General features: G+C 45.7%; 41 protein-coding genes. 11 read left to right on the top strand and 30 right to left on the bottom strand.

Features of this window, described 5'->3' with window-relative positions:
* Nucleotides 1-46: 46 nt before the first annotated feature.
* The 4 genes from lspA to murJ form a co-directional block, all read right to left on the bottom strand.
* Nucleotides 47-553 carry a signal peptidase II gene (gene lspA, locus FC652_RS07375; protein WP_011078595.1) on the bottom strand — a complete coding sequence of 169 codons (507 nt, stop codon included), beginning with the start codon at nucleotides 551-553 and terminating at the stop codon, nucleotides 47-49.
* Between the two features lie 78 nt (nucleotides 554-631).
* Nucleotides 632-3,478, bottom strand: a complete 2,847-nt coding sequence (ileS, locus tag FC652_RS07380; protein WP_176298070.1) for an isoleucine--tRNA ligase — start codon at nucleotides 3,476-3,478, stop codon at nucleotides 632-634.
* Between the two features lie 64 nt (nucleotides 3,479-3,542).
* Nucleotides 3,543-4,478 (bottom strand): bifunctional riboflavin kinase/FAD synthetase, encoded by a 936-nt coding sequence (ribF, locus tag FC652_RS07385; protein WP_176298071.1) that lies wholly within the window; start codon nucleotides 4,476-4,478, stop codon nucleotides 3,543-3,545.
* A gap of 71 nt (nucleotides 4,479-4,549) precedes the next feature.
* The gene (murJ, locus tag FC652_RS07390; RefSeq protein ID WP_176298072.1) at nucleotides 4,550-6,112 is read right to left on the bottom strand and encodes a murein biosynthesis integral membrane protein MurJ; all 1,563 of its coding nucleotides are present in this window, start codon (nucleotides 6,110-6,112) and stop codon (nucleotides 4,550-4,552) included.
* A 248-nt stretch (nucleotides 6,113-6,360) separates the two neighbouring features.
* On the opposite strand from murJ, the gene rpsT reads away from it, so the two are divergent.
* On the top strand, nucleotides 6,361-6,621 hold the full coding sequence (gene rpsT, locus FC652_RS07395) for a 30S ribosomal protein S20 (protein ID WP_176298073.1): 261 nt from the start codon (nucleotides 6,361-6,363) through the stop codon (nucleotides 6,619-6,621).
* 123 nt (nucleotides 6,622-6,744) lie between these two features.
* On the opposite strand, the gene FC652_RS07400 is transcribed toward rpsT, so the two are convergent.
* On the bottom strand, nucleotides 6,745-7,041 hold the full coding sequence (locus FC652_RS07400; RefSeq protein WP_176298074.1) for a metalloregulator ArsR/SmtB family transcription factor: 297 nt from the start codon (nucleotides 7,039-7,041) through the stop codon (nucleotides 6,745-6,747).
* A 128-nt stretch (nucleotides 7,042-7,169) separates the two neighbouring features.
* Complete coding sequence (gene nhaR / locus FC652_RS07405) at nucleotides 7,170-8,060, bottom strand: transcriptional activator NhaR (protein WP_176298075.1); 891 nt, start codon at nucleotides 8,058-8,060, stop codon at nucleotides 7,170-7,172.
* Nucleotides 8,061-8,440: 380 nt separating this feature from the next.
* Here nhaR and FC652_RS07410 point away from each other — a divergent pair, with 380 nt between their 5' ends.
* Nucleotides 8,441-9,589, top strand: coding sequence for a Na/Pi symporter (locus tag FC652_RS07410; RefSeq protein ID WP_176298076.1), 1,149 nt, complete (start codon nucleotides 8,441-8,443; stop codon nucleotides 9,587-9,589).
* 127 nt (nucleotides 9,590-9,716) lie between these two features.
* Complete coding sequence (locus FC652_RS07415) at nucleotides 9,717-10,865, top strand: flavohemoglobin expression-modulating QEGLA motif protein (protein ID WP_176298077.1); 1,149 nt, start codon at nucleotides 9,717-9,719, stop codon at nucleotides 10,863-10,865.
* A gap of 57 nt (nucleotides 10,866-10,922) precedes the next feature.
* Here FC652_RS07415 and FC652_RS07420 read toward each other — a convergent pair whose 3' ends face one another.
* From FC652_RS07420 to rppH, 5 genes are read right to left on the bottom strand one after another with little or no spacing between them, the layout of a single operon-like run.
* Entirely contained in the window at nucleotides 10,923-11,774 is an 852-nt protein-coding gene (locus FC652_RS07420; protein ID WP_011078604.1) for a thymidylate synthase, read from the bottom strand.
* A 9-nt stretch (nucleotides 11,775-11,783) separates the two neighbouring features.
* Nucleotides 11,784-12,599 (bottom strand): prolipoprotein diacylglyceryl transferase, encoded by an 816-nt coding sequence (gene lgt, locus FC652_RS07425; RefSeq protein WP_011078605.1) that lies wholly within the window; start codon nucleotides 12,597-12,599, stop codon nucleotides 11,784-11,786.
* A 38-nt stretch (nucleotides 12,600-12,637) separates the two neighbouring features.
* Nucleotides 12,638-13,429 carry a sulfite exporter TauE/SafE family protein gene (locus FC652_RS07430; RefSeq protein ID WP_176298078.1) on the bottom strand — a complete coding sequence of 264 codons (792 nt, stop codon included), beginning with the start codon at nucleotides 13,427-13,429 and terminating at the stop codon, nucleotides 12,638-12,640.
* A gap of 6 nt (nucleotides 13,430-13,435) precedes the next feature.
* Nucleotides 13,436-15,682: a phosphoenolpyruvate--protein phosphotransferase gene (ptsP, locus tag FC652_RS07435; protein ID WP_176298079.1), complete on the bottom strand. Its 2,247-nt coding sequence runs from the start codon at nucleotides 15,680-15,682 to the stop codon at nucleotides 13,436-13,438.
* A gap of 2 nt (nucleotides 15,683-15,684) precedes the next feature.
* Nucleotides 15,685-16,203, bottom strand: coding sequence for an RNA pyrophosphohydrolase (rppH, locus tag FC652_RS07440; protein ID WP_176298080.1), 519 nt, complete (start codon nucleotides 16,201-16,203; stop codon nucleotides 15,685-15,687).
* Nucleotides 16,204-16,821: 618 nt separating this feature from the next.
* Between rppH and mutH the strand changes: the two genes are divergently transcribed.
* Nucleotides 16,822-17,505, top strand: coding sequence for a DNA mismatch repair endonuclease MutH (mutH, locus tag FC652_RS07445; protein WP_176298081.1), 684 nt, complete (start codon nucleotides 16,822-16,824; stop codon nucleotides 17,503-17,505).
* Here mutH and FC652_RS07450 read toward each other — a convergent pair.
* A complete protein-coding gene (locus FC652_RS07450; RefSeq protein ID WP_176298082.1) occupies nucleotides 17,492-17,803 on the bottom strand; it encodes a DUF6482 family protein in 312 nt (103 codons plus the stop codon). The two genes, mutH and FC652_RS07450, sit on opposite strands and share 14 nt — an antisense overlap.
* Nucleotides 17,804-18,000: 197 nt before the next feature.
* Here FC652_RS07450 and FC652_RS07455 point away from each other — a divergent pair, with 197 nt between their 5' ends.
* Nucleotides 18,001-19,035: an NADP(H)-dependent aldo-keto reductase gene (locus FC652_RS07455; protein WP_176298083.1), complete on the top strand. Its 1,035-nt coding sequence runs from the start codon at nucleotides 18,001-18,003 to the stop codon at nucleotides 19,033-19,035.
* Nucleotides 19,036-19,074: 39 nt separating this feature from the next.
* Here FC652_RS07455 and FC652_RS07460 read toward each other — a convergent pair whose 3' ends face one another.
* The 7 genes from FC652_RS07460 to xerD all read right to left on the bottom strand — a co-directional run bounded on the left by FC652_RS07460 (nucleotide 19,075) and on the right by xerD (nucleotide 27,711).
* The gene (locus tag FC652_RS07460) at nucleotides 19,075-19,326 is read right to left on the bottom strand and encodes a hypothetical protein (protein ID WP_011078612.1); all 252 of its coding nucleotides are present in this window, start codon (nucleotides 19,324-19,326) and stop codon (nucleotides 19,075-19,077) included.
* Nucleotides 19,327-19,839: 513 nt separating this feature from the next.
* Entirely contained in the window at nucleotides 19,840-21,174 is a 1,335-nt protein-coding gene (gene vpsR / locus FC652_RS07465) for a cyclic-di-GMP-binding transcriptional regulator VpsR (protein WP_176298084.1), read from the bottom strand.
* Nucleotides 21,175-21,383: 209 nt separating this feature from the next.
* Nucleotides 21,384-22,916, bottom strand: coding sequence for a lysine--tRNA ligase (gene lysS / locus FC652_RS07470; protein WP_176298085.1), 1,533 nt, complete (start codon nucleotides 22,914-22,916; stop codon nucleotides 21,384-21,386).
* A gap of 32 nt (nucleotides 22,917-22,948) precedes the next feature.
* Nucleotides 22,949-24,047, bottom strand: a protein-coding gene (gene prfB, locus FC652_RS07475) for a peptide chain release factor 2 (RefSeq protein ID WP_176298086.1) whose coding sequence is annotated in 2 segments (ribosomal slippage) — nucleotides 22,949-23,971 and nucleotides 23,973-24,047 — 1,098 coding nt in all. Because the reading frame shifts where the segments join, the coding sequence is not laid out codon by codon here.
* Between the two features lie 143 nt (nucleotides 24,048-24,190).
* Nucleotides 24,191-25,930: a single-stranded-DNA-specific exonuclease RecJ gene (gene recJ, locus FC652_RS07480; protein ID WP_176298087.1), complete on the bottom strand. Its 1,740-nt coding sequence runs from the start codon at nucleotides 25,928-25,930 to the stop codon at nucleotides 24,191-24,193.
* A 51-nt stretch (nucleotides 25,931-25,981) separates the two neighbouring features.
* Nucleotides 25,982-26,767: a bifunctional protein-disulfide isomerase/oxidoreductase DsbC gene (dsbC, locus tag FC652_RS07485; RefSeq protein WP_176298088.1), complete on the bottom strand. Its 786-nt coding sequence runs from the start codon at nucleotides 26,765-26,767 to the stop codon at nucleotides 25,982-25,984.
* Between the two features lie 26 nt (nucleotides 26,768-26,793).
* Nucleotides 26,794-27,711 (bottom strand): site-specific tyrosine recombinase XerD, encoded by a 918-nt coding sequence (xerD, locus tag FC652_RS07490; protein WP_176298089.1) that lies wholly within the window; start codon nucleotides 27,709-27,711, stop codon nucleotides 26,794-26,796.
* Nucleotides 27,712-27,870: 159 nt separating this feature from the next.
* On the opposite strand from xerD, the gene fldB reads away from it, so the two are divergent.
* Nucleotides 27,871-28,389: a flavodoxin FldB gene (fldB, locus tag FC652_RS07495; RefSeq protein WP_011078619.1), complete on the top strand. Its 519-nt coding sequence runs from the start codon at nucleotides 27,871-27,873 to the stop codon at nucleotides 28,387-28,389.
* 111 nt (nucleotides 28,390-28,500) lie between these two features.
* On the opposite strand, the gene brnQ is transcribed toward fldB, so the two are convergent.
* Complete coding sequence (gene brnQ / locus FC652_RS07500; RefSeq protein ID WP_176298090.1) at nucleotides 28,501-29,814, bottom strand: branched-chain amino acid transport system II carrier protein; 1,314 nt, start codon at nucleotides 29,812-29,814, stop codon at nucleotides 28,501-28,503.
* A gap of 308 nt (nucleotides 29,815-30,122) precedes the next feature.
* Here brnQ and FC652_RS07505 point away from each other — a divergent pair, with 308 nt between their 5' ends.
* Nucleotides 30,123-30,842 carry a tRNA1(Val) (adenine(37)-N6)-methyltransferase gene (locus FC652_RS07505; RefSeq protein WP_176298091.1) on the top strand — a complete coding sequence of 240 codons (720 nt, stop codon included), beginning with the start codon at nucleotides 30,123-30,125 and terminating at the stop codon, nucleotides 30,840-30,842.
* A 108-nt stretch (nucleotides 30,843-30,950) separates the two neighbouring features.
* The gene (srmB, locus tag FC652_RS07510; protein WP_176298092.1) at nucleotides 30,951-32,177 is read left to right on the top strand and encodes an ATP-dependent RNA helicase SrmB; all 1,227 of its coding nucleotides are present in this window, start codon (nucleotides 30,951-30,953) and stop codon (nucleotides 32,175-32,177) included.
* Nucleotides 32,178-32,249: 72 nt separating this feature from the next.
* Here srmB and yaaA read toward each other — a convergent pair whose 3' ends face one another.
* The gene (gene yaaA / locus FC652_RS07515; RefSeq protein ID WP_043877069.1) at nucleotides 32,250-33,026 is read right to left on the bottom strand and encodes a peroxide stress protein YaaA; all 777 of its coding nucleotides are present in this window, start codon (nucleotides 33,024-33,026) and stop codon (nucleotides 32,250-32,252) included.
* Between the two features lie 104 nt (nucleotides 33,027-33,130).
* On the bottom strand, nucleotides 33,131-34,561 hold the full coding sequence (locus FC652_RS07520; RefSeq protein ID WP_176298093.1) for a sodium:alanine symporter family protein: 1,431 nt from the start codon (nucleotides 34,559-34,561) through the stop codon (nucleotides 33,131-33,133).
* Between the two features lie 709 nt (nucleotides 34,562-35,270).
* Between FC652_RS07520 and FC652_RS07525 the strand changes: the two genes are divergently transcribed.
* Nucleotides 35,271-35,456 (top strand): DUF3545 family protein, encoded by a 186-nt coding sequence (locus FC652_RS07525; protein ID WP_013572406.1) that lies wholly within the window; start codon nucleotides 35,271-35,273, stop codon nucleotides 35,454-35,456.
* A gap of 76 nt (nucleotides 35,457-35,532) precedes the next feature.
* Here FC652_RS07525 and FC652_RS07530 read toward each other — a convergent pair whose 3' ends face one another.
* The 3 genes from FC652_RS07530 to nfo form a co-directional block, all read right to left on the bottom strand.
* Entirely contained in the window at nucleotides 35,533-36,084 is a 552-nt protein-coding gene (locus tag FC652_RS07530; protein WP_176298094.1) for a hemerythrin domain-containing protein, read from the bottom strand.
* A 111-nt stretch (nucleotides 36,085-36,195) separates the two neighbouring features.
* Complete coding sequence (gene ung / locus FC652_RS07535) at nucleotides 36,196-36,876, bottom strand: uracil-DNA glycosylase (RefSeq protein ID WP_176298095.1); 681 nt, start codon at nucleotides 36,874-36,876, stop codon at nucleotides 36,196-36,198.
* Nucleotides 36,877-37,177: 301 nt separating this feature from the next.
* Nucleotides 37,178-38,059, bottom strand: coding sequence for a deoxyribonuclease IV (gene nfo, locus FC652_RS07545; RefSeq protein ID WP_045596264.1), 882 nt, complete (start codon nucleotides 38,057-38,059; stop codon nucleotides 37,178-37,180).
* Between the two features lie 324 nt (nucleotides 38,060-38,383).
* Here nfo and grcA point away from each other — a divergent pair, with 324 nt between their 5' ends.
* Nucleotides 38,384-38,761, top strand: a complete 378-nt coding sequence (gene grcA / locus FC652_RS07550; protein WP_176298096.1) for an autonomous glycyl radical cofactor GrcA — start codon at nucleotides 38,384-38,386, stop codon at nucleotides 38,759-38,761.
* 124 nt (nucleotides 38,762-38,885) lie between these two features.
* Here grcA and mscS read toward each other — a convergent pair whose 3' ends face one another.
* From mscS to epd, 4 genes are all read right to left on the bottom strand, one after another.
* Complete coding sequence (gene mscS / locus FC652_RS07555) at nucleotides 38,886-39,749, bottom strand: small-conductance mechanosensitive channel MscS (RefSeq protein ID WP_176298097.1); 864 nt, start codon at nucleotides 39,747-39,749, stop codon at nucleotides 38,886-38,888.
* A 291-nt stretch (nucleotides 39,750-40,040) separates the two neighbouring features.
* A complete protein-coding gene (gene fbaA / locus FC652_RS07560) occupies nucleotides 40,041-41,117 on the bottom strand; it encodes a class II fructose-bisphosphate aldolase (protein ID WP_011079477.1) in 1,077 nt (358 codons plus the stop codon).
* Between the two features lie 149 nt (nucleotides 41,118-41,266).
* Complete coding sequence (locus FC652_RS07565) at nucleotides 41,267-42,427, bottom strand: phosphoglycerate kinase (RefSeq protein WP_011079476.1); 1,161 nt, start codon at nucleotides 42,425-42,427, stop codon at nucleotides 41,267-41,269.
* Between the two features lie 150 nt (nucleotides 42,428-42,577).
* A complete protein-coding gene (gene epd / locus FC652_RS07570) occupies nucleotides 42,578-43,618 on the bottom strand; it encodes an erythrose-4-phosphate dehydrogenase (protein ID WP_176298098.1) in 1,041 nt (346 codons plus the stop codon).
* Between the two features lie 197 nt (nucleotides 43,619-43,815).
* Between epd and FC652_RS07575 the strand changes: the two genes are divergently transcribed.
* Entirely contained in the window at nucleotides 43,816-44,052 is a 237-nt protein-coding gene (locus FC652_RS07575) for a hypothetical protein (protein WP_176298099.1), read from the top strand.
* Between the two features lie 51 nt (nucleotides 44,053-44,103).
* Here the strand turns inward: FC652_RS07575 and FC652_RS07580 are convergent.
* A partial coding sequence (locus tag FC652_RS07580) for a transketolase C-terminal domain-containing protein (protein ID WP_303396462.1) occupies nucleotides 44,104-45,090 on the bottom strand: 987 nt, incomplete at its 5' end.

The following is a 45,090-nucleotide window of genomic DNA, read 5'->3' on the forward strand; positions in this document are numbered from 1 at the left end:
CAGAATCAACCGACGACGCTTAGGGTTATTCGCGATCTCGCAAAGATTACTTCTCTTCTTCCTTTTTCCGGAAGCCGTCGAGAATGATCATCGCCGCACCAAGACAAATTGCCGTGTCGGCTAAGTTGAACGCAGGCCAATGGTAAGTACCCCAATAAAAGTCGAGGTAATCCACCACAAAGCCATGCACCATGCGATCAAACACGTTGCCAATCGCACCACCAATGATCATGGCATAAGCGACATTATTCCATTTTTCTGCCGCTGGTAGCTTGCTCATCCAGTAGGTCAATAGACCCGTGACCACAAAGGCAATACCGGTGAATAACCAGCGCTGCCAACCGGCTTGATCGCTCAAAAAGCTAAACGCCGCGCCATAGTTATGCACATAGAGCAGATTAAAGAAAGGCAAAACCTCAATGCGATTTGCCCAGCCATACCCCATGTTTTCCATCACAATGAATTTAATACCGATATCGGCTAAAAACACCACCAGTGCCAGCCACAACCAACGTACACCCGTTTGTTTGAATATCTGCGCTTTACCGCTCATCTTTCTTCCTAAAAATAACCCCAGTCGATACTGGGGCTATAAAATTTAAAAAAAGTTCAATCGTATTGAAGGGACCGATTAAGCGAACTTACGCGCTTCACCTTCACCATCCACGTTTGACACACAACGGCCACAAATCTTCTCATGACCTTCAATCGTGCCTACGTCTGGAGTGTGGTGCCAACAACGGTCACACTTCTCAGCTTCCGTTGCACGAACTTCGACGAACAGACCTTCGATGTCGGTGGCTTGCGCAGCATCTGACTTCTCGCTCAATGGTTTCACTGTTGCTGCAGACGTGAGCAGAACAAAACGCAATTCATCTTCCAGCTTGTTGATTTTCGCAGCTAGTGCATCGTCAGCAAATAGAGTCAATTCTGCTTGTAGAGAACCACCAATGGTTTTATCACTACGTGCCGCTTCCAGCAGTTTGTTCACCGCACCACGCACTTTCTGCATTTCAGACCAGAATGCGTTATTCAGTTCTTCGCCTTCAGCAAGACCAAACAGACCATCGAACCACTCACCAGTGAAGACGAACTTGTCACGGTTTTGTCCATTAGGAAGAGAAGTTGGTATTTCGTTCCAAATTTCATCGGCAGTGAACGACATAATCGGTGCCATCCAACGAACCAAGGCTTCTACGATGTAGTACAGCGCAGTTTGACAGCTACGTTGCGCGTGACCACCCAGTTTGGCGGTGTACTGACGGTCTTTGATCACATCAAGATAGAATGAACCCATCTCGATAGAACAGAAGTGCATCAAGCGCTGTGTGACTGCGTGCGTGTTGTACTCATCGTACGCTTTAACAATTTCATTTTGCGCCGCCAGTGCACGACCTACTGCCCAACGGTCAAGCGCAACCATCTCTTCAACTGGCACGATATCCGTTTCAGGATTGAAGCCGTTCAAGTTGGCAAGGAAGAAGCGCGCTGTGTTACGAATACGGCGGTAAGCGTCAGCTGAACGTTTTAAGATTTCGTCAGAAACCGCAACTTCACCCGTGTAGTCTGTAGAAGCAACCCATAGACGCAAGATATCTGCACCCAGTTTGTTGGTGACATCTTTTGGTGCAACCACGTTACCGATCGATTTCGACATTTTACGACCATGGCCGTCAACCACGAAACCGTGCGTCAACACTTGCTTGTAAGGCGCTTTGCCTTTCATCGCAATCGAAGAGATCAATGAAGATTGGAACCAACCACGGTGTTGGTCTGAACCTTCAAGGTACATGTCTGCTTCCGCACCGTTGAACTCTTCACGTTTATCGACCACTGCGTAGTGAGTCACGCCGGAGTCAAACCAAACGTCTAGAGTATCCAAGACTTTCTCATATTGAGCTGCGTCATCACCCAGCAATTCCGCTGCATCGATATCCCACCATGCTTGAATGCCTTTTTGCTCCACCACTTGAGCGACTTTTTCAATCAGCTCAGACGTGTTTGGATGCAGCTCTGCGGTTTCTTTGTGTACGAAAAGGGCAATTGGCACACCCCAAGTACGTTGACGTGAGATACACCATTCAGGACGACCTTCAATCATCCCTTCGATACGGCTTTGACCCCATTCAGGCATCCACTGAACACCTTTGATAGACTCGAGCGCTTTAGCACGTAAGCCAGCTTGGTCCATAGAAACGAACCATTGAGGTGTCGCACGGAAGATGATCGGCGTTTTATGGCGCCAGCAATGTGGGTAGCTGTGCTCGTAAGCATGGTGATGCAGTAGCGCGCCTTTTTCTTTTAGCGTTTCTACTACAGCGTCATTCGCTTTAAATACGTGCTGACCAGCAAATAGTTCTGTGTCTGGTAGGTAAACACCGTTTGAGCCCACTGGGTTTGCCACTTCTAGGTTGTACTTTTGGCCAACCGCAAAGTCTTCCTGACCGTGGCCAGGCGCAGTGTGAACCACACCAGTACCTGAATCAGTCGTCACGTGATCACCAAGGATCGCCGGAACAGTGAAATCGTAGAATGGGTGTTGGAACTGAGTAAGCTCAAGATCCGCACCTTTGGCAAAACCAAGGTTATGGAAGTGCTCGATACCCGCACGATCCATCACATCTTTCGCCAATTCCGCCGCAACGATAATACGCTCAGGGTTGTCACCCTCAACTTGGATAAGCACGTACTCAAGATCATCACGCAGACACACTGCGCGGTTTGCAGGAAGTGTCCAAGGCGTAGTTGTCCAGATGACGATGGAAACGTCACCCTGACCTTGATGGCCTTCATTCAAAGAGAATTTCGCTAATAGTGCAGCTTCGTCAGTAGCCTTAAAGCGCACATCAATAGAAGGAGACACTTTGTTCTTGTACTCAACTTCTGCTTCTGCCAATGCAGAACCACAATCGGTACACCAGTGAACAGGTTTGAAACCTTTCAATAAGTGACCGTTATCAGCGATCTGACCAAGCGCACGGATGATGTTGGCTTCCGTCGTGAAGTCCATGGTGCGGTAAGGTTTATCCCACTCACCCATGATGCCAAGACGTTTAAAGCTCTCTTTTTGACCTTCTACTTGGCCCGCTGCGTATTCACGACATTTTTCACGGAACTCAGCAGCAGTCACTTTTTGACCTGGCTTACCCACTTTTTTCTCTACCATCAATTCAATTGGCAGACCGTGGCAGTCCCAACCTGGAACGTAAGGTGCGTCAAAACCTGAAAGTGTTTTGGATTTAATAATAATGTCTTTAAGAATCTTGTTTAGTGCGTGACCAATGTGAATATCACCGTTTGCATATGGAGGGCCATCATGCAACACAAATGATTTCTTGCCTTTTTTCGCTTTACGGATTTCACCGTAAAGGTCTTCTTGATACCAACGCTTTAGCATTTCTGGCTCACGTTTAGCCAGATCGCCGCGCATCGGAAACCCTGTTTCAGGTAAGTTCAGGGTATCTTTATACTCACTCATCGATTCTTAATTCCGTTATATTGGGCGAAAGTTAGACATTATGTTGTTCGGTGGAATAAACCGTTCAACGCTTTAGCTGACGCAGCCACACCCTTGCTGCCTCAGCATCCAATTCAATTTGCTGTTTGAGTGCGTCAAAAGACTCAAACTTCTTTTCATCACGCAGTTTATGCAAAAGTACCACTTCTAACTGTTTGCCATACAAGTTGGCTTGAAAGTCGAATAAATGTACCTCTAACTGCTGACGAACACCGTTAACCGTCGGTCTTTGGCCAATATTGGCCACACCACCAATCGGTTTGTTATCCAAGCCTAGCGCTTGAACGACATACACGCCAGAAACGGGAGAAACACAGCGTTTTAGCGGAATATTGGCGGTAGGGAAACCTATCGTCCTGCCTAATTTACGGCCATGTGAAACACGCCCGCTAATGCTGTAATCCCGCCCTAACATTTGAGCGGCAACCGCTAGCTGATCGTGAGCAAGCGCTTCACGAATGGCGGTACTACTGACTCTTAACTGCGCTAAACAGAAGCTTTGGGTATTCACTACGGTGAAACCGTATTTTTTGCCCGCTTCTTGCAGCATGGCAAAATTGCCTTGTCTTGCTTTACCAAAACAAAAATCATCGCCAACAACGAGAAACTTAACACCCAAACGTTCAACCAACAAGTCGCGAATAAAGGCATCCGCATCTAAGGAAGCGAAATGACGATTAAAGTTGACGCACAACAATCGATCGATCTCAAGCTTAACCAATTGGACAAACTTATCGCGTAAACGTGTTAAGCGTGCAGGGGCTTTCTCTTTGGCAAACAACTCCAAAGGCTGAGGTTCAAATGTCATCACGACAGAAGGTAACGACATTTCCCTAGCTCGCAGAGAGACTTGACGCAACACTTCTTGGTGCCCTAAATGCACACCATCAAAGTTACCTATGGTCAATACACAGCCGCGATGCTGTGGTTTTATATTGTGTATACCTCGTATCAGTTCCATTTGGATACAGCGAAATGCCTCTATTTTCGTTTTATGCAGTGTCAAACTGGCGGATTATATACCAATCCACCTTACTCTGTCCCAGCTTTTAGGTCTTTTACCCGAATCCCGAGCAAAAAGGCACAAGCAACGTACGCCAATGCGCCAAAGCCGATCAACATCGTCAACATTGCGGCACGATGGGCGGTGGTCCACTCGAGCCAAACACTCATCTCATCAAGTTGCCACAAAATCGCCGCCACCATCACCGCACCAGAAACCACTAAACGACTGATAAATAAAAACGTACGTCGAGAAATTTTATAAACACCAGCGATATGCAAACCTCGGTACAACAGTGCCATGTTAACAAAGGCAGACAAAGCGGTCGCGATAGCCAAACCAACATAACCATAGAACCAAGCAAAAATGGCGTTAAACACCATGTTGGTCACCATAGCAACAATGCCATATTTCACTGGCGTTTTAGTGTCTTGACGAGAATAGTAGCCGGGCGCGAGTACTTTAATCAGCATAAAGTTCAACAACCCAGAAGCGTACGCCAAAAGAGACAGAGAGGCTTGATGCACATCTTGTGGGGTAAACTCACCACGCATAAACAGCACCATCAGCATTGGCTTGGCCAATACCATCAAACCGAGCATTGCTGGAATGCCTAGTAAGGTGACCATGCGAACCCCCCAATCCATGGTATGGGCAAACCCCTCGCTGTGTGCATCCACATGTTTGCGAGAAAGCGCAGGAAGGATCACCGTCGCAATGGCAATACCAAATAGACCCAGAGGGAACTCAAGCAAACGATCAGAATAGTAAAGCCATGAAATCGAACCGGTTTGCAGGAAACTGGCGATAAAGGTATCAAACAATAAGTTAATTTGACTGACCGATACCCCAAATAAAGCGGGGATCATCAAGGTACGGATTTTGACCACGCCCGGATCGCGCCAACCCCACTTCGGTTTGACTAAAACCCCCGCTTTAATAAGGAAGGGCATTTGAAAAAGAAACTGTACTAAACCACCTAGAAACACACCAATCGCCAAGCCCACTTCAGGTTGAGCCATGATCGGTGATATGTACCATGCACTGAAAATAATCATCACGTTGAGAAAAACGGGTGTAAATGAGGACACCGCGAATTTGCCCATGGTATTGAGAATCGCACCAGACAAGGCAACAAAGGTGATAAACCAAAGATAGGGAAAGGTGATTTTGAGCATAAAGCTGGCAAGCTCAAATTTTTCCGCAGCTGGCCCACCATGTAACCAGTCAATAAACCATCCCGCGCCAAACAATGCCGTGACAACGCCAGAGCCAAGGACACCTATAACGGTAACAATGGACACAATTACCCCCAAGGTACCTGATGCTTTAGCGATGAGATCCCGTGTTTTGTTTAGATCGCCACTGGCGTGGTATTCCGTTAGTACTGGCACAAAGGCTTGAGAGAACGCGCCCTCTGCGAAAAGCCTTCTTAAAAAATTCGGAATTTTGTTGGCAAAGAAAAATACGTCGGCACTGGCACCTGCACCCATTAAATTGGCGACAACCACATCGCGCACTAAGCCTAAAACACGAGAAACCAACGTCATAGCGCTGACGATCATGCCGGACTTGAGTAGTCGTTTACTCACTGTAACCTCGAAATAACACCATAGCTTAACTTTTATCCGCCTTTTGTTATCAATGAAGCGGATATTTATTAGCATTGGTCTAAAAATGCTGTTAGAATCCCGCCATCTTAACCGCGATGACCTTTCTTACCAAAACATGTTTTGGCTACGTTTGGTTTTTGCACAAATCATTTGACAATCGGGCATAAATGAGGGATATTCCTCGCCCTTAAATTGTCACCGAACTAAAGTTTTTGGGAGTTAGACCCTTGGCAAATAACAAATCTGCTAAGAAGCGCGCTATCCAAGCTGAGAAACGTCGTCAGCACAATGCTAGCCGTCGTTCAATGATGCGCACTTACATGAAGAAAACTGTTGCTGCAATCGCTGCTGGCGATAAAGAAGCTGCAACTGCTGCATTCGCTGTAGCTACACCGATCCTAGACCGCATGGCGACTAAAGGCCTTATTCACAAGAATAAAGCAGCTCGTCACAAGTCTCGTTTCGCTGCACAAATCAAAGCTCTTTAATAGAGTCTTGATTCAGTGAAAAAAAGCCGGCTCTATGCCGGTTTTTTTATTGCAATTAAATCACTGATATAAAAAAGCTGGCTTGTAAGCCAGCTTTTCTTTTCTACATGTAACACAAAGGCATTATGCTTCGCAATAAAGGCTATGCAGCAGTTTAATCATTGCTTTTACTTCTTCACTTTTCAGAGTGTAGTAAACCGTTTGTGCTTCTTTACGTGTGGTCACCAAACCATCACGACGCAACCACGCCAAGTGTTGCGAAAGTGCCGATTGACTCAACTGCAGTTTGGCACACAGCTCCCCCACCGAGAGTTCTTGATTGTGTAGCATACATAAGATTTGCAGACGTCTTTCATTGGCCATGGCTTTAAGCAATACGACAGCTTGAGCAGAATTTTGCTCCATATCTTTTAAGTTCATGTGTTGGTCCTCTAGCTACAACTCACATGTCTCAACGGTTGTTGCAGATAGTTGTGTTAAACAATTTTATAATTTAGATTTATATTTTTGTAGATAGTAATCTATTTAGGGTATTAAAGGGAACGGTTTCATTCAAACAATTGGCTAAAATCTGCATCACAGACGTTCTTAACCGCTGGATGCTGGATCATACGTTCCGCGAATATGACGTAATATTCTTCCTTGAGATCGTCCACATGACCGATCAACTGAAGTGTTCTGTCTTCTTCTACTTCTAGCATGTATACCGTGGGCGCAAGAAAAATCACATCATCGTTGTAACGAGCAAAGGCTTTCATCAATGCAACATCATCAAACTCTCCCAGCACATCCGGTTGGATGCCTTGACGATCAAACCATTGTAAAACCTTACGTCCCATCGCCGTTCGGCTTCCAGGAATCAACAGTTTTTTCTGCTCCAAAATTGCGGGAAATTCAGCATTATCTATTTTAGTGGAAGAGAAGAAACTCATGCTTGATTCTCCCAGTTTCTTACTATATAGGCCGGGGCTTTGTGTCGAATCGACAGGGCAATCAGACAGAATCATGTCGAGCTTATGTTGTGCCAAACGCTCCAACAACAATTCGTGTGTCGATTCGTAACAACATAAATGGATTTTTTTGTCTTTAGGTACGGTGATCTTCAGCACCTTACTTACTAACCGTTTTGACAACGCATCGGCAACACCGACCTCAAATAGAATATTGGCATGCTGGCTGTAGTTGACGATATCCAACATCTCATAACTCAAGCCAAACATACGGTCAGCGTATTTGAATACCAATTGCCCAAGCTCCGTTGGCTCAACGGTACGGCCGTTTCGTTTTGTCAACTTGCCTTTCATTCGATCTTCAAGTGCTTTGATTTGCCCGGTAACCGTTTGAGGGGTAAGAAACAGCGCATCGGCCGCCTTAGTAACGGAACCTTGCTTACAAACCATCCAGAAATAATAGAGGTGATTATAATTGAGATGTGACATAACCCTTCCTTAAAAGAAACCACTGTCGCTCCTGAGAACAGAACAAATATGACAGACGTCGCCAATTATATCGGGAAAACCGAACTTAAATCGCTACAACATTAAAAAAAACAGAACCAATCAATTTCATATTGTCATATTTTGTGACATAAGCCTCATCAATCGAACAAAAAACAACCTCTAAGAAAATCATAAAAAACAAATTAAAATCAAAAACTTAAACTGATTCATTTTTTGATTCAGAAAATTAATCTGTGATCTTTGATGAAAAAATCTGGATGACACCGAACTGTCATATTACTGAAATATTTCATCTCTACTATCAGCCTCAGTTTCAACAACAGACCAAACTGAGATTTAGAAGGTCAATGGAGAAAATTATGATGAACCAAGCTACTACGGCAGCAACGCCAATTTCGAGCACAACTCGTTGGCTTCGCTGGGCTAACTTGGCATTCATGTTATATCTACTGCTACTTGCAGTATCTATGGTTGGCAGTGGCTTTAAACTAGCAACTGGCGATCAAGCCAAAATTCTTTTTGAGTTTGCCTCTCACCCAGTCGCTGGCCTAATGATAGGTCTTGTTGCCACCGCATTAATTCAATCATCCAGTACAGTGACCTCAATAATCGTTGGTCTTGTTGCGGGTGGTTTACCGGTAGAAACCGCTATTCCTATGGTTATGGGTGCAAACATTGGCACCACAGTAACAAACACCTTGGTTTCTCTTGGCCATGTACGTTGTAAAGAAGAATTTAAACGCGCTTTCGCAAGTGCGACGATTCACGATTTCTTTAACCTGCTCGCTGTTGCTATCTTCCTACCATTAGAGATGATGTTTGGAATTTTGCAGAAAATCTCTCACTGGTTAGTGTCGCCACTACTGAATACTGGTGATATGAGTATGAAAGGGTTTGACTTCATCAAACCAATTACCAAACCAGTCGTAAGCGCAGTGAAAGGTCCATTAAGCACTTTTGGTGATACTTTTGCGGGTGTTGCTCTGATTGTACTAGGCATTGCGACCATCTTCGTTGCTATCACGGTGATGGGTAAATTGATGAAAAGCCTGATGGTTGGCCGCGCTCGTGACATCCTGAAGAATGCAATTGGTCGTGGTCCTATCCACGGTATCGTATCAGGTTCTATTGTAACGGTATTGGTTCAGTCGTCATCGACGACGACAAGCCTAATGGTTCCACTGGTTGGTACTGGTGTACTAAAAGTACGTGATGTTTACCCATTTACTCTGGGTGCGAACATTGGTACTTGTATTACCGCACTGCTTGCAGCGACGGCAGTTTCTGGTGAGTTTGCTGTGTTTGCTCTGCAAATCGCGTTGGTTCACTTAACCTTTAACGTATTAGCGACACTGTTTATCTTTGGTATTCCGTTCCTGCGTGAACTGCCAATCAAAGGCGCCGAGTTTATCTCAGAGATGGCGATCAAGAACAAAGCAGTGGTAGCTGGTTACCTACTCGCTGTCTTTATCTTCATCCCAGGCACGATTTTGGCGCTGACCGCATAATTGTTTGTTACGCAAATGACCTAAGGAGAGCTTTTCACGCTCTCCTTTTTTATTTCCAATAACCATCACTTTTCATTGGCAAAAGTCTTTGTCTGATACAAACTGAAGAAAAAACAGCAGTGATGTAATGATGGAACATTCAGACAAACAACAACTCCTAGCCGCAACCGGGAAAATCGATGAACAACTTTCGCTGTTAGTCGACAATATTGATATTTTGAGTAGTGTCACTCCACAAAACTACAAAGAAGAGCGTCAACGTTTTTTCGATAATCGTTTCTCGGTCGAACCTGAGTTTACTTATAAAAATCAAACCTTCGATGTCCATCAGGCCAAACGAAACCTCTACTCTCTGCCGATTGAGTTGATAGAGCACCCTCAACTGCGTCAGCTTTATGCCGAAGTCATTCAATCGTACGCAGATAAACTGGATCAACTGTGCAGCATTGGCCAACCTGAGTTTCTCTACAACTCCCTGCGCTATTATGGTGAACCAAGCAGCAAAGACATCCGCAATGCCAATTTCTTACTGCATCTTCCCATTGAAGAAGAGGCGTCACAGCGTCATGATTGCAACGAGATTGCCACGTTTATGCAGCAGTTTTGTCTAGATCATGGTTACACCGGTGAGATTGAAATCAACAACAGTATGATTGCCAATGCATTGGTCTCAGGCACCAAAGTCAAAATCAACGCCTCTGCAAGCATCACCACCAAAGAGCTTCATGCCCTCGCTCATCATGAGTTAGGCGTTCACCTACTAACCACTCTCAATGGCCGAGCACAACCGCTGAAATTACTCAGCTTGGGCTGTCCTGTGAATACCACCACACAAGAAGGTTTGGCTATCTTGTGCGAGTTTCTCTCTGGGCACTTTAGCCTTAAACGTCTTAGAACTTTAGCGCTGCGTGTGATCGCGGTAGAGTCGATGATCAAAGATCGTGATTTTAGAAACACATTTTTGCTGTTGAAAGAGCAGTACAAAGTGGACGACATGACAGCATTCACTATCACGGCTCGAGTTTATCGTGGAGGTGGCTACACCAAAGACTACCTCTACTTGCGAGGCTTCAGAGAGATACTCAACGCCTACGATCAATTAGGTGATGACTTTAATGTACTGTTGGCAGGAAAAACCGAAATACGCTACTTCTCAGCGATTAAATCGCTGATAAAAGATGACATTATTCTTCCACCAAAATTTATTAGCCCAGCTATCGCCAAACCTGCACCCGCAGATCCTATCTATAAGTTTGTCGCCAATGCGCTCAAATAGCACTGACCTAACAGGTAGCAAAAAGGGCTCTAAGAGCCCTTTTCAACCATCGTAATGTTATACCGAGAATGGGTACTGGATTGGGTCATGATGTTCATACCCCTCAACCCAGAAATCATCCAAAGTGACCCAAGTTTCCAGATCTTCCAAAGATTTGATCTCAGGATTGATGTGGAACGTTGGCGCTTGTAACGGTTCTCGCTTGAGTTGTACATCACGCATCAGCGCTAACTGATCTTCATAGATATGTGCATTAACAATCTTATGGAACGCTTGGCCTGGTTTCTTGCCCGTAATCTGCGCCATGATCGCCAAGAACACATACACCTGGACCATGTTGAAATTCAGCCCTAGCGGTACGTCACACGAACGTTGTGTGCTGTTGAGGTATAACGTATCTCCCAGCAGTGAGAAGTGATGGCTGTACATACAAGGGCGTAAACAGCCCATATGAAACTCACCAGGGTTGTAGAAATTGAGGATCTCACCGCGATCGTCTACTCCGCGCGTCAGGTCATCGACAATTTTACGCAATTGGTCGATATGACCACCATCCGGCTTTGCCCAAGCTCGCCCTTGCACGCCGTAGACACGGCCCATGTCATCTTCGCCTTTGCGATATGGGTTATTCAACCAAGCGTCATTGAGATTGGCGTTCGCATCCCAGGTTTTCGTGCCTAACTTGCGAAAATCTTCCGCATTGTCATAGCCTCGAATATAGCCAAGCAATTCTGCAACCGCCGCCTTCCAGAAACTCTTACGCGTGGTAACCAAAGGAAATTGATTGTTGGCAACATCGTAGGTTAAATCCGCGTTAATCACAGTAAGGCAGCGCTTACCGGTGCGTTCATTTTCAACCCAGTGCCCTTCATCCACGATGCGACGGCACAATTCTAAATATTGTTTCACTTCAATTCCTTACTTCACGGTTACTTTGTCTTGATAGTGGCCACGTTTATAAGCCCAAGCCATCAGCGCCAATCCACCAATGATCATTGGTGACGAGAGGATTTGTCCCATCGAAATAAAACCACCAAACAGACCCAGTTGCGCATCTGGCTCACGCACGTATTCAACGAGGAAACGGAATGTACCATATCCCGCTAGGAATAAACCAGATACAGATCCTAAAGGTCTAGGTTTGCGGATAAACCAGTTGAGGATAAAGAACAGCACCACCCCTTCTAATGCCATCTCATACAATTGCGAAGGGTGGCGTGGTAGTGGTCCGCCTGTTGGGAACACCATCGCCCAAGGCACATCGGTCACTCTGCCCCAAAGTTCACCGTTCATAAAGTTGCCTAAGCGCCCTACCCCTAAACCAAATGGCACTAACGGAGCAACGAAATCCGCCACTCCGAAAAAGGTTCGACCATTTTTCTTCGCGTACCAGAGCATAGCCGTAATGACACCCAGCAAGCCGCCATGGAAAGACATACCACCAGTCCAGACTTTAAAGAGGTAGATCGGATCGGCGAGGAAGAGATCGAAGTTATAGAACAGTACGTAGCCAATGCGACCACCCAGTACAACGCCAAGAAATCCAGCGAACAGCAAATCCGAAACTTGTTCACGCGTCCAGCCACTGCCCGGTTTGTCTGCTCGACGATTAGCAAGCCACATCGCAAACAGAAAACCAAATAGATACATCAACCCGTACCAACGAACTGAAATCGGTCCTATCGAGAAAAAGACGGGGTCGATATTAGGAAAAGGCAGGTAACCCTGAGACATAATAAGTACTCTTAATCATCAACTTAAAAATAACGCGGCTAGACTAACATGCTGAGCGCGACAAACATTAAAAACAATGCAAAGATTTTTTTCAGCTTTGCCGTTGGAAGCGTGGTGGCCCAGCGAGCACCAATGCGAGTGGTGAGCATAGAAGTGCCAGCAATAGCAAACAAAGCGGGTAAATAAACGTACCCTACACTGTAATCAGGTAATGAAGCGACGCTGTAGCCATGCAGGATGAAGCCCGTCATACCGGCAATCGCAATTACACAACCACAGACTGAGGAGGAACCCACCGCTTTGCGCATTTCAACGCCATGACGATTAAGAAACGGCACGGAAAGTGAACCACCGCCAATTCCTGCAAGACTCGATACGACACCAATGCCTGTGCCATATAGCATGGTGACCGGACTGCTAGGCATATCACGTGTTGCTGTCACGCGAATAGAGCGAAACATTTGCAAAGCGAGGAATAACACAATGATGCCAAACACGCGCGGCAGATATTGTGTCGGGATCCACTCAGCAATATTGGCACCGACAAAGCCACCAATCACCACTCCGGGCATCAACCACTTCACCACGAAGATATCCACATTTCCCAGTTTAAGGTGATTGAATGCCGAAGAACCAGAAGTGACGATAATGCTCGCCAGAGAAGTGGCTAGCGCCATATGCATACTGAGTTCTTGTGGAATACCAGCCCAAGGCAACAAATACAGAAGCGCGGGAACAACAATTAAACCACCACCAATGCCCAGCAAACCAGCCATGACACCCACAAAGCCACCTAATACCAGTAGCACACTCAATAGTTCAATTGTCACAGCAACCTACTTCTTACCTGCACGGATAAATCCGGCAAAATCATGATGAATAAAAAACTCTCGCATCAACTGTTGGATCTCTTTTCCATGAGACAGAGACAACGCTTGCTGCGATAAACTTTGAAGCTCACTGAGCTGACTATGGCGGATGAGATATTTAATGCGCGCAACGTTCGAGGTGTTCATACTCAAACTCCGGTAGCCCAACCCGATTAAGAGCAAAGCACCAAAAGGATCTCCCGCCAACTCGCCACAAATACAAACGGGTAAATTATTGTGCCCACACTGCTGATAGATCTGCTGCAGCGCTTGCAATACCGCCGGATGCAATGACTCATAGACATCCGAAACTCTGGCATTGTTCCGGTCAACTGCCAATAAATATTGCGTTAAGTCGTTCGTCCCCACCGAGACAAAATCCACGCGTTGAGCTATCGATGGAATCAAATAGACCATAGAAGGTACTTCAATCATCACGCCGATTTCAGGCTGCATCACGCGTTCATCCAGCAAAACCACCTCATGGTAAGCCTGCTGAATTAGGCGGATAGCATCCTCCAGCTCTCCAATCCCTGAGATCATCGGCAACAAAATACTGAGGTTATTGTGCTCTGCGCTAGCACGTAGCATAGCCCTCAACTGAATAAGGAAGATATCAGGATGGTCAAGGGTAAAGCGAATGCCACGCCACCCCAAAAATGGGTTGTCTTCTTCTATTGGTAAATAAGGTAAAGGCTTATCTCCACCAATATCCAACGTACGCATAACCACTCTTTGATTTGGGTAGCTACTCAAGATGGCTCGATATTGCTGATACTGCTCATCTTCAGATGGAAAGCGATGTTGCAACAGAAAAGAGATCTCCGTGCGATACAGCCCAACACCATCCACCCCAGAGTTAATGGCTATATTGCTGTCGGCGCTCAAGCCCGCATTGAGTAATACCTCGACATCGACGTTATCCAGAGTTTTCGCGGGCAGAGCAAGCTCCTTGTTCACCATCGCGAACAATTCACTCTCTTCCGTTACAAGGCTGCGGTACTCACGCAAAATCTGGCGATTAGGCTGAACATAAATCTCGCCGGAGTAGCCATCGACGATCCCTTGCTTGCCATGCACCTCTTCCAGATTCAGGTTTGCCCCCATGACCGCGGGCACCCCTAGCGCTCTGGATAAAATCGCAGCGTGGGAGTTCGCTGCGCCTTCTAACGCAACCACGGCCAATAGGTACTTTTTCGGTACAGACGCTAAAAGTGAGGCGGTGAGTTCATTGGCAACCAAAATCACAGGGCGCTCTATTCTTGGCTGTTCTTGCTCACTGTTGTGTAAAAAAAACAGTAAACGCTGACCCAACTCACGAATGTCATGCGCTCTTTCTCTCAGGTAAACATCAGACATTCGTGCAAAACGGTTAGAGTAACTCTCCACCACTTGTCGTAATGCCCAATCAGCACGATCACCTCGCTCCACGTGTTTTTTCAGATCGCTGCGCAACATGGGATCGTTCAGCAAGTGCGTGAATAAATCGAAAATGGCCAGCGCTTCTTTATTAATTTCGCTATCGAATTTCTTTCGCATACGACGGAAGTCGGCGAGTGCTGCTTCTATAGCCACCAGCAGCCATTCATGCTCTCGCTCTTTATTGAGTGTCGAGGCAGGGCAAACTTCCGACAATATTGGTTGTGAATTGTCGTACCAGAACTCACCAATCGCGACCCCACTTGAAGCGGCAATGCCCTGCACTGCGGCAGGTTTAGATGCCAATGACCAATGGCCAAGACTTTGTGCATGCGCAATGATGACAGCTAGCTGAGCAGATAAAGTGACCAGGAAGGATTCTTCCATCTCGCTGAAAAGTCGTGGTGTTTTCTGCTGGATAACCAGTACGCCCAATACTTTTTTACGATGAATGATCGGCGCGCCTAAAAACGAGTGATACGTTTCTTCGCCTAACTGAGGAAAATATTTGAACGCGGGATGCTTCGAGGCTTCGGCTAAGTTAAGAGGCTCGGCACTGCGCTTTACCAGCCCAACCAAGCCTTCCTCAAACTGGATGTGAATGCTATCGCCATGAAAGGTCAACCCTTGTGTTGCCATCAACTCAAGCCTTTGCATTTCTTCATTGGCTAAATAGACGGTGCAACACTCGGTATTTAATGCTGTGCAGGTTTCTCGTACCAGGGTGTTCAATGCTTGGTGCACATCCTCGACACGAGAAACTTTTTCAACTATCTCCCTGAGTTGACTCAGCATAGCTATCCTCTTCGTTTAGTCTTTTTACCTTTTAATTTACGTTCGCGAAAAGGCATGGCTAACGATGCAAATTCCTTCATCGCACGACGATATACGTCTCGCTTAAATGAAACCACTTGGCGAACAGGGTACCAATAACTCACCCAACGCCAACCATCAAATTCAGGAGAGCTTCCTTTTTGCATATTGATCTTGGATTCATCACACTCAAGACGCAAAAGAAACCATTTCTGCTTTTGGCCGATACAAACAGGCTTAGAGTCCCAACGAACCAGTCTCTTTGGTAGCTTATATCTTAACCAATGACGACTGCTCGCTATAATCTTAACGTCTTTATGCGTTAAACCGACTTCTTCATACAACTCTCGAAACATTGCTTGCTCCGGAGTTTCCCCATCATCAATTCCCCCTTGAGGAAATTGCCATGAGTGTTGCCCGTATCGCTTAGCCCAGAAGACCTGACCATGGTTATTACAAATCACTATACCAACATTTAGCCGGTAACCATCGCCATCTATCACTGGCTAACCTCTAAAATAAGTTTTTTATTGCAGTGATTTTTCCACATATCCCCAGCAGTAGCAAACTTACTGATGTGATATAGCTAAGATTTATCGTGTTTCAGCATCAATTGAATAACTTTACAGCACAAAAACAGTTATCAACACAAGTTTGAGACATGGACCACATTTATTCACCTTTTCTGTGAATAACTTTGTGAAAAATATTGGCTTTTCATCAATGACAGAAGTGTTAGTTGTCTTCAATACATTACTAAGATTCAAGAAAACAAAATAAAAACATTATTTATCATAGGCATAGTGTTAATTTTCATTTTTTAAAACGATCATTATACTGATGATCTTTTAAGCACAAACAGATCGGTCAAAGATCATACAATGGTTATTTTATCCACACCAAAAATCAAATGATTCAAACAGACCACCAAAAATCAAGCGATAATTCACTTACCATATACTGTTTATTGATCCATGACTTCGAAATTTTGCCCAAAAACCTCTTTCACCTGTGGATAACTCACGAACAGATCAAAGAACCACCAACAAAGATCCTCAAACATATCCTTACTGCGACAATATTTGTTACCATACCACTCTTCAAACACAGTGGTCGGTCTTATGAAACCCATCCCTAAAACGGAACATGAATTACTCCAGCGCGCCCAACAGATATCCGGTTGCAGTTTTGCCGAATTAGCGGAAGAAGCTAGGATGGAAGTGCCCTTTGATCTCAAACGCGACAAAGGTTGGGTGGGACAACTGCTTGAGTGGCACTTGGGCGCCGCTGCTGGCAGTAAGCCACAGCAGGATTTTTCCGAACTGGGCATTGAGCTAAAAAGTATTCCTGTCAGTTATGCCGGAAAACCGCTAGAAACCACCTTTGTCTGCGTAGCACCACTAACGGGAGTGCATGGATTAACGTGGGAAACCAGTCATGTGCGCAATAAACTCTCTCGTGTGTTGTGGATCCCAGTTGAAGGAGAACGAGAAATCCCATTAGCTGAGCGTCATGTCGGCACACCGTTGATTTGGTCCCCTTCTGCCGAAGAAGAACAAGTGTTGAAAAACGATTGGGAAGAGTTAATGGAAATGATCGTTTTTGGTCGCTTTGATCAAATTTCCGCTCGCCATGGTGACGCTTTACACCTGCGACCGAAAGCAGCAAACAGTAAAGCGTTGACCGAAGCCTATAACGCCAATGGTAAACCCATCAAAACCTTACCTCGCGGCTTTTACTTACGAACTCAGTTCACCGATCGCATTTTGCAGCGAGCATTCGATTCATTAATTAGTGAGGTTTAAGCTGCAGTTCTATATCGTAATAAGAAGCCAATCGATCACTGCCAACCTCTTCATAAACGTTATGTAGTCTAAGATAGGCTTTTTCCACTCCAAGTTTCATTAACTCTTCTTTTACCAAATCTAAAGAGTGAAAATGCATTATCTCCTCCCCCTGCTTAATCGGTTCAAGATGATGTTTGTACTCAATAGCGAGTAAATATTCATTCGCATCCGAACAGCCAATCACGAACATTTTTGGGGGAACATAACTCTGCTTATGCTGACCATGTAGCCAAAGATCAAGTTGATGTTTTTGCATATACTACCCTCAACTTCGCTAACGATTTATCCAGATAAAGTGTAAGTGTAGTCCATTCAAGCGTCCCCATTAAAACCGAACTGCGCATTTATTCATCAAATTATCACTAATGATATTGTTCAATATCTTCTTCAACTTACTCTTCACTCGACATAAGATGATTTAACAGCACAATATTAGATAACCAAGGAAGTGCCATGCTCTATACCAAGTTGCCTCATTCGACACTTGAGATCAGTAAGATATGTTTAGGCACCATGACGTATGGTGAACAAAATAGCCAGCAACAAGCCGTTGAACAACTTAACTACGCAATCGCGCAAGGTGTCAATTTTATTGATACGGCTGAAATGTACCCTGTTCCTCCCAAAGCCAACACACAAGGTCTCACCGAGCAGTTTATTGGTAATTGGCTAACGAAAAGTGGCAAACGAGAGAAAGTCGTGCTCGCGACCAAAATTGCCGGGCCACGCAATGTTCCCTATATTCGCGACAACATGAGCTTAAATCGACGCCATATTCACACAGCGATCGATGACAGCCTGACACGCTTGCAAACCGATTATGTCGATCTCTATCAGTTGCATTGGCCTCAGCGTCAAACCAACTGCTTTGGTCAACTCAACTACCCTTATCCCGATACGCAAGAAGATGTGACGCTCATTGAAACGCTAGAAGCACTGAATGAACTCGTTAAAGCGGGAAAGGTACGTTATATAGGCGTGTCTAATGAAACCCCTTGGGGCGTAATGACCTTGCTGCGTTTAGCTGAAAAGCACGACTTGCCAAGAATTGTTTCGATTCAAAATCCCTACAATTTACTCAATCGCAGCTTTGAAGTTGGCTTGTCCGAAATTAGCCACTACGAAGGCGTTCAACTGCTTGCTTATTCTCCGATGGCATTCGGTACACTGAGCGGTAAGTATCTCGATGCCGCTCGCCCACAAGGCGCTCGCTGCACTCTCTTTGAGCGTTTTCAGCGCTACTTTACCCCACAAGGGATAGAAGCAACCAAAGCGTATGTTTCACTCGCCAGAGATTACGGCTTGGATCCCGCGCAAATGGCACTGGCTTTTGTTAATCAACGTCCATTTGTCGCCAGTAATATCATTGGTGCAACGACTCTCGATCAGCTTAAAGCCAATATCGAGAGTCTCAATGTCAAGTTAGAAGATGAGGTGTTAAATAAAATACAGCAGATTGGAACCACCTACTCCAATCCATGCCCATAGCATTGCGGGCTGTAACCACAAAGGTTACAGCCCTTTCGATTACGTCGGTATTCGCGCACTAAGCACACGACGAATATGGCGGATTCGACGCGCAACTTTGACTTCATCCGGAGTGGTGTTTGGATTCGCTCGACCACCTTCATCTAAACCAATGTCTCTTAGCAAGAAGGCGTTGTTCCAAGGAATCTCATAACTACTACGACGGACACGTTTCGCCCATTCACGTTCTTCACGTTTTAAATCGGCTTGAACCAAAATAGTGGCTAATTTCAAATAAATAGAGTGACGCATTATTTTTCTCCAAATAAGAATGATTGCTGAGAAAAATGACGTGCTTTTCGGGTAGATCAACTCGTAGAGAGAGACACAAACTAAGCTGCCATTTTCCGCAGCTCAGTTAAATAACAATGAGGGTGCGGATTAACTAACCATCGATAGCGGTATCAGCGCCGATGCTGATAGCCACACTCATCTCAGAGGAATGAGCATCACGAAGAGCACAAACGGGTTGATTTGCATTCAATTTCAACATGTTAGCCCCCTTCAATGGTTTATTAATCCTAAAAAGTTTGATGTAGTATAACTCGAAAGTTATGGCTAAATTGTAAGCAAAGGTGACTATTAATCAATCACTTTTTAGCCTATGCAACAATTACAAAATATCCTACTAAATGTCAGTTGCATATTGATTGGTTATAACATATTCACCTTAGCAATATGAGGTTGCTAGATGATTATCTGAATGTAAAAAGGCCATTCGATAGAATGGCCTCAAGATTTGGGAATTCTTAACAGGATATTCCACTATACCGTTTGTTCTGTAATCAAGTTGTGCTTGTTGAGAAGTCTATACATCGTCGCACGTGAAACCCCCAACTCTTTGGCTGCATTCGAAACCTGACCAGAATGAGACTCAAGCACCAGCAACAGCGCATCGCGCTCACTTTTTTCACGGATATTTTTTAAGCTGCGTTTACTATCACCACGTTTAGGAAGATCCAATTGCGGCACATCGATGATTACACTGTCAGACATCAAGACCGCGCGCTTGATCTGATTCATCAGCTCGCGCACATTGCCAGGCCAGTAGTATCTCATTAGAGCTCGCATCGCTTCTTCTGAATAGCCTTTTGCTTGAGCATTGTACTCTTTTGAATATTCTTGGAGATAGGAACGAGCTAATAGAGCGATATCACTGGCACGCTCTTTGAGGCTTGGTACGTTAATCCGCAGTACATTGATGTAGTGGTATAACTCTTCGCTAAAATCCCCATCGATCAGTGCTTTTTCAATATCAGAAGCATTCGCCGTCAAAATACGAACATTGACCTTCTTCATACCATCGCTGGTTTCTATCGTTCCTTCTTGCAAGAAACGCAATAAGTGCAACTGCTGAGTTTTGGAAATGGTCAAAATATCATTGAGTAAAACGGTTCCACCATCGGCCTGCTCTAGAATCGAAGGGCCAGCCTGCACATCAGCCCCAATGCCAAACACTTCGGATTGAAAGCGTTGTTCACTCATCGCACGACATTTTACAGAGAAGAATGGCTTCATCGCACGAGAAGAGATTTTGTGGATGGCTCGAGCCACGGTTTCCTTACCGGAACCATTTTCCCCATTGATCAGAATACTCACATCGGTAGGACCAATGCGTTTAATTTGATCGCGTAGACGCTTCAAAGGCACCGATTCCCCAATCAGCCCCATATCTTGATTGTTACCAAACGTCGGCCAAACTTTTTTCTCAAGTTTGAGCATGCCCAATTGATGACCTATCGTGCTGAGAAGTTGTGCGTCAGGGATAGGGGCAGTGAAAAAGTCGATGCAGAAGTTAACGATAAACTGGCAAATGGTGTCAGAGCTAAGTTGCTGTTCACGAATGAAAGCAATCCAACGCACATGCTTATGTGTACTGACCAAATTTGCTATGCCATTTAAACTGAACTCATCATGACTGAGATCGACGATACCAATGCACGGGCCGATATCTTCGAGCAATGCGTCGACTTTACGTAAATCTGCACACTGGTGGCATTTCCAGCCTACCTGCTCCAAAACGGACAACCAAGGCTCATAAGTGCCACCAACTACAACCAATGAGCCTGGCACAGAATCCATCTTAAACTGAGTCGCCATATACAACCTTTTCACAATTTCGAACATGAGTGACATTATCGAGACTAATGATCGACAAGTCTGTATCACATTTGAGACAGTGTATTAATTCTAAACTCAATAACCAATAGTTGGAATGCAGTTAGCATTTCGTTGTGTAAATAGAACTATGCTCAGTAAAAAAAACCACCCGAAGGTGGTTTTTTAAGCTTTCTGTTTAAGCTATCTGATTACGCTTGTGGGCGCATTGCAGGGAATAGAATAACGTCACGAATCGTGTGCGTGTTGGTCAGTAGCATCACGAGGCGGTCGATGCCGATACCTTGACCTGCAGTCGGTGGTAGACCGTGCTCGAGTGCCGTTATGTAGTCTGCATCGTAGAACATCGCTTCGTCATCACCCGACTCTTTCGCTTCAACCTGTGCTTTGAAACGTGCGTCTTGGTCTTCTGCATCGTTAAGCTCAGAGAAACCGTTCGCCACTTCACGGCCACCGATGAAGAACTCAAAGCGGTCTGTGAAGAACGGGTTGTCATCGCTACGACGAGCCAGTGGAGAGATATCTGCTGGGTAGCCCGTGATGAACGTTGGCTGCATTAGTTTAGGTTCTGCTGTTTCACCAAAGATCTCTTCAAGAAGCTGACCACATGTCCAGAAAGGTTCGACTTCTACGTGAACCGATTTCGCGATAGAAACCATTAGGTCACGGTTTTGAATGTCTTCTTCTGTTAGCGCTTGGATTTGCGCGTGGTCTGGGTTGTAGTGCTTGATCGCTTCAAACATGCTCATGCGAGCGTAAGTACCACCAAACTCAACAGTATGCTCACCGTAAGGCATTGACGTTGAACCTAGGACCTCTAGAGCAACAGAGCTTAGTAGTTCTTCAGTTAGGTCCATCAGATCTTTGTAGTCCGCGTACGCCATGTAGAACTCCATCATCGTGAATTCTGGGTTGTGACGTGGAGAAAGACCTTCGTTACGGAAGTTACGGTTGATTTCGAATACGCGATCAAAACCACCAACAACTAGACGCTTCAGGTATAGCTCAGGCGCAATACGTAGGTACATTGGCATATCTAGCGCATTGTGGTGCGTAACGAATGGACGCGCACTCGCACCGCCAGGGATCACGTGCATCATTGGCGTTTCAACTTCCATGAACTGTTTAGAGATCATGAAATTACGGATTGCCGACATCACTTTTGAACGTACTACAAACGCGTTACGAGAATCTTCATTCACGATGAGGTCAACATAACGCTGACGGTAACGCATTTCTTGGTCAGTGAGACCGTGGAACTTCTCTGGCAGTGGACGAAGTGCTTTGGTCAGCAACTCGTACTCTGTCATATTTACGTATAGGTCGCCTTTGCCAGATTTGTGCAGCGCACCCTTCACACCGATGATGTCACCGATATCCAGACCTTGGTATTTGTCTTTCAGTACTTTTTGTACATCTTTGTCCGCGTAAGCCTGGATACGACCTGAAGTCTCTTGGATCACTAGGAATGGTCCACGTTTCGCCATAACACGGCCAGCAATAGCAACCACGTGATTAAGTGCTTCTAGCTCTTCCTTACTCTTTTCACCGAACTCTTTTTGAAGGTCGCCAGCAAGGCTGTCACGACGGAAGTCGTTTGGGTGGCCATTTGCTTTGCAGCTCTTTCGGATTTGATCCAATTTTGCACGGCGTTCAGCAATGAGCTTGTTCTCTTCTGGTGTAGAGGCGTCTTGTACAGTTTCGTTTTGAACAGCATCAGTCATTTTCGATGTATCCTGCTTAGTCGGTGAAAAGCTTAAAGGCCTGATTTCAGGCTAGCTTCAATAAATTTGTCCAGATCGCCATCAAGAACCGCTTGGGTATTACGGTTTTCAATGCCGGTACGTAAATCTTTGATGCGAGAATCATCCAATACGTAAGAACGGATCTGGCTACCCCAGCCAATGTCAGACTTAGCGTCTTCATTAGCTTGTTTTTCCGCATTTTGCTTTTGCAGTTCAAGTTCAAACAGCTTAGCGCGAAGCTGCTTCATCGCTTGATCTTTGTTTTTGTGTTGAGAACGGTCGTTCTGACATTGAACCACGGTATTGGTTGGTACGTGGGTAATACGTACCGCAGATTCGGTGGTGTTTACGTGCTGACCACCCGCACCAGACGCACGATACACGTCAATACGGAGATCGGCAGGGTTAATGTCGATGTCGATGTTTTCATCAATCTCTGGGTAAACAAACGCAGAAGCAAAAGAAGTGTGACGACGACCGCCTGAGTCAAACGGAGACTTACGCACCAAACGGTGAACACCCGTTTCGGTACGCAACCAACCATAAGCATAATCACCGACAATACGTACAGTGACCGACTTAAGGCCAGCAACATCCCCTTCGGAGACTTCAATCACTTCGGTTTTGAAGCCTTTTGCTTCAGCCCAACGAAGATACATGCGAAGCATCATGCTCGTCCAGTCTTGCGCTTCTGTACCGCCAGAACCTGCTTGCAGGTCAATATAGCAATCTGAAGAATCGTGTGCGCCGGAGAACATGCGACGGAACTCTAAGCCCGCGAGCTTCTCTTCTAAAGCTTCAAGTTCTGGACCGATTTCATCAAAGGTCTCTTGATCTTCAGCTTCAATGGCCAGCTCAAGCAAACCTTCAACGTCATCCACACCTTGATCAAGCTGATCAATGGTTTCAACAACCGCTTCCAGTGATGCACGTTCACGACCGAGAGCTTGCGCTCGATCAGGCTCGTTCCAAACGTCCGGTTGTTCAAGTTCTGCGTTAACTTCTTCTAGACGCTCTTTCTTAGCGTCATAGTCAAAGATACCCCCTCAGGACATTTGTGCGCTCAGACACGTCCTGTAGACGGTTTTTAATGGGATTGATTTCAAACATGTTGGCTCAACATTTTAGAGTAGAATTTAACCGAGGAATTCTACTCAAAAATGTGACAGAGATACAGGAAAAATTGGGAAGAAATTTGCCGAATCCTGAAGAGAAAAAAGGAGCGAGATTCGTTCTCACTCCTTTAATGGCGGTTATCGAGCTTCGATGTGTTCAATCATCAATTGCAACGATTGATTGTTGCGAAACTCATTGATATCCAGTTTGTAGGCAAGGCGAACGGTTTTCACCGAGGCATCTGGCCAGCGACGTAAATCGACGTTGAAGGCAATCCCGTCAATCATGATGTTGGTTGGATGGCCTTTGAATAAAGGCTCAAGCATCAATTTTAGATGTTTTTCTCCGACCAATTTCTGGTGCAGCACTTTAAATTCGCCATCAAAAATGGGCTCTGGAAATGCCTGCCCCCAAGGCCCCGCAGATCGCAGCAGCTCCGCTGTATGCATGGAAAACTCTTCAGGCTTGAGTTCGCCATCAGAAAGCACAATACCTTTCAGTGCGGCTTCATCCAATTCGCGTTTCACCAGTTGATCAAACAGCTGACTAAATCGTTCAAAATCGCACTCTTTGATGGTCAAGCCAGCCGCCATCGCGTGACCGCCAAATTTGAGGATCAAGCCGGGATTTTGTGTATCCATCAAATCCAGCGCATCACGCATGTGTAGGCTCGGAATAGAGCGACAAGATCCTTTGATATACCCATCGCCACCATCGGCAAATGCGATCACCGGACGATGATATTTCTCTTTGATTCTCGACGCTAGAATACCAATCACGCCCTGATGCCAATCGCGCTGGAAAAGAGCCAAACCATAAGGCAACTCACTGTTTTCGCCAAACTGCAGACGTTCACAAAACGCCATTGCCTCTTGCTTCATGCCCTCTTCGATTTCTTTACGAGTTTGATTGAGCCCGTCCAGTTCATGCGCCATACGACGCGCCGCGTGGATGTTGTTGCACATCAGCAATTCAACCCCAAACGACATGTCATCCAGACGCCCTGCGGCATTGATGCGCGGGCCCAGTGCAAAACCAAAATCTGCCGCCACCAAACGACGAGCATCGCGCTTGGCCACTTCTATCAAGGCTTGAATACCCGGACGCGCTTTCCCGGCGCGAATGCGCTGCAGGCCTTGGTGCACCAAAATGCGGTTGTTTTCATCCAGCGGCACAACATCCGCAACGGTGCCTAAGGCCACCAAATCCACCAGCTCCATCAGCTTCGGCTCTGCCATACCTTGTTCAGCAAACCAACCGCGTTTACGCATGTGGACACAAAGGGCCATCATCAGATAAAAAGCCACGCCAACCCCAGCCAGTGCTTTGGAAGGAAAAGCGCAGGTCTGTAAGTTTGGATTGACCATCGCGTCTACCTCAGGCAACACTTGCCCGGGTAAATGGTGATCGGTCACCAACACTTTTAAGCCATGCTCTTTGGCATAACGCACCCCCTCAATGGAGGAGACGCCGTTATCCACGGTCATGATCACTTCAGCACCCAAGGCGATAGCCTGCTCGACCACTTCAGGGCTCAAACCATAGCCATCTTCAAATCGGTTGGGCACTAAGTAGTCGACATTGTTGCTGCCAAGCATGCGCAGGGCAAGCACTGAGAGTGCCGAACTGGTCGCGCCATCGGCATCAAAATCCCCGACCACAATAATGCGCTTCTGCTCACGTATAGCCTCAAAAAGCAGCGCCACGGCGAGTTCAATTCCGTGCAATTTTTGGTATGAATGCAGCCCTTTAACGGCGGTTTCCAATTGGCTTACGTCTTGAATACCACGGTTGAGATAGATGCGTTTGAGGATATCCGGCACACTGTCGGGCAAGAGGGAAAGATCGGGTTCTGGTCGTCGTTGTATTTCTATCATGAATTGAATAGAGCCCGCGGGTCAAACGCGCAGGCTCTGCTCCTTGAAGGTTTATGGTTGCTGTAAACGCTCTAGCAGTTTTTCTGGTGGCAAGTAACCAGCAACCAGCTCACCATTTGGCAAGAAAATCGCAGGCGTGCCTGTAATACCGAGTTGCTGACCAAGTTGGTAATGTTGAGCCACGGTCTGCTTGCACTGCTGTAAATCATTTTTCGCTGGGGCAAATTTGCGGTTCACTTTAGCATCATGCATCGCTTCTTGTGGATTAGCGGCACACCAGATGCCCGCCATTTGTTCTGCCACAGGGCCCGTGCCACCTTGGCGTGGGTATGCCATATAACGCACGGTGATACCTAAATCATTGTAGCCCTGCATCTGGCTGTGTAGACGAACGCAGTAACCGCAAGTAATGTCGGTAAACACCGTCACCACGTATTTTTCATCTTTGGCTTTGTACTCGATCGCGCTGTCAGCAAATTCAGCAATTTTCTTGGCGTTGAGCGGCGCTTGGCGTTCTGCAAGCACGTCCTTGTATTGACCATTTTCGTCAATGGCATACAAGGTTCCAGCGATAAAGTGGCTGCCGTCATTAGACGCAAATAACACCCCGCCACTGGTTTGAATTTCGACTAAACCCGCCACATCCGAAGGTTGAATATCCATGATGTTCAGGCCCAACTTTGAAAAACGAGCTTTGAGAGCTTCGCTATCAAAATGCGTGTTCGCCGCCACTTGTGCAGCAGGCTGAGCGGTTTCGACAGCTTGGCTTTCTTCAGCACCGCAGGCCGTCACAAAGAGAGGAAGAGTTAAAAGAGTTAGTCGGCGTAATACGCTCATTAAAATCACCTTGTCGTTATTCCGCGTTAAGCACGCGGATGATGTTGGCTATGAATCTGTTTTAGTCGTTCTGTTGCCACGTGAGTATAAATTTGCGTGGTCGATAAGTCACTATGACCAAGCAGCATCTGTACGACCCTGAGATCGGCCCCATAGTTCAATAAATGGGTGGCGAAAGCGTGCCTCAAAACGTGTGGTGACAAATGATCAGTATCGATACCTGCAATCACCGCATAGAATTTGATGCGATGCCAAAAGGTTTGTCTGGTCATTTGTCTGGCACGCTTACTTGGAAACACCACATCCGAAGAGGTTTCACCCAATAACGCCGGACGACCTTGTTTGATAAAGGTTTCGATCCAGTCGATGGCATTTTCCCCCATGGGCACTAAGCGCTCTTTGCCACCTTTACCCGTCACCCGCACCACACCTTGACGCAAGCTGATGTTTTCCATGGTTAAACTCACCAGCTCGGTAACACGCAACCCCGTGGCATACAGTAGCTCAAGCATGGCTTTGTCACGCAGTTCCACCGGATCATTCGGATCGGGCGCATCCAATAACGCATCGACCTGCTCTTCACTGATGTCTTTTGGCAAACGTTGCGGCAATTTAGGGCTGACCAATAGGGCACTAGGATCATCGGCGCGCACTTTTTCTCGATGGAGATATTGAAACAGACGACGAATCGCTGACAACATCCGCGCTCTTGAAGTCTGCTTGTAGTCTTGATCCACCAAATAGCTTTGGTATTGCTGAAGCCCAGACAGGCTGATGAAATTGAGCCGATAATGATTCGCCTCCATCCACTGCAATAACTTCATCAGATCGTTGCGGTAAGAGGCCAACGTATTCTCTGCGAGGCCTCGCTCCATCCACATCGCATCGAGAAATTGCTCTACGTAGCCAAAATCTTGCATATTAACCGATGCCGTTTGTTGCATGGACACACCTTAAATCATTGTAAATCAACAGTGCTGAGAGTAAGACAGCCACAGATTTAATGCTATAAAAAATCCATTCGGACGCGATATTCGCTGCAATCCTCCGCAGAATCGAGGTAGAATTCGCCATCGCATGGCAAAACAGTACTGATAACGCAGATGAAAATCGGACTTTTTTACGGCTCAACCACCTGTTACACCGAAATGGCGGCAGAAAAAATGCGCGCCATTTTGGGGGATGACTTGGTTGAGATCCATAATGTCAAAGAGTGCGACCTCGCACAAATGGCAGACTATGACCTGCTGCTTCTAGGCATTTCCACTTGGGATTTTGGCGAAATTCAAGAAGATTGGGCCGCCATTTGGCACGATCTCGCCTCCTCGCCTGTGCAAGGTAAAACCATCGCACTGTTCGGTCTCGGTGACCAAGAAGGTTATGGTGAATGGTATCTCGACGCGATGGGATTGCTGCACGATGAGCTTAAAGCGGTAGGTGCGGAGTTTATTGGCTATTGGCCAAATCAAGGCTACCAATTTGAAGCCTCTAAAGCCCTCACTGAAGATGGCAGCCACTTTGTTGGCTTGGCGCTCGATGAAGATTCCCAATACGAATTGAGCGACGAGCGCATTGAAACTTGGATTGAGCAAGTTCTAACGGAATTTCACGACAAGCTGTAACGCTTAAGGCGAATTTTCTGAATCGAGCCAGTTTGTGAATCAGCAGTCAGCAAAAAGCCCGTCACATTGGACGGGCTTTTTATTGTCTTACGCTTTCTTAAAATGCAGCGATTAAGCGGCTTCTTCAGCCAGTTCTTGACGAACAGAGCGGCTGACAAAGAACATACACACAATCGCCGTCATGGTTGGCAGCAACCACGCCATGCCCACTTCAAATAGCGGCAGTACTTTGAATGCAGACACATCCACGCCCGCCACTTTTGCTGCATCAATCAAGGCAAACAACAGTGAAACAAGGATAACCACGCGGTACGCCACTTGTGGGTTTGGTAATTTCTTACGCACGAAAGTCAGTGCCACCAACGCAATGGCCACTGGGTATAGTGCAAACAGGACCGGCACAGACAGAGAGATAAGCTGCGCAAGACCAACATTCGCCACCACAGCACAAGCAACGCCATTGATCACAACCCACGCTTTGTATGAAAGCGGAGTCAGTGAACTGAAGTAATCTGAACACGCTGAGATCAGACCAATTGCAGTGGTTAAACACGCAAGCAGTACAATTACAGACAACACGATTTGACCATAAGGACCAAACAGCGCTTGAACGTATAGGCTGAGAACCACGCCACCGTTGTCTGCACTAGAGGCCACCGCCGCGCTCGTTGCGCCAAGGTAGAACAATGAGATGTAAACAAATGCCAGACCGGCTGCAGCAATGAAACCTGCGTAAATCAGGTATTTAGTCGTTGCAGAACGCTCCGTAATACCACGGCTGCGCAGCGCATCAACGATCAACATGCCGAACATCAGTGAGCCAAACGTATCCATGGTGTTGTAACCTTCAAGGAAGCCTTTGGTGAGTGGCTGTGTTAGGTACTCACCTTTTGCAGCAAGCATTTCACCCTGGGGATCAATAAATACCGCAAGCGCCAAAATAATCAGGCCAACAAACAGCACTGGCGTTAATACTTTACCGATGACGTCAATCAACTTACCTTGCGACCACGAGAAGAACATCGCCACCGCAAAGAAAAGAATCGAGAAAATCGTCAAATGTGACTGAAGCGCATCAGCGAAAAAAGGCTTCACCGCCATTTCATAGGCCACTAGGCCAGTACGTGGCGCAGCAAAAGCAGGGCCGATGATGATAAAGATCAACACCGCCATCAATGTTGCTGCTTGTTTAGGAAGATCTTTGGTTAAGTGATCCCAAGTTCCACCAGCAACGGCAATAGCAATAATGGTGATCAAAGGAAGACCTACTGCCGTCAAAAGAAAACCTGACATCGCTGGTAACAGATGTTCACCAGCTAATTGACCAGCTAGAGGAGGGAAAATAATGTTGCCCGCTCCTAAGAAAAACGCAAACAGCATAAAGCCGACTGCGATAATATCGGTTAGTTTTAAAGTCTGCTTCACAGATAACCCTTAGAATAATTTTGATTGATGTTGTGTATGCATTCGCCGCTCTTTCGACCGACGATTGTGCTAATTTTAGGGGCGCATAATGACGAAACGACCACCAATTGGCAACCTTTAAGCCAAAAAACACTATATTAATTTATATAAATGACAGTATCACAGTGAATGTGACCAAGATCCAATTTGTATTTAGACGGATAAGCTACACAACAACGCATCAAAGTGATAACAGATAGAGAAATAATTCAAACAAATACTTAACAATGGTTTTTCTATCTAAAAATAGGAAAAATGAAGAGATAAACATGAAGAGTGGCACATTAAAAACTAAAGGGTTCAAATTTAAACAGTTTTCAATCGCCAGCAGCAACTCTGGTATGCCCGTCAGTACTGATGGCGTCTTGCTCGGTGCTTGGGCCGACTTCCACTACTGCCAAAATCTACTCGATATTGGTACAGGGACAGGATTGCTTAGCTTGATGTGCGCTCAACGATACGCACATCTTTCGATCACAGCCGTCGATATTGACGCGCATGCCATGGAAGCCGCACAAGAAAACTTCAGCCACAGCCCTTGGCACTCAAGGCTTCACTTGCAACACGGTGACGTACTCAAGCTCAATTTTACACATCGTTTTGATGGCATTATTTGTAACCCGCCTTATTTTAATAGCGGTGAACAAGCCCACGCGACGCAGCGTGCTACCGCCAGGCATACCGATACTCTGGCCCACGATGTGCTGTTATTGCGCTGCAGAGAATTACTCACCCCGAATGGCAAAGCCAACTTTGTGTTGCCACTGACCGAGGGAGAACAATTTCTGCAACTCGCTCAACAGCAAGGTTGGCATCTACATCGGCTATGTCGTGTCAAGCCTAGTCCGAATAAGCCTGTTCATCGCTTACTGTTTGAACTCGGTTTATCCACGGCAACAACGAGTGAAGAGCATCTCACGATCAACAACGGATCGACCTACAGCGATGCGTTCATCGCCCTGTGCCAAGATTTTTATCTCAAGATGTAGAAATAACGTGTGATCAAAATCACCGAACACTCTATAATATTCGCCCTTTTAGACTATTGCTGCCCATCGAACTTTGTATCATTGGGCATTGCTTGTGGAGAACACACTGTGATCAGAACCTTTGCCGATCTTGATCTTGACCCAAACTTGCTGGCTGCCATCGAAGAGATGGGTTACGAGCGCCCAACTCAAATTCAAGCTGAAGCAATTCCACAAGCCCTAGAAGGCCGTGATATTCTTGCTTCCGCTCCGACAGGAACCGGAAAAACCGCCGCATTTGTCTTGCCTGCGCTGCAATACTTGCAAGATTTTCCACGCCGTAAACCTGGACCAGCACGAATTCTGATCCTCACGCCAACCCGTGAACTCGCCATGCAGGTGGCCGATCAAGCTCGTGCGCTTGCCAAAAACACCAGTTTGAACATTTTCACCATCACGGGTGGTGTTCAATACCAAGAACATGCGGATATCCTTGCGACCACACAAGATATCGTGGTGGCGACACCGGGCCGCTTGATGGAGTACATCCAAGCAGAACGCTTTGACTGCCGCGCGATCGAATGGCTGATCCTCGACGAAGCAGACCGCATGCTTGACATGGGCTTTGCTCCAACGGTTGATCGCCTATCCAATGAGTGTCGTTGGCGCAAACAGACCATGCTCTTCTCTGCAACGCTAGAAGGCAAAGGGGTGGAAGGTTTTACCGCGGATCTGCTGAACGATCCTGCGGACATTGATGCAGAGCCTTCGCGCCGCGAGCGTAAAAAAATCACCCAGTGGTATTACCGTGCAGATAGCATGGAGCACAAGCTCGCGCTACTGAAAGACATCATCAACAACCAAGCGGAACGTACGATTGTTTTCCTCAAAACACGTGAACGTCTGGCGGATCTACGTGCTCACCTCGAAAGCGAACAAGTCAATTGCGCTTGGATTCAAGGTGAAATGCCGCAAGATCGTCGTAACAACGCGATTGCTCGCTTCCGCGATGGCAGTGTGAATGTACTGCTTGCAACGGATGTCGCAGCTCGTGGTATCGACTTGCCTGACGTGTCACACGTTGTAAACTTCGACATGCCACGCAGTGCCGATGTTTACCTTCACCGCATCGGTCGTACCGCTCGCGCAGGTAAGAAAGGCAACGCAATCTCTATTGTAGAAGCCCACGACCAACCCATGATGGATCGCGTAGCTCGCTACGTGAAAGAGGATATTAAAGAGCGCTTTGTCAAAGAGCTTCGCCCTCAACACAAGAAGCCGGTGTTTAAGAAGAAAAAGAAAAAAGACGATAAAAAAACGTCAGTGAAAAAGAAAAGCACCAAAAAGAAAAAGTAATGGTTCGATAACGTAAAAGGGTTGGCACTGTGCCAACCCTTTCTGTTTTCAGACCTTAGCTACAGCCAAATCTCAGTGTTGCTCTTCGCGCTTAAACACCAATTCTGTCGGAGTCGACTCTTCTTCGACAAAGTAGTAACCCGCACTGTCAAATTGAGTCAAATCCGCCACACTCGAAATACGATTTTCAATGATGTAGCGCGCCATCATGCCTCGCGCCTTTTTAGCAAAAAAGCTAATGACCTTGTATTGACCGTTCTTCGCATCTTTAAAAATCGGCGTGATCACTTGCGCGTCCAAGGCTTTCGGTTTCACCGCTTTAAAATACTCATTGGACGCAAGATTGATCAACACGTTATCACCTTGAGCCGCAATCGCCTCATTAAGTTTCTCAGTGATCACATTGCCCCAAAACTGATAAAGATTACTGCCTTTGGGGTTGGCTAATTTTGTGCCCATCTCCAAGCGATAGGGTTGCATCAGATCCAGTGGCTTTAATAGCCCATACAGCCCAGATAGCATACGCAAATGTTTTTGCGCGTAATCAAAATCGTCATCGTTGAGCGTTTCCGCTTCAAGCCCTGTGTACACATCACCTTTAAAAGCCAGAATCGCTTGGCGCGCGTTATCTGGAGTGAATTCTTCGCTCCACTCTTGGAAGCGACCCACATTGAGATCGGCGATTTTATCACTCACTTTCATCAACGAAGCCACATCCGCAGGCGTCAACTGGCGGCAAACTTCAATCAACTGTTTTGAGTAATCCACGAGCTCTGGCTGAGTGAACTTGTGGGTCACGAGTGGTGATTCGTAGTCGAGCGTTTTAGCTGGTGAAACAACGATAAGCATGACGATTCTTTCCCTTATTTTCTTTTTGACTAGGGTACAAAAAAAGCCGCGCATTGTCTGCACGGCTTTTCGAATCACAGTGATAGAAATTCTCGATTTCTACCTTAGTCTTTCTTGTTGTTGTCCCAAATGCCGTCTTCCAGTTGAGATTTCAGCTCAGGGAAATCATCCGGATTGAAGGTTGGTAATTTACCCGCTTTCAACTGACGGTTGTAATCTTTTGCCAGTTTGATCACGATGCCAGATAGCAGCAGGATCGCAACTAAGTTCACAATCGCCATCATGCCCATGGAAACATCAGCCAACGCCCATACCACTGGCAATGGGGCAACTGCACCAAAGCCCACAAGACCTAGCACCACAAGACGGAAGACATTTAAACCGGCTTTGTGGTTGTGCTCCAAGAAGACCAAGTTGGTTTCTGCGTAAGAGTAGTTAGCAATGATGGAGGTGAACGCGAAGAAGAAAATCGCGACTGCCACAAAAATGCCTCCCCAACTTCCCACCTGCGAGCTTAACGCCAACTGAGTCAATTCAATGCCCGTGATCTCACCATGCGGCACGTACTCGCCAGACATCAAAATAATCGCAACGGTCGCTGAACAGATCACAATGGTGTCCATAAAAACGCCCAGCATTTGCACGTACCCCTGAGAAGCAGGGTGCGGAGGATATGGCGTTGCTGACGCCGCAGCATTTGGCGCGGAACCCATACCCGCTTCGTTGGAGAACAAGCCACGTTTGATACCATTAATCATCGCTTGTGCAATCGCATAACCCAAACCACCCGCAGCCGCTTCTTGCAAGCCAAAAGCACTCTTTAAGATCAGCATAAGTACGTCTGGCAATTTCTCCAAGTTAGAGAACATCACAAACAGCGCTAAAGCAAGGTAAGCCAACGCCATCACTGGAACGATAAGCTCAGCGGTACGTGCAATACGCTTAATACCACCAAAGATGATCACACCAGAAAGCACAACAATAGCGATACCAACAGAAGAAGCTTCCCAGCCAAAGGCGTTTTGCATCGCATTGGCAATCGAGTTGGCTTGCACCGCGTTAAACACCAAACCAAAAGCGATGATCAGGAAGATAGAGAACAATACCCCCATCCAGCGCATTCCAAGGCCTTTTTCCATGTAGTAAGCAGGACCACCACGATAGTTGCCATCGTCATCTTTGGTTTTGTAGAGCTGAGCTAGAGTACTTTCAGCAAACGATGTCGCCATACCCAGCATGGCAATGAGCCACATCCAGAAAATCGCACCAGGACCGCCGACGGTCAGTGCAACGGCAACACCCGCCATATTACCCGTGCCAACACGAGCAGCCAAACTGGTACAAAGCGCTTGAAAAGAGGAAATACCAGCACTGTCCGCTTTACGGCTGTTTTTCAGCACAGAAAACATGTGGCCAAAATGGCGGAACTGAATGAAGCCGAGTCGAACCGTGAAATAAATTCCCACCCCGACCAGCAAGTAAACAAGAATGGAGCCCCAAAGCAGGTCATTCATAAGATTGATTAAGTCTGTCATCGTTACCTCAAATTGAGTTGCGCTAGTCTGTGCTTCCGAGCCATCCACCAGATTGCTTAACCAAGTGTCAAATTAGCTTGGTGAATTATTATTTTCTATCTGCAATCCAGAATCGTAAATGTCGCTTCATGCATCCGTTTTACGTACTAGCGTTTTTTGACGGGCGGATAATGCAGCCTAGCCACGTAAAAATCAATATGAAACTGTATACTCAATTTTTTATTTTTCACTATTTTTATACCATTTATTAACATACAAGGCAGAGTCAAGAATCAAAAACAGTTACATAAACCAAACAATTCCATTACAACAAAATGTATCGAAATATTTTGTTTTTCATTTCGCGTCAATTCTCTGTTAAGCCAAGAGTGACAAGGCTTTTACTCTTTCCCCACGCCCCCTCGCTCACTTACCTGTTGTGGATGAGAAATTCACAAACGCCTTTTCGGATCCTTACCCGCCTCTCTTTGACTTCGTACTGTATAAACACACACACTGTTAACATTAAAATTCTTTTCATTTAATCGTTTTCGTGAGATCGAACGCTCACTTTTTGAGCGCTCGTTACAAGAAAAATGTGATGCTGTGTTCAGTTTTAATCGAAATCTTCATCATACCGACACAAATGCGAAATCTATCATGGTTATGCTCGAAGAAACTGTGGTACTTAGTGACTGCACAAGCGCTGGTGATTTATGTGAGGTGGCTTATGGATGGCTTTGAACTAGATGACTTACTGGATTTTGAAACAACAAGCACAACGAAAACGCGCTCTAAACCAGTAAAAAGGAAATGGCGTGAAATTGAGGCGATGCTTGACCGTCGTAACTTACTCAAAGAGCTGCGTGATATGGACATGTGTCACGACTACTCACTGGAAGATATTAAGCTCTAACCACATTAACCAACAACAAATAACACTCTTACTCAACGAAAAGGCACCTCTCACAGGTGCCTTTGTTTATTTTGGGCTAGATCATCTCTTTTTCACTTTTCTGCACACGCTCTGCCAGTTGTCGGTAATGATCGGCAATGGTTTCACCAAAGACTGGATCGTCTTCATTAACCAGCCATTGCGATTCCACTTGTTGCCAATCTTGTGTGGTAAAAGACTCGGCGATCAATGGCAAAATCAAGCGCTCTTCAATATCCAAATGTTGCCGTTGTGATGAGATAAACGTCTCTAACTGCTCAATGAACATTGCTTGTGGCACCACAGCATCGTTCAAAATCATATGCACCACATCAGCAAAGGCCGCAGTTTTCTTTGCTAATTCTTTGTGTTCAAGCTCTAGGTTTTCAATGGTTCTCTGCGCGCCGTAGTGCTCTAAATAATGACGATAAAGGATATCTTCTTTCGGATGGTGCACCTTTTCCGCATGATCAGATAAATAGGCGACAATCTCGGCGACCAAACTGTAGTTAATAGGTTGCTCATTTTTGAGTAACTCCACTTTATGGCGCAATATAGCGAGCATGCGCACAATGTAACCGTGTTCGCGTCTTATCCGTTCAATCATCATAGCGTTTCTCCTTAACACCTCATTTGTTGTAAGTGTATAAGATAGAACGCCATCCGGCTTAGATGCTGCTCAAAAAACCATCGTTTTCTACGAGATTACATTCAAATGTGCTTAGAGCGACAAAGGCAGTTGCCAGTCTATCGCTTGCTTTCCTTGATCAAGTAAATGTTGATTCGCTTGTGAAAAATGCTTACAACCCAAAAAGCCGCGGTGAGCAGAAAGAGGGGATGGGTGTGGCGCGGTGAGAACCACATGCTTATGGCGATCAATAAAGCGGCCTTTTTTCTGTGCGTGCGATCCCCACAATAGGAATACAACACCTTGTTGATGCTGATTGATCGCCTCAATCACTTTGTCAGTGAATGTTTCCCATCCTAATGAAGCGTGTGAATGCGCTTTGCCCTGCTCCACCGTAAGCACCGTATTGAGCAGCAATACGCCTTGTTTAGCCCAAGCTTCAAGGTAACCATGCGCCGGGATCTGAAAGCCCTGGATATCCTGCGCCAACTCTTTGTACATATTTACCAAAGAAGGAGGTGTCTTGATACCCGGTAATACTGAAAAACACAAACCATGAGCTTGATTGGGGCCATGGTAAGGATCCTGTCCTAAGATCACCACTTTGACATCTTGAAACTCGGTATAACGAAAGGCATTGAAGACATCCTTTGCTGGAGGGTAAATCACTTTGCCAGCTTGTCGCTCTGCTTCAACAAAATTGAGTGTCTGTTGAAAATAGCTTTGCTCTTTTTCCGCACCAATTACCTCGTGCCAAGTGAGTTGCTGTGTCATGGGGAGAATCCTATTGAAAACCATCAGGCGGTTATTCTATGTCAGGTCACTCCCCTAACCAAATTCATCACAAGCTATTGGTTTTTTTCGTGACTTTGTGGGCTTTTTTGTGGCGTTCTTGCATGCCCCTGCCCGGTAATATGACGGTTCGGTATTGGCCGTCTTGCGACAGAACGCACAACGTAAGTGGAATGGAACATCATGGTTGTAAACATAGTGGCATCCTCCTGTAACAAACTCGATAAACACTATTGTTCTTGTTTGCTATGAAAGAAAGATGCCAATCTGATGACAAAAAGCGCTAAGCGATTGAAGAGAGATGATATTTTCTCAACTGCTCAATTTCTTGCGGCCAAAGTTCAGGTTCAATAGTTTCTAAAATCAATGGGATAGAATCAAAACGGCTGTCTTTCGCAATGTATTCAAAACAGTCCCAGCCAATTTCACCTTTCCCTAGGGCATGGTGCCTATCCACCTTACTGGCTAATTTTACTTTTGAATCATTAATATGCATTGCACGTAAATAGTGCATTCCGACCACACGTTCAAACTCAGCGAAGGTCGCCTCACACGCCTCAGGAGTTCGCAGATCATAGCCTGCGGCAAAGGTGTGGCAGGTATCCAAACAAACCCCAACTCGACTCTTATCTTCAACCTGCTCAATGATTTCTGCAAGGTGCTCAAATCGCCAACCTAAGTTGGAACCTTGTCCGGCCGTGTTCTCTATCACCGCCACCACATCAGGTACCGCTTGATGCGCTAAGTTGATCGATTCTGCGATTAAAGACAAACACGCTTTTTCTGAGATCTTCTCCAAATGGCTGCCTGGGTGGAAATTGAGTAAGTTCAACCCTAGCTGCTGGCATCGCTCCATTTCATCAATAAACGCGAGACGAGACTTTTCCAGCTTCTCTGCTTCTGGCGCACCTAAATTAATAAGATAAGAATCATGGGGAAGAATTTGCTGTGGAGAAAAACCCAACAACGCGCAATTGGCTTTGAACGCCGAGATGGTTTTCTCTTCTAATGGCTTGGCAACCCATTGGCGTTGATTCTTCGTGAACAAAGCAAACGCGTTTGCGCCAATCTCACGCGCCCGCAGAGGTGCATTGTCAACCCCGCCCGCCGCTGAAACATGCGCGCCAATAAATTTGTTACCAAAACGGTTTTTGCTGTTTGTCATTTAATCACTTAACACTTTCAAGATAAGGGGCTAATTACAACCATTTAGCTTAGTTCAGTCAAATTTCCAATTAATTTTGTAGTAAATTTACAACAAAATTAACACTTAACTATTTTTGATGTTATCAAATAAATCGTAATTGATAATTTTTAAAGGGTTTATTGATTTAACTCAATAAAATAACCATCACAAAATTAATGTTTTTAGTTGTTTTTTGACCTAAATCAATACTATTATAATGGATATTAGCTATATAATACTCAGCTCGACAAAATTCGAAAATTAACACCAATAATCACCACGTAAGTGGACTAGGAGATAGTGATGATCCAAGGTATCCAAATTACTAAAGCAGCAAACGATGACCTACTAAACTCAATCTGGCTTCTAGATAGCGAGAAAAATGAAGCTCGCTGTGTAGCGGCAGTTTCTGGCTACGAAGCCGATCAAATCGTTGCAATTAACGAGCTAGGTGAGTTTGAAAGCCGTGAAGTGGCTATCGAAACAGCACCACGCATTGAAGGTGGTCAACACCTAAACGTGAACGTTCTAAAACGTGAAACGCTAGAAGATGCAGTTGCGCACCCAGAGAAATACCCACAGCTAACCATCCGTGTATCGGGTTATGCTGTGCGTTTCAACTCACTAACACCAGAACAACAGCGTGACGTCATTGCTCGTACGTTTACTGAATCTCTATAGTCTATAGAGAGTTCAAGCATAAAAGGCACTGTTTAGTGCCTTTTTTTATGTTAACTGTTTATTCGAGACATACACAAAAGCCACGATATAAATCGTGGCTTTGAGTGGCTTTCGATAACAATCGTTAGTCGACTTTGTTTAGATGGACATCCATTTGTGGGAATGGGATCTCGATACCATTTGCATCTAATGCTTCTTTAATAGCCTGCATCGAATCAAAATACACTGCCCAGTAATCTTCTGTTTTACACCATGGGCGAACCACAAAGTTCACCGATGAATCTGCAAGTGCAACAACACCGATCGTCATGTCTGGATCTTTCAAAACACGTGCATCTTTTTCTAGCGTCTCACGGATCACTTGCTTGGTTTTTTTCAGATCTGATTTATATGAAACGCCGATAGTTAGATCGACACGACGTGTCGCATGGCGAGAATAGTTAGTGATCGCACCACCGATAACGCCAGAGTTAGGCACTACCACCATCTTATTGTCAGGCGTTTTCAATACCGTTTGGAAGATCTGAATCGCTTCAACAGAACCTGCGACACCGCTAATTTCCACGTAGTCACCCGATTTAAACGGACGGAATGCAACGATCAAAACACCAGCAGCAAAGTTTGATAGAGAACCTTGTAAAGCAAGGCCAACAGCAAGACCCGCCGCACCGATCACTGCAACAACAGAAGCAGTTTCAACGCCAACACGACCTAAAGCCGCAATCAATACGATAACAAACAGCAAGTAACGAACTAAACCGTGGATAAACTCCACTACCGCTTTGTCCATTTCTTTCTTATTGAGAACTTTCGCCACACTGTTCGCAACGGCTTTCACAATGATGTTACCAATGAACAGAATGACGATCGCAGAAATAATGTTCACACCGTACTGAATCAGTAGATCGGAGTTGTTAGTTAGCCAAGTTTCAGCCTGATTTAGACCATCCACTAATGAGGTATCAATCCCCACTGTTTCACCTGCCATAATGTTATTCCTCAAGTTATGACTTTAAAAATGGTACTGGCGACATATACGCCGTTCTTGTTAGTCATCTGAATATACGTCAGAATTTTGGCACGATATCTTATTTTTGACATTTTGCAAAGTCAGGTTTTTGCAAAAGCTGTCAAAACAGAGATTTACACTCCTTTTAATATCGCAGATCAAGAGTAAGCAATTATTTCAAACTGTGCCAGAGTTTTTCTATCCATTAGCGAGCAGTATAAAAAAACCCGCTCAGAGAGCGGGTTTGTCTGCAAATCATTCTGTTCAGAATTACAGTACGTCAACTGCGTTAAGGTCAGCGAATGCTTTCTCTAGACGAGCAACCATTGACTCTTGGCCAGCACGTAGCCATACACGTGGATCGTAGTATTTCTTGTTTGGCGCAGATTCACCAGTTGGGTTACCGATTTGACCTTGTAGGTAATCGTGGTTCTTCGCTTCGTACTGACGAATACCATCCCAAGTTGCCCACTGAGTATCAGTATCGATGTTCATTTTGATAACACCGTAGCTGATAGACTCTTTGATTTCTGCTTCAGAAGAACCAGAACCACCGTGGAATACGAAGTTTAGTGCGTTTGGAGCGATACCAAATTTCTCAGAACAGTAAGCTTGAGAATCACGTAGGATAGTTGGAGTTAGAACAACGTTACCTGCTTGGTAAACACCGTGCACGTTACCGAAAGATGCTGCGATAGTGAAACGGTGGCTGATTGGGATCAGTTTCTCGTAAGCGTAAGCAACGTCTTCTGGAGAAGTGTATAGCTCAGACTGATCCATGTGAGAGTTGTCTACGCCGTCTTCTTCACCACCAGTACAACCTAGTTCAAACTCTAGAGTCATACCCATTTTTTCCATACGCGCTAGGTACTTAGCACAGATTTCGATGTTCTCTTCTAGAGACTCTTCAGAAAGGTCGATCATGTGAGAAGAGAATAGAGGTTTACCAGTTTGAGCGAAGAACTCTTCACCTGCGTCTAGTAGACCATCGATCCATGGTAGAAGTTTCTTAGCAGCGTGGTCTGTGTGTAGGATTACTGGCACACCGTAAGCTTCAGCAACTGCGTGTACGTATTTCGCACCAGCGATAGCACCAAGGATTTGAGCGCCTTGACCTTCAAGTTTCACGCCTTTACCAGCGAAGAAAGCAGCACCGCCGTTAGAGAATTGAACAACAACTGGCGCTTTCACTTTAGAAGCTGCTTCAAGAACACCGTTGATTGAGTCAGTGTTTACTACGTTTACAGCTGGAAGAGCGAAATTGTTTTCTTTTGCTACTTCAAATACTTTCTGAACGTCATCACCAGAGATAACACCTGGTTTTACGAAATCGAAGATCTTAGACATGGATGTAATCCTATTTATCTGTCGTTTTAAAAATAAAACTCGTTAAGTTTAAATTCTTGCAAACGTTTGCTCACAACTCGCGCTATTCTAGCAAAAATGAGATGTGCCGCAAACAAGAAAGCGGGAGAGTTACCCCCGCCTTCGTTTAATTACTTAGCGCGTGCTTCTAGCATTTCAACCGCAGGAAGTACTTTACCTTCTACAAACTCAAGGAACGCACCACCGCCAGTAGAGATGTAAGATACGTCCGCTTTGATACCGAACTTGTCGATAGCCGCTAGAGTATCGCCACCACCTGCTACAGAGAATGCTGGAGACTGAGCGATCGCTTCAGAAATACCTTTTGTACCCGCTTCGAAGTTTTTGAACTCGAATACACCAACAGGGCCATTCCACAGGATAGTTTTCGCGTTTGCGATGATTTCAGCTAGTGCTGCCGTTGAGTCTGGACCAAGGTCGAAGATCATGTCGTCGTCTTGTACTTCAGAAACATGTTTGATTTCCGCTTCTGCGTTTTCGTCGAATGCTTTCGCACACGCTACGTCAGTCGCGACAGGAATTGCACACTCTTTCATCAGTTTTTGTGCAGTTTCGACAAGATCCGCTTCGTATAGAGACTTACCTACATTGTGACCTTCAGCTGCGATGAATGTGTTCGCGATACCACCACCAACAACAAGTTGGTCAGCGATTTTAGATAGTGACTCAAGAACCGTTAGTTTAGTAGACACTTTTGAACCACCAACGATAGCAACTAGCGGGCGCTCTGGGTTGCTCATTGCTTTGCCTAGTGCTTCTAGTTCAGCAGCAAGTAGAGGACCAGCACACGCTACTTCAGCAAACATACCCACACCGTGAGTTGACGCTTGTGCGCGGTGAGCGGTACCGAATGCATCCATTACGAATACGTCACATAGTGCCGCGTATTTCTTAGAAAGTTCTTCGTCGTTTTTCTTCTCGCCTTTGTTAAAGCGAACGTTTTCAAGAACAACAAGTTCACCAGCGTTTAGCTCAAGACCATCTAGGTAATCTTTAGCCAGTTTCACTTCGCAATCTAGCGCGTCGTTTAGATAGTTAACAACTGGTTGTAGAGAGAACTCTTCTGCGTATTCACCTTCAGTAGGACGACCTAGGTGAGAAGTGACCATTACTTTCGCGCCAGCTTCTAGACATAGCTTGATAGTAGGAAGAGATGCGATGATACGTGCATCAGAAGTTACTTTACCGTCTTTTACTGGCACGTTTAGGTCAGCACGGATGAATACACGTTTACCTGCTAGATCCAGGTCAGTCATCTTGATTACAGACATGATGTGTCCTCTCAAATATTAAAAATAAAGTTTTTGAAAACTCGGCAACCCTGCCAAGCCTGTTAATTCTTCAAACTGGTTATTGATATGGAGTCACTACAAATTTATTTCAAGGCTAAAAATAAATTATCTCCGAGGCTACCGATACGACTATTTGGCAGCTTGCATTGCGAGCGCAGTATCCAGCATACGGTTCGCAAAGCCCCATTCGTTATCGCACCAAACCAGCATTTTCACCAAATGCCCGTTACTGACTCGAGTTTGGCTACCATCGACAATCGCGCTATGGGGATCATGATTAAAGTCGATGGAAACGAGCGGCGCTTCAGTATAGTCAACAATGTCACGTAATGTACACTGAGATGCGTTAACAATGGTTTGATTTACGTCATTAACTTTCACATTTGTATTAATCGTGACACTTAAATCCATTGCAGTGACGTTTACTGTCGGCACTCTCACTGAAATGGCTTCAAATTTGTTGGAAAATTTCGGGAAGATTCTTTCAATTCCCTTATGCAACTTGGTATCAACTGGAATGATGGATTGGCTTGCAGCTCGGGTACGACGTAAATCGCTATGATAGGCATCAATCACTTGTTGATCATTCATCGAAGAGTGAATGGTGGTAATGGTGCCAGATTCAATACCAAATGCCTCGTCCAACACTTTTATGATCGGCACAATACAGTTAGTGGTACACGAACCGTTGGAAACAACGTTGTGATCGGCTTTCAAAGTTTCATGGTTAACACCATAGATGATGGTGTTGTCGAGGTCGCTGGCACCTGGATGCGAAAACAGTACCTTCTTCGCTCCGGCTTTGATGTGTTCTTGCCCATCGGCCTGACAGCCAAATACGCCCGTACAATCGAGAACCAGATCGACCTCAAGGTCACGCCAAGGCAGCAGATTGATTTCGGAAAGGTGCAGAATACGGATAGCATCGAATTCTCCCTTACTTTGAGGGCAAGCGTCATGATGTACGTAGAGATGTTCTTGATCGTGGGAGATTCTCTTGCCAAATCGACCGTGACTGGTGTCATATTGCAGCAAGTGAGCCATGGCTTCTGGCTGAGCAAGCTCATTAACCGCGACCACTTTAATTTGTTGATGCTTACCGCTTTCATACACGGCGCGCAGAACATTACGACCGATACGTCCAAATCCATTGATCGCAACTTTTAGCATCTATCCTCGCCTCACCAAAAAATTCGTGTCACAGATACTACCCGATATGCGAGCTAAGCGCATTAAGTAAGTGATCTCAGTCGAGTTAATCTGTGGCTTCCCTTTTATTATCATTTGGGTTATGAATATATTTCAGATTGATTGAAGGCATTTCGTTGGCATTTTAGTTTATCGTTTTATTACCAAAGGAAATGCGTATGTCTGGTTACCCCGCGACTCACTTTTGTAAAGCGTGCAATAAAGAAACGGCTCACTCTGAAATTCTCGTCAGAAAGCCAAGCCGTTATGATACTGATAAAACGGTATTAGGAACTCTAAAGCTCTGGGCTCACACACTGATTAATGGCGGTCACTATTATGATATGGATCGCTACGTCACATGCAAAGTATGTGGTCAGAAAGAGAAAGATAACTGGGGCAACGAGTTTGAATAGGTACAAAAAAACCGAGCTTTGACGCTCGGTTTTTCTTTTATCCTCTTCAGCTTACGCTAGCAGTTCTTTCGCTGTGTTCACCACATTTTCTACCGTGAAACCGAACATTTCGAACAATTGGTCAGCAGGCGCAGATTCACCGAAAGTCGTCATACCGATGATACGACCGTCGAAGCCAACGTACTTGTACCAGAAGTCAGCAATACCCGCTTCGATAGCGATACGTGCCGTTACGTCTGATGGCAGCACTGCTTCACGGTAAGCCGCGTCTTGCTTGTCGAAAGTATCAGTAGCTGGCATTGAAACCACGCGTACTTTCTTACCTTCAGCCGTGAGTTGCTCAGCCGCTTTCACTGCTAGCTCAACTTCAGAACCTGTTGCGATTAGGATGAGCTCAGGTTTGCCATCGCTGTCTTTCAGGATGTAACCACCTTTGGCGATGTCTGCCACTTGATCAGCGCTGCGTGGTTGCTGTGCTAGGTTTTGACGAGAGAAAATCAGTGCTGATGGACCATCTTTACGTTCAATCGCCAGTTTCCATGCCACTGCAGATTCCACTTGGTCACATGGACGCCATGTGCTCATGTTTGGCGTTAGACGTAGCGATGCGATTTGCTCAACGGGTTGGTGAGTTGGGCCATCTTCGCCAAGACCGATAGAATCGTGCGTGTACACTTGGATGTTTTGTACTTTCATCAGCGCCGCCATGCGCATTGCGTTACGAGCGTATTCCATGAACATTAGGAATGTTGCGCCGTAAGGTACGAAACCACCGTGCAGTGCGATACCGTTCATGATCGCAGTCATACCAAATTCACGTACACCGTAGTGGATGTAGTTACCAGAGAAGTCGTTTGCTTCTAGCGATTTAGAACCCGACCACATGGTGAGGTTAGAAGGCGCTAGGTCAGCTGAGCCGCCCATGAATTCTGGCAGCATTTTACCAAACGCTTCTAGCGCGTTTTGCGATGCTTTACGTGATGCGATGTTCGCTGGGTTTGCTTGAAGATCTGCAATGATTTGGTTTGCTTTCTCTTC

Origin of the sequence: Vibrio sp. 05-20-BW147 (genome assembly GCF_013369385.1) — a bacterium.
Taxonomy (GTDB): Bacteria; Pseudomonadota; Gammaproteobacteria; order Enterobacterales; family Vibrionaceae; genus Vibrio; species Vibrio floridensis.

Coding starts and splice junctions, on each gene's coding strand:
- lspA (WP_011078595.1), bottom strand. CDS start 553: ATGAGCGGTAAAGCGCAGATATTCAAACAAACGGGTGTACGTTGGTTG.
- ileS (WP_176298070.1), bottom strand. CDS start 3,478: ATGAGTGAGTATAAAGATACCCTGAACTTACCTGAAACAGGGTTTCCG.
- ribF (WP_176298071.1), bottom strand. CDS start 4,478: ATGGAACTGATACGAGGTATACACAATATAAAACCACAGCATCGCGGC.
- FC652_RS07400 (WP_176298074.1), bottom strand. CDS start 7,041: ATGAACTTAAAAGATATGGAGCAAAATTCTGCTCAAGCTGTCGTATTG.
- nhaR (WP_176298075.1), bottom strand. CDS start 8,060: ATGTCACATCTCAATTATAATCACCTCTATTATTTCTGGATGGTTTGT.
- FC652_RS07410 (WP_176298076.1), top strand. CDS start 8,441: ATGATGAACCAAGCTACTACGGCAGCAACGCCAATTTCGAGCACAACT.
- FC652_RS07415 (WP_176298077.1), top strand. CDS start 9,717: ATGATGGAACATTCAGACAAACAACAACTCCTAGCCGCAACCGGGAAA.
- lgt (WP_011078605.1), bottom strand. CDS start 12,599: ATGTCTCAGGGTTACCTGCCTTTTCCTAATATCGACCCCGTCTTTTTC.
- ptsP (WP_176298079.1), bottom strand. CDS start 15,682: ATGCTGAGTCAACTCAGGGAGATAGTTGAAAAAGTTTCTCGTGTCGAG.
- mutH (WP_176298081.1), top strand. CDS start 16,822: ATGAAACCCATCCCTAAAACGGAACATGAATTACTCCAGCGCGCCCAA.
- FC652_RS07450 (WP_176298082.1), bottom strand. CDS start 17,803: ATGCAAAAACATCAACTTGATCTTTGGCTACATGGTCAGCATAAGCAG.
- FC652_RS07455 (WP_176298083.1), top strand. CDS start 18,001: ATGCTCTATACCAAGTTGCCTCATTCGACACTTGAGATCAGTAAGATA.
- FC652_RS07460 (WP_011078612.1), bottom strand. CDS start 19,326: ATGCGTCACTCTATTTATTTGAAATTAGCCACTATTTTGGTTCAAGCC.
- vpsR (WP_176298084.1), bottom strand. CDS start 21,174: ATGGCGACTCAGTTTAAGATGGATTCTGTGCCAGGCTCATTGGTTGTA.
- lysS (WP_176298085.1), bottom strand. CDS start 22,916: ATGACTGATGCTGTTCAAAACGAAACTGTACAAGACGCCTCTACACCA.
- recJ (WP_176298087.1), bottom strand. CDS start 25,930: ATGATAGAAATACAACGACGACCAGAACCCGATCTTTCCCTCTTGCCC.
- dsbC (WP_176298088.1), bottom strand. CDS start 26,767: ATGAGCGTATTACGCCGACTAACTCTTTTAACTCTTCCTCTCTTTGTG.
- xerD (WP_176298089.1), bottom strand. CDS start 27,711: ATGCAACAAACGGCATCGGTTAATATGCAAGATTTTGGCTACGTAGAG.
- fldB (WP_011078619.1), top strand. CDS start 27,871: ATGAAAATCGGACTTTTTTACGGCTCAACCACCTGTTACACCGAAATG.
- FC652_RS07505 (WP_176298091.1), top strand. CDS start 30,123: ATGAAGAGTGGCACATTAAAAACTAAAGGGTTCAAATTTAAACAGTTT.
- yaaA (WP_043877069.1), bottom strand. CDS start 33,026: ATGCTTATCGTTGTTTCACCAGCTAAAACGCTCGACTACGAATCACCA.
- FC652_RS07520 (WP_176298093.1), bottom strand. CDS start 34,561: ATGACAGACTTAATCAATCTTATGAATGACCTGCTTTGGGGCTCCATT.
- FC652_RS07525 (WP_013572406.1), top strand. CDS start 35,271: ATGGATGGCTTTGAACTAGATGACTTACTGGATTTTGAAACAACAAGC.
- FC652_RS07530 (WP_176298094.1), bottom strand. CDS start 36,084: ATGATGATTGAACGGATAAGACGCGAACACGGTTACATTGTGCGCATG.
- ung (WP_176298095.1), bottom strand. CDS start 36,876: ATGACACAGCAACTCACTTGGCACGAGGTAATTGGTGCGGAAAAAGAG.
- nfo (WP_045596264.1), bottom strand. CDS start 38,059: ATGACAAACAGCAAAAACCGTTTTGGTAACAAATTTATTGGCGCGCAT.
- grcA (WP_176298096.1), top strand. CDS start 38,384: ATGATCCAAGGTATCCAAATTACTAAAGCAGCAAACGATGACCTACTA.
- mscS (WP_176298097.1), bottom strand. CDS start 39,749: ATGGCAGGTGAAACAGTGGGGATTGATACCTCATTAGTGGATGGTCTA.
- fbaA (WP_011079477.1), bottom strand. CDS start 41,117: ATGTCTAAGATCTTCGATTTCGTAAAACCAGGTGTTATCTCTGGTGAT.
- FC652_RS07565 (WP_011079476.1), bottom strand. CDS start 42,427: ATGTCTGTAATCAAGATGACTGACCTGGATCTAGCAGGTAAACGTGTA.
- epd (WP_176298098.1), bottom strand. CDS start 43,618: ATGCTAAAAGTTGCGATCAATGGATTTGGACGTATCGGTCGTAATGTT.
- FC652_RS07575 (WP_176298099.1), top strand. CDS start 43,816: ATGTCTGGTTACCCCGCGACTCACTTTTGTAAAGCGTGCAATAAAGAA.